This is a genomic window from Nocardioides sp. QY071, from assembly GCF_029961765.1.
Taxonomy (GTDB): Bacteria; Actinomycetota; Actinomycetes; order Propionibacteriales; family Nocardioidaceae; genus Nocardioides.
Map to the genome: position 1 here is coordinate 3,225,192 of NZ_CP124681.1, position 56,217 is coordinate 3,281,408.

Here is a 56,217-nt window from a genome sequence, read left to right on the forward strand (position 1 = left end):
CCGACCTCGTGCAGGCCGCGATCGGCGGACCGGCGCTGCGGCGCGCGAAGCCCGACTTCGTCCGCCAGCACACCGGACAGGTGATCGGCGGGGTCTCCCCCATCGGCCACCCGGTCCCGGTGCCGACGTACCTCGACCCCTGGCTGCAGCGCCACGAGGTCGTCTGGGCCGCCGCGGGCCACCCGGCGGCGGTCTTCTCGACGACGTACGACGAGCTGCTCGCGCTGACCGGCGCCGAGCCCCTCGACGTGGCCAAGGACTGAGGGCCCACCGGTGGCACGCGTCGTCGTCGTCGGCGGCGGTCTCGGCGGGATGGCCGCGGCCGCCCGGCTGGCCAAGCTCGGCCACGAGGTCGCGCTGCTGGAGGCGTCCGGCCGGCTCGGTGGCGCGCTCGCGCCGGTCGAGCGGGACGGGTACCGGTGGGACGCCGGTCCGACCAGCACGCTGCTGCCCGCCGCCCTGCGCGACCTGTTCCGCAAGTCCGGTCGGCCGCTGGAGAAGGAGCTGGGGTCCGACCTCGAGCCGCTGCCGGTGCTGCGCGAGCACCGGTTCGCGGACCGCACCTCGGTGCTGCTGCCCGGCGGCTCGAGGGCCGACCAGATCGCGGCGTTCGACGCGCTGGGGCACGGACTCGGGGAGAAGTGGGCGACCCACGTCGACGTCTACGGACCGGTGTGGGACGTGCTGCGCCGCCACTACGTCGAGGTCCCGTGGGACCCGCGCACGAAGGGCGCGGTCCCCAAGGAGCTGGACTCGATGTTCGACATCCGCGAGACCCTCCACAAGCGGCTGCGTCACGCGTTCCGCGACGAGCGGCTGGCGCTGGTCGCCGGCCATGCCGCGGTCGCCGAGGGGCACGACCTGCGCAACGTGCCGTCCTGGGTGGGCGTCACCGCCTACCTCGAGCAGTGCTTCGGCGGCTGGCGGGTGCCCGGCGGCATGGGCCGGATCGTCGACCTGCTCACCGCGCGCCTGGAGACCCGTGGCGTGCGGGTCCGCACCGGGCTCGAGGTCGAGGACCTGGTCCTGCGGGAGGGGCGCGTGGTCGCCGTACGAACCGCGGAGGGCGAGGCCGACGCCGACGCCGTCGTGGTCGCGATCGACCCGCGCCGGCTGCCCGTGCTGGCGCCGCACGTCGAGCGGACCATGCCCGCGATCCCGCCGGTCGTCAGCCATGTCGGGCTCGCCGGCGACGTCCCCGACCTGCCGCACGAGCTGGTCATCCACGAGGAGCCGCTGCTGACCGTGCGTCCCGGCGGGCATGCTCCCGACGGCGGCACCGCCTGGACGATCCACGGCCGCGGCAAGATCGCCGAGGACCTCCTCGACGCCCTCGCCCGCCACAAGCTCGACGTGCGCGAGAACGTCGTGACCCGTGTCGACCTGTCGCCGCGCGACCAGGTCGAGCAGTGGCGCGGCTCGCCGATGGGCGTGCTGTGGCAGGGCCGCGGCACCGTCCGTCGCCGGATCGGTCCCGGCACCCCCGTGCCCGGTGTGTACGCCGCCGGCGCCCACACCGCTCCCGGCGCGGGCGTGCCGTTCGTCACCCAGTCGGCCGCGCTGGTCGCCCAGCTGATCGGCCCGGCCTGATCACGCGTGTTCAGACCGTGATCAGACCGTGATCTGCAGCGCCTCGAAGATCTCGAGCGTCGCCTTGGACCGGTTCAGCGTGTAGAAGTGCAGTCCCGGCGCGCCCCCGGCGAGCAGCTCGTCGCACAGCTCGGCGGCGATCCGGATGCCCTCGGCCCGTACGGCGGCCGGGTCGCCGTCGTACGCGCTGATCCGCTCGACCACGTCCTCGGGGACGCTGGTGCCGATCAGCTCGCCCTGGCGGCGGATCGCGGCCAGGTTCAGGATCGGCATGATGCCCGGCAGGATCGGGATGTCGACCCCGCGCGCGCGGACGCGCTCGACCAGGGAGAAGTAGTCGGAGGCGCGGAAGAACATCTGGGTGACCGCGAACTCGGCGCCGGCCCGCGCCTTGGCGACGAGGACGTCGGCGTCGGCGTCGAGCGAGTCCGCCGAGGGGTGGCCCTCGGGGAAGGCGGCGATGCCGACCCGGAAGTCACCGCGCGAGCGGGCCAGCTCGACCAGCTCGACGGCGTAGTTGAGGCCGCCCTCGGTCGGGGTCCAGTCGGCGCGCGGGCCCTCCTGCGGGTCGCCGCGCAGCGCCATCACGTGACTGACGCCCTCGGCGACGTAGGAGTCGAGGATGCCCTCGAGCTCGGCGCGGGTGTGGCCGACACAGGTCAGGTGGGCCATCGGGACCATCGAGGTCTCGCGCGCGATCCGGCCGGTGATGGCGACGGTCTTGTCACGGGTGCTGCCGCCGGCGCCGTACGTCACGGACACGAAGGTCGGGCGGTAGGGCTCGAGCGCCCGGATCGCGTCCCAGAGCTGCGCCTCACCCGCCTCGTCCTTGGGAGGGAAGAACTCGAAGGAGAACGAATGGCCGCCCTCTCGGATGATCTCGCCGAGGGAGCGCCCAGCACCGGTGGTCATGGGCCGCAGTGTAGGTGCGCGGAGCGCGCCGGGGCCGGGCATCTCGCCGATCTCCACAGTCACTAGGCTCACATCCGTGACACAGCAGGCGTGGGACCCGACCCCCTTCCGGACCGAGGTCCAGGCCACCCTGGACGCCTTCCTCGCCGACCAGGCGACCCGGCTCGCACCGCTCGGCGGGGACGCCGCGCGACTGCTGTCGGAGGCGCGCGTCACGGTGTCGGGCGGCAAGCGGTTCCGTGCCGCGTTCTGCCACTGGGGCTACGCGGCGCTGGCCGGCGACCCCACCGGCGCCGACGCGGACGCCGTACGACGTGCCGCCGCCGCCCTCGAGCTGCTCCACGCGAGCGCGCTGGTCCACGACGACCTGATGGACGCCTCCGACACCCGCCGCGGGCGCTCGGCCACCCATCGCACGTTCGAGCGCGCGCACCGGGCCGACGGCTGGCGCGGCGACCCGGAGCAGTACGGCGCCGCGGCGGCGATCCTGCTCGGCGACCTGCTGCTGTCGTGGTCCGACGAGCTCCTGCGCCGCTGCGGCCTGGGCTGGGACCGGGTCGGGCCGGCCCTCGACGTGTTCGACCTGTGCCGCTCGGAGGTGATCGCCGGCCAGTTCCTCGACGTGTCCGTCCAGGCCCGGGGCCGCGCCGACGTCGCCCAGGCGATGACGGTGCTGCGCTACAAGTCCGCGAAGTACTCCATCGAGCGCCCGATCCACGTCGGCGCCGCGCTCGCGGGGGCCGACGCGACCGCGCTGGAGCGGCTCAGCGCGTTCGGGCTGCCGCTCGGCGAGGCGTTCCAGCTGCGCGACGACCTGCTCGGCGTGTTCGGCGACCCGGCCACCACGGGCAAGCCCGCGGGCGACGACCTCGTCGAGGGCAAGCGGACCGTGCTGGTGGCCCTGGCCCTCGACCACGCCTCCCCCGCCGACGCCGCGCGTCTCGACAGCGCCCTCGGCACTGCACTGTCCGACGCCGAGGTCGCCGACCTGCGCGCGATCATCGACGGCTGTGGCGCCCGGGCCGAGGTCGAGTCGATGATCGACGACCTCGCCCGCCAGGCGGTCGACGCGCTGCATCGCGGCCAGGCCGAGTCCGGCTGGGACGCCGAGGCGTGCCGGGTCCTCGAACAGCTGGCCGCCGCGGCGACGCGGCGCGCCCACTGAGCCCGCCGCTCCGGTCCGCCGCTCCCGCGTGAACCAGATCGACCGGCTCCCCGGCCCTCTCCCCACCCGCGTGCTCGCCCTCGACGGGCTGCGCGGCGTGGCCGTGCTCGCCGTCGTCGGCTACCACCTCTTCCCGCACCGGCTGCCCGGCGGGTTCCTGGGCGTCGACATGTTCTTCGTCCTGTCCGGCTTCCTGATCACCGCGGAGCTGGTGCGCGGGGCCGACGGTTCGGGACGGCCCGCCTTCGCACCGTTCTGGGCACGACGGGCCCGCCGGCTCCTGCCGGCGCTGCTCGCGGTCCTGCTGGTGGTGACCGCGGCCACGGGGCTGCTCGGCGGTGCCCTGGAGGTGCGGCTGCGACAGCAGGTGCTCGCGGCGCTGACCTTCAGCAGCAACTGGTACCAGGCCGGCACGCCGGCGTCGTACGCCGACCGCTACGAGGCGCCGGTGCTGCAACACCTGTGGTCGCTGGCCGTCGAGGAGCAGTTCTACCTGGTGTGGCCGGTGCTGCTGTGGCTGCTGCTGGCCCTCACGCGGCCCTTCCGCACGGATCGGCGCGGACAGGTCGTGGCGGTGCTCGCGGTGCTCGGCGTCGCGGCCATGGCCGTCGGCCACCTGGGTGGCGCATCCTTGAACCGGCTCTACTTCGGCACCGACACCCACGGCTTCTCGCTCCTGATCGGTGCGGTCGCCGCGCTGTGGACGGTCGAGGTACGGCTGCGGACGGCGGTCGCGGCGGCGGTCGGCGCGCTGCTCGCCGTCGTGCTCCTGCCCTGGGACGCCTCGCTCACCTATCTCGGCGGTACGGCGGCCGTCGCCGCCGCCACGGCGCTGGTCGTGCTCCATGTGACGGCCGACGCCCAACGGCCCGACTGCGGCCGCTCGCCGGTCGCCATCGTCCTGTCCGCGCCGCTGCTGCGCTGGGCCGGGCGCCGCAGCTACGGGATCTACCTGTGGCACTGGCCGGTGATCGTGGTCCTGCTGCAGGTGGCGCCGGGCGTGCCGCTCGCGGTGGCCGCCGTACCGATCACCCTGGGGCTGGCCGCCCTGTCGTGGCGTCATCTCGAGGAGCCGGTGCAGCGACTCGGCTACCGGGCGTCGGCCCGGCAGGTGGTGGCCCTCGGGCAGCGGACCGGACTGGTCGGCATCGCCGTCAGCACCGTCGTCGCCGCCCTGGTCTCGGCCACCGTCACCGCCGGGATCGGCAACTCCCGCGACCACAGCGCGCTGCAAGTGAGCCTCGACACCGGACAGGCCGCGATCGAGGCGCACCGGAAGGCCACGACGCCAGCGCCGCCCGCGCCGGCAGCCGGTGCGGCACCCGCGGCGTCACCGTGGGCCGCGCCGGCCCCCGGTGACGGCCGCGACCTCACCGTCATCGGCGACTCCGTCACCGTCGCCGCCGCGCCGGCGCTCTTCGACCTGCTGCCCCAGGCCGACGTCCGCGCCCACGTGGGGATGCAGATGGCGAGCCTCGAGGGGCGGATCCGCGGACTGAGCAGGACCGGCGCGCTGCGGCCCGTGGTCGTCATCGCCCTGGGCACGAACGGCGACTTCGCACCCCACCAGCTCACCGACGCCATCGGCGCGGCCGGACCCGGCCACCGGTTCGTCCTGGTCACGGCCAGCGGGCCGCGCTCCTGGATCGGGCCGGCGAACGCCAAGCTGCGCCACTACGCCCGCACCCACGCCGACGCGCGGCTCGCCGACTGGGCGGCGCTGCGCTCCCGGGTGCCGGACTTCGCCGGCGACCGCATCCACCCGGGCCCGCGGGGCGGTGCGGTCCTCGCGCGGCTGATGTCACGCACGGCCGCGTCCTTCTACGCGTCCTGACCCGGCGGCGCCGGCCCGCCGCTTGACCGCGCACAGGCGGCTCCCTACGGTTTCGCGACATGAAGATCATTCGTCTCGGGGCCGTGCTCGGCTCAGCTCTTGCCGCCACCTCCTGCTCGCCGCGTCGCCGGCCACCGCCGCCAGCGGGTCGGTTGACGCCATCGGTGGCGGTGCACGAACCTGGTTCGGCGACGCCGACAACATCGTGATCGTGAGCGACCGGCTCGGGGACTACCACGGTGCCGTCGGCTGGATCGAGATCAAGCAGGCCGACGGTTCCTGGAACCAGCGCCCGGCCACGCGGATCTACGTGGGCGCCGGCGAGGGGTCGTTCCAGAGCATCCCGGTGACCGTCAACCGGGAAGCAGCCGACGTTCGCCTGGTGTCCTGCCTCCAGGACGGCGCGAGCGGCAGTCCCTGGAACTGCAACCGGAAGATCATCAGCGGCAGCTGACGCTCACCCGAGCAGCGGCACGACCTCGGCCGGCCCGGGTCCGCGCAGCAGCACCTCGACGGCCGGGTCGGCAGCGCCGCGGTCCCCCAGGACCTCGACCACGAGCCGGAACCAGCGCGGCTCCGCCCGCGCGAACCCGGACCAGGCGTCCCAGAGCAGCACGGTCGGGCCGGGCAGGTCGCGCAGGCAGTCGTTGAGGGCGTCCAGGTTGGCGCCGTAGTGGTCGGGGAACGCGAGGGCGTCGCCGAGCGCCCTCAGCACGTCGTCGCGGGCATCGAGGCCCACGCCGTCGACGTACCCGAAGCCCCAGCCGGCGTGCTCGGCCGCGTGCCGCACCGAGGCGACGTCGAGCGCCGACTCCCACCGGTGGACGCCGGGCGCGTGCCGCCCGGCGAGCACAGCCGCGAGCCCGCTCATCGCCCCAACCTCATCGCCGAATCCTCTCGAACGACTCGTAGTGGTCCTCTGTCCAGTACAGCTCCCCCTCGTCGCCGGCGATGATCCGCCGGGCGCCGCGGTGGTCGAGGCCGGGGGTCTCGACGGTGTACTCCGCGTAGTAGCCGCGCGGCCGGTCCGGCAGCACGCCCTCGAAGTTGCCGAAGGTGGAGCCGTCCTTGCCGGGATAGGGGAACGGCCCGCCGGCATCGATCAGGTCGACGGTCTCGGCGGCCTCCGGCGGCAGGTCGGCCAGGTCGACGTACGGGAGGCCGTCCTCGTCGCGCGACGCCGCGGCGGTGGGCGTGGCAGCGGCACGCGGTGTCGCGGTGGCGCTCGGGCTCTCGGTCGCGCGCTCCGGATCCGCGGTGTCGTCACCGCCGCGCGACTGCAGCCACCACACCCCGACCAGCAGGACGACGGTGATGACCGACGAGATGACCTTCGTCGTGCGCCGGCTCATGCTCAGAAGGCGAGCGCCTGGGCACGGCGCTTGACCTCGGCGCCGCGGTTCTCCAGCAGCGCGTCGATCGGGCGGCCCGGGAGGTCGGCGTCGAGGAAGATCCAGGCGATGCACTCGCGGTCGTCGTACCCGTTGTCGTGCATCAGGGTGAGCAGGCCGGGCAGGCCCTTCACCGGCTCGCCGTCGACGAGGAACAGGGCGGGGATGCCCTGCTTGATACCGCGACCGGGCTCACCCGGCACCGCGGCGGCCAGCTGGTGCTCGCGCACCATGGTGCGCACCTTCGCGGGCGTGACGCCGATCTGCGCGGCCGCCTCGTCCCAGTCCAGCCACTCCTCGACAAGGGCGGAGAGGTCCTGCTCGGCCAGGGGCTTGTCGCTCATGGAGGCCATCTTCCACGAAACAGGCGGCCAGGATCACACCGGCGTGGCCAGCCGGCGTGTGTGGTGCCGCGCCGTACGATGACTGCTCCGGTCACTTCCCCGGCCGGTCCAGCAGAACATGCACAGGAGGGTCGCTGTGCACGAAGACCAGCGCGCTCGCGGCCACGCCGCGCGACCCGGCGACCCCGCACGCATCCAGGACCACCAGCACGGGCGCCTGCTCGACGGCCGCTACCGGATCGGCATCCGGATCGCCCGCGGTGGCATGGCCAGCGTCTACGAGGCCGTCGACACCCGGCTGGACCGCACCGTGGCCGTCAAGATCATGCACCCCGGCCTCGGCGACTCCACGACCCAGGACGACGACTCGTTCGCCCGCCGCTTCGTCAGCGAGGCCAAGGCGGCGGCGCGGATCTCGCACCCGAACGTCGTGGCCGTCTTCGACCAGGGGCGCGACGAGAGCGACGGGACCGTCTACCTCGTCATGGAGTACGTCCCGGGGCACACCCTGCGCGACACGGTGACCAAGGACGCCCCGATGTCACCCGAGCGGGCGCTGGCGCTGCTCGACCCGGTGCTCTCGGCCCTCGGGGCCGCCCATCGCGCGGGCCTGATCCACCGCGACGTGAAGCCCGAGAACGTCCTGATCGCCACGGATCCGAGTTCCGGGGCGAGCCGGATCAAGGTCGCCGACTTCGGCCTGGCCAAGGCGGTCAGCGCCGACACCCAGCACACCGCGACCAACGGCGTGCTGATCGGCACCGTCTCCTACCTCGCCCCCGAGCTGGTCGTCGAGCAGCGGGCCGACGCCCGCGCCGACGTGTACGCCGTCGGCGTGATCCTGTTCGAGCTGCTGACCGGCACCAAGCCCCACACGGGCGAGACGCCGATCGCGGTGGCCTACCGCCACGTCCACGAGGACGTCCCGCTCCCGTCGAGCGTCGTACCCGGCATCCCCGACTACGTCGACGCGCTCACCGCACGGGCCACCACCCGCGACCCCAGCCTGCGCCCGGCGGACGCCACGGTGCTGCTGCACCACGTGCGCCGCGTCGTCCAGGCGCTGCACGACGGCCTGCGCTCCGACCCCGAGCTGGTCGCCGACCTGCTGCCCGCCGCCCGCGCGGGCGCTCCCGCCGAGGCGCCGGCCGGCGTCGACGGCGACACGACGCCGGAGCCGGTCAGCTCGCTGTGGGACGGCATGCCGGACCTGGTCACGCCCGACCACGAGCGCACCTCGGTCATCGTCGACCGGCCGCAGCCGGCCGTGCCGGTGCCCCCGAGGCCCCCGGCCCCGCCGAAGGCGGCCCGGCCCCCGCGCCAGCGCAAGCCCGGACGGGCCAAGCGGATCGCGATCGCGCTGGTGCTGGTCCTGCTCGCCGGTGCGCTCGGCGGCACCGGCTGGTGGGTCGGCTGGGGCCGCTACACGACGACCCCCGGCGTGATCGGGCTGGAGCAGGCCGCCGCGGCGGCGAAGCTCGACAAGGCCGGGCTCGGCGCCGAGGTCAAGGAGGTCTACTCCGAGAGCGTCGCCAAGGGCGTGGTCGTCTCGACCGACCCGCGCCCGGGAGCCAGGATCCTGCCCGACGGCGAGGTGACCCTGACCGTCTCGCGCGGCAAGGAGCGCTACGACGTCCCTGACCTCACCGGCAAGACCGTCGCCGAGGCGGAGGCGGCCCTCGCCGAGGTGAAGTTCGTCCCCGCCCAGCCGGTCGAGGAGTGGTCCGAGACCGTGGAGGCCGGCCGCGTGATCCGCTCCACCCCGGCGTTCGGGACGCCCGAGGCACAACGACTGCCCGTCGGCACCTCGGTCACCCTCGTCGTGTCCAAGGGCCGCAAGCCGCTCAAGGTCCGCAGCTTCGTCGGCAAGGACGCCGACAAGGCGAAGCAGGTGCTGGGCAAGAAGGGACTCGACGTCCAGGTCGTTGACGAGAAGTACAGCGACGACGTCGCCGAGGGCCGCGTGATCAGCCAGACCCCCGAGACCGGCACCCTGTTCAAGGGCGACAAGGTCGAGCTGGTCGTCTCGAAGGGCCCGGAGCTGGTCCTGGTGCCTGCGGTGCGGCTCAAGTCGACCGACGACGCGATCGCCCTGCTCGAGGACCTCGGCCTCGTCGTGCGGGTCGAGCACGCCGACATCTACATCAACGGCTCCGTCGCGTGGAGCACGGCTCCCGGCGGCGGGACCAAGGTGCGCAAGGGCAGCACGGTCGTCCTCTATGTCGTCTGACCCCTCCGCGGTCAACGGCAGCACCTCTCGTCGTACCGCCCTCCTGGCGACGCTCGCCCTGCTCGCCATGACGGCGTGCTGGGGCTCGACCTTCTTCCTGATCAAGGACCTGCTCGAGCGGGTGCCGACCGTCGACTTCCTGGCCGTGCGCTTCCTGATCGCCGGGGGCGCCATGCTGCTCATCGCGCCGCGGGCGGTGGCACGGCTCCCGCCCGACGTACGCCGCCGGGCGCTCGTGCTCGGCGCTCTCTACGGCGTCGGCCAGATCCTGCAGACCGCGGGACTCGCGCACACGCCGGCCAGCGTGTCCGGCTTCATCACGGGCCTGTACGTCGTCGCGACGCCGCTGTTCGCCGCCGTGGTGCTGAAGTCCCGGATCACCCCGGCCACCTGGGGCGCGGTCGTGCTCGCCACCACCGGGCTCGGCGTGCTCACGCTCGACGGCTTCTCGATCGGGTACGGCGAGGCGATCACCCTGGTCGCCGCCCTGCTGTACGCCGCGCACATCGTCGCCCTCGGCGCCTGGTCCCGCCCGGCCGACGCGCTGGGCATGTCGATCCTGCAGATCCTGGTCATCGCCGCGATCTGCCTGGTCGCGGCGCTGGTCTCCGGCGAGCCGGGCATCGTGCTGCCCGAGCGCGGAACCGACTGGCTGAACCTGGTCTACATGGCGCTGTTCGCCGGCGCCGCGGCGCTGCTCGCGCAGACCTGGGCGCAGGCCCACCTGCCGGCGACGCGCAGCGCGATCATCATGAGCATGGAGCCGGTGTTCGCTGCGTTCTTCGCCGTGCTGCTCGGCGGCGAGTCGCTGACCGTGCGGATGCTCGGCGGCGGCCTGCTGGTGCTCGCCGCGATGCTCGTCGTCGAACTGGTCCCCCGCCGCCACGTCGAGGGCGAGGTCACCCACCTCGCGGTGTGAGCGGACGAGGGGGTGGTCAAGCCGGCCGGGCAGGCGCACCATGGGCAGTGGGGGAACCCAACCCACGGGAGTCACCATGGCCGGTCACATCATCCACGTGCACAGCACCATCCCCGCCCCGCCGGCGCAGGTGTGGGACGTCATCACCGACGTCGCCCACGCCCCCGACGTGCTGCGCAGCGTCAGCGAGAGCGAGGTGCTCACCGAGGGCGGGTACGACGTCGGCACCACCTGGCGCGAGCGCCGGACCCTGTTCGGCCACCACGGACCCGAGCAGATCCAGGTCGTCGAGTCCGAGCCGGAGCGCCGTACCGTCGTCGAGGCGGAGGTCGGCAACGACATCATCCGCACCGCCTACCGCCTCACCCCGTCCGGGCCGGAGGCGACCGGCACCAGGCTGGCGATGACCACGACGGTCGAGATGAGCCACCGCTCGGCGCTCTCGCGGGCGATGTGGGCGATGTTCGGCGGCTTCAGCTACGACCGCACCCGCAAGGTGCTCGAGCACGACCTGGAGGACATCGAGGCGGAGGCCTGCCGACGCGCGCTCGCGGGCTGAGCCTGGATCCACCGGTGGGTGGCGCGTAGTAGCCAGCCACCGGTGGATCCAGGCTGAGTGCACACCTGATGACCGGTTCTGACACCTCACCAGTTCGTCGGGGTACGGTGAGCCCCGCGATGACCACCCCGACGCACTGCACCAGCTGCGGGCACGAGCTCGGGGTCGGCCGGTTCTGCACGAACTGCGGACAGCCCGTTCCCGGCCGGCACCCGGAGGCGGCGCCCGCCACGAGCGCGCCCGTCGTACCCCCGCCGACCGGCCAGCTGCCGCCCGCGGCCCGCTATCCGCTGTACGCCGACGCCCCGACCGCGCCCCCCGGACCGTCCGGTCCGCCCCCGGCGGCGCCGCCGGCCGCGGTGACCCAGGTGGCCGTGCCGGCGCCTCCGTCCGTCCCGTCGGCGCAGGGACCGGCGCCCCGCGAGCGCTCGGGCACGCCGTGGCTGCCCTGGCTGCTCGGCGTCGTGGTCCTCGCGCTGGTCGCCGGGATCGGCGCCTACCTGCTGGTCAGCGCCGGTGGTGACGGTGACGGCGACGCCACGGACGGGTCGGGCCAGGAGCAGCGCACCGACGACGCCGACCCGACCACGCCGCAGAGCCCCGACGGATCCGACGAGCCGCTGCCCGACAGCACGGGCACGGGCGGGCCGGTCGAGCCGCCGGCGACGGCCGACCTGCGCGACCTGACCGGGACCGCGAAGGCCGAGGTCCCCGCCACCGCGCCCGCCTCACGCGACCGGCAGAACCGCCCGGTCACCTACGACGCCGGCAACATGCTCGACGGCAAGCCCCGCACGGCCTGGCGGATGCCCGGCGACGGGACGGGCGCGACGCTCGTCTTCGACCTCGGCAAGGAGATCGTGCTCACCGAGGTGGGCCTGGTCAACGGCTACGCCAAGGTCGACGGCGGCGACAACTGGTACCGCGGCAACCGGCGGATCCGCGCCGTGCAGTGGGAGTTCGACGACGGCACCCGGATCACCCAGGAGCTCGGCGACCGGCAGAGCGTGCAGCTGCAGCCGGTCGGACCGGTGGCGACCACGAGGGTGGTGCTCCACCTCGTCGAGGTGAGCGCGCCCGGCAAGGGCCCGAACGGCCGCGACTTCACCGCGATCAGCGACGTCCGCTTCCGCGGCGCTCCCGCGTAACGTCCGTCCTCGCCCGAGGCCTCGGACTACTCGACGACCAGTCCGGCGAGCACCTTCGCGGCCAGCTCGACGTCGTCGCGGCCCACGTCGAGGTGCGTGACCAGCCGGATGGTGCGCGCACCGACGGCGCCGACGAGGACGCCGGCCTCCCGGGCCCGGGCGACGTACGCCGGGGCGTCGGCGACGTCGAAGGCCACGATGTTGGTGTCGACGCCGGCCGGGTCGGCCCCGACGGCCTCGGCGAGCAGCCGCGCGTGGGCGTGGTCGTCGGCGAGCCGCTCGACGTGGTGGTCGAGGGCGTGCAGGCCGGCGGCCGCGAGGATGCCGACCTGGCGCATGCCGGCGCCGAGCCGCTTGCGGCGTACCCGTGCCTGCGCCGTCCGCTCGGCACTGCCGAGCAGCAGCGAGCCGGCCGGTGCACCGAGGCCCTTGGACAGGCAGACCGCCATCACGTCGGCGACCCGACCGTAGTCGCGCAGCGGGGTGCCGGTCGCGACGTGGGCGTTCCAGATCCGGGCGCCGTCGAGGTGGACCGCGACGCCGCGCTCGTCGGCGAACGCCCGCAGCGCCTGCAGGTCGGCGAGCGGGAGCACCGCTCCCCCGGCGAAGTTGTGGGTGTTCTCCACCGAGAGCGCGGCGGTCTGCACGAAGTACGGCCCCAGGTCGGGCGCGAACAGCTCCCCGAGCGCGGCGAGATCGACCTGGCCTCGTGGGTGCGACCAGGTGCGCATGGTCAGGCCGGACACGGCACCGTGGGCGCCGAGCTCGGCCCGCGCGATGTGGGCGCGTGCCTCACAGAGCACCTCCTGGCCGGGTGCCACGACGGCCGCGACCGCGAGCACGTTGGCCAGCGAGCCGGTCGGCGTCCACAGCGCGGCCTCGCGGCCGAACAGCTCGGCCACCCGCTCCTCGAGGGCGCGGACGGTCGGGTCCTCGCCGTAGACGTCGTCGCCGACCTCGGCCGCCGCCATGGCGGCGCGCATCGCCTCCGTCGGCCGGGTGACCGTGTCGGAGCGGAGGTCGATCACGAGCGCAGCATGCCCGCGACCTGGAAGGCCAGCTCCAGCGACTGCACCCGGTTGAGGCGCGGGTCGACGACCGACTCGTAGCGGTGGGCCAGGCCCTGCTCGTCGAGCTCCTCGCCGCCGCCGACGATCTCGGTGACGTCGTCGCCGGTGTTCTCGACGAGGATGCCGGCCGGGACCGTACCGAGCGCGCGGTGCACGTCGAAGAAGCCCTGCACCTCGTCGAGGACGTCCTCGAAGCGGCGGGTCTTGTAGCCGTTGGACGCCTCGAAGGTGTTGCCGTGCATGGCGTCGCACACCCAGGCCACGTCGACGCCCTCGGCGGTGACCTTCTCGACCAGCGCCGGCAGGCCGTCGCGGATCTTGCCCGCGCCGAAGCGGGTGATGAAGGTCAGCCGGCCCGGCTCGTTGGTCGGGTTGAGCTTCGCGGCGAGGGCGAGCGCGTCGTCGGCGGTCGCCGTCGGGCCGAGCTTGCAGCCGATCGGGTTGCTGATGTGGCGGAAGTACTCGACATGCGCACCCTCGAGCTGGCGGGTGCGCTCGCCGATCCACACCATGTGGCCCGAGACGTTGTAGGGCTTCTCGGTGCGCGAGTCGATGCGGGTCATGGCGTGCTCGTACTCGAGCAGGAGCGCCTCGTGGGAGGAGTAGAAGTCGACCCGGTGGAACTCCTCCGGGTCGGCGCCGATCGCCTTCATGAAGGTCAGCGCACGGTCGATCTCGGCGGCCATCGCCTCGTAGTGCTGGCCCACGGGGCTGTTGCGGACGAACTCGGAGTTCCAGGTGTGCACCTGGCGCAGGTCGGCGTAGCCACCCGTCGTGAAGGCGCGCACGAGGTTCAGCGTGGACGCCGACGCGTGGTAGACGTCGAGCAGGCGCTGCGGGTCGGGACGGCGCGACTCGGGGGTGAACTCGAAGCCGTTGACCGCGTCGCCGCGGTAGGCCGGCAGGGTGACCTCGCCACGGGTCTCGGTGTCCGACGAGCGAGGCTTGGCGTACTGGCCCGCGAGGCGCCCGACCTTGACGACCGGCACCGACGCGGCGTAGGTCAGCACGACAGCCATCTGCAGCAGCACCCGCAGCTTGTTGCGGGTGTTGTCGGCGGTGGCGTCGACGAAGGTCTCGGCGCAGTCGCCGCCCTGGAGCAGGAAGGCCTCGCCGCGGCTGGCCGCCGCGATCTTGGCCTTCAGCTCGTCGCACTCGCCCGCAAACACCAGCGGGGGCAGCGTGCGCAGTCGCTCGACGGTCGCGGCCAGGGCCGCGGGGTCGTCGTACGACGGCTGCTGCTTCGCTCCGATGGCGTGCAACTGCTCGAGGGACGGAAGGCTGCTCACCTCCCAATCGTACCCACCGCTCAGTCGTCGGTCGGATCGACGTCCATGTGCTCGATGTCGGCGAAGTGACCGCCCTCGGGCTTGTAGAAGAGCCGGGTCAGCAACCAGAGCACGACACCGAGGCCGAGCAGGCCCGCGGCGATCTTGTACTGGATCATGTCGGCCTCCAGCCGGGCCCACGGTCCGAGCAGGTAGGCGCACAGGATCGCACCCAGGACGGGCACCACCGTCGGCGCCCGGAATGCGTGCGGCCGACGGGGCTCGCGACGCAGGACCAGGCAGGCGATGTTGACGATGGTGAAGACCGCGAGGAGCAGCAGCGCGGTCGTACCGGACAGCGAGCCGACGATGGTGCTCTCGGAGCCGAGCCGGACGTAGGTGATCAGGCCGAGGGCGAGCAGGGTGGTGAAGCCGATGGCGACGTACGGCGAGCGGCGGCCCGGCAGGACCTTGCCGAGCACCGGCGGCAGCACGTGCTGCTGGGCCATGCCGTAGATCAGCCGGCTGGCCATCAGCATGTTGATCAGCGCGGTGTTGGCCACCGCGAACACCGTCATGAACGGGAAGAAGTCGTCGATCGGCAGGTCCGGGGCACCGAGCTTGACGACGTCGATGAGGATGCCCGCCTCGGCGTTGGTCGGCGCACCGATCTTGTCGGTGGGGATCACCGCCACGACGGAGACCGCGACGAGCATGTAGATGACGACCGCGATGCCGAGGCCGGTGAGCATCATCCGCGGGAAGATCCGCTCCGGGTCCTTGGTCTCCTCGACCATGTTGACCGAGTCCTCGAAGCCGACCATCGAGAAGAACGCGATCGCGGTCGCGACCGTGACGGCCATGAAAAGGCCCTTGTCGTCCGGGCTCTCGAAGACGGTGATCCGGTCGAGGTTGCCGTCACCCTTGCCGATCACGTAGATGCCGATGCCGATCACGATCGCCAGGGCCGACATCTCGACGAGGGTGAGCACGACGTTGAACTTCACGCTCTCGCCCACGCCGCGCAGGTTGATCAGCGCGAGCAGCACCATGAACGCCAGCGCCACCGTCAGCACCAGCCCGTTGCCCGGTGCGTCGTTGCCGAGCCCGATCAGCAGGTTGGAGGCCAGCAGGCCCGAGGACGTCGAGGCGCTGGTGATCCCGGAGCAGACCACGGTGAAGGCCACCAGGAAGGTGACGAAGTGGATGCCGAACGCCTTGTGGGCGTAGAGCGCGGCGCCCGCCGCCTGCGGGTACTTCGTGACCAGCTCGAGGTAGGAGAAGGCGGTCAGCGTCGCGATCGCGAACGCCACCAGGAACGGCAGCCAGGCGATCCCGCCGACCTGTCCGGCAAGGCGCCCGGTGACGGCGTACACGCCCGCACCGAGGATGTCGCCGACGATGAACAGCAGCAGCAGGCCGGGGCCGAGGACCCGCTTCAGCTCCGGTTGTCCCTGCTGTCCTGGCGTCGCGGCGCCGGTGGTCTGCGTCGTCATGGGTGCCGTCCCTTCCCGAGGTTGGAGGTACTCCGTAGCTCACCTTCGCGCAGGCCGTGGAGGAACGGAAGCATTTGCCGGCTCCTGCGGCATGTCGGCGGCCGGTGGGACGGCGACGCCGAGCGCCTCGAGCAGGCCCAGGAACGCCCGGGCGAAGGGGTTGTCGGCCGTCCCGGCCGCCACGGCGGACCAGTCGACCTGCTCACGGACCGCCCGCGCGACGGGAAGCACCGCCGTGAAGTCGCATGCGTGCTCCTCCAGGGACCCGAGCTTGTCGGTCATCAACACGGTCGCGGACTGCACCGGCATCCGCACGGACTCGACCTCGATCTCGTCGGCGTCGGCGAAGCGGGAGCGCTCGATCGGCTCGTTGCGCACCCGGAAGATCACGTCGACCATCGCCTCCTCGACGAACACCTTGAACAGCCAGTCCTCCGGCGGCTGCACGACCTCCAGCCCGCTCTCGGCCAGCGCGTCCTCGACGCGGGCGGCGTCCTCCTCGGCGATCATGAAGTCCACGTCGTGCTCGGGCTCCGGGCCTCCCCGGGCCCACAGGCCGTAGCTGCCGGCGAGCGCGAACGGCACGCCGGTCTCCTTCAGCAGCACCGCCACGAGCTTCAGCGCCTCCCGCAGCTGCCCGGAGCGACCGACACCCTCCGCTGCCTCGACCACCCGTCATCACCTCGCGCATCTCCGGGGAGCACGAGGTACCCGGCCGGGTACGGCGCAGTCGGGCGGGTACCTCGGGCGGGATGCGGATCGTGACCTTCAACATCCTGGGCGGTCGCACCCAGCACGACCACGAGGTCGACGTGGGCGTGCTGCAGGACGCGATCCGCGACCTCGACGCGGACGTGCTCGCCCTGCAGGAGGTCGACCACCTGCTCCAGCGCTCCGGGCACGCCGACCTCACCGCGCTCGCCGCCGAGGCGATGGGCGCACCTCACCACCGGTTCGTGGCCGCGCTCGCGGGCAGCCCGGGGGCGACCTGGACGGCGGCCACCGGCGACGAGCAGCCGCACGACGCGGCGTACGGCATCGCGCTGCTGAGCCGCCTCCCGGTCACCGGCTGGCAGGTGGTCCGGCTCCCGGCCGTCACGACGCCGGTCCCGATGTGGTTCGGCGGGCAGCCGCGGCCGACCTGGGTGCGCGACGAGCCTCGGGTCGCGGTGGCCGCCACCGTCGAGGGTGCTGGCGGCGTGCTGACGGTGGCGACGACGCACCTGTCGTTCGTTCGATGGTGGAACGGACACCAGCTGCGGCGGCTGGTGCGGTCGCTGTCCGGCGCCCCACGTCCGCTCCTGCTGACGGGTGACCTCAACATGGGCACCCGGCGCGCGGCTCGGCTGACCGGCCTGCACCCCCTGGGCGGGGAGCCGACCTTCCCGGCCGACCGGCCGGTCGAGCAGCTCGACCACGTCCTCGCCGAGCCCGCCCTCCCGGCGGTCGCCCGGGCGCGCCGGATGCGGCTCTCCGACCACCGGGCCCTGGTGGTCGACGTGGAGCTCGCGGCGTCCCCGCTCAGCCGCTGAGCGGGGATCCGCGCAGCAGGACGTCGAGCGGACGTCCCAGTGCCGCCGGATCGGCCGCCAGGTCGCCCTCCACCACGAGCAGGTCCGCCGCCAGCCCCGGTCGCAGCGCCCCGGTCTCCGCACCGAGACCGCAGGCGTCGGCGGCCCCGGAGGTCCCCGCGGCGAGCGCCTCGTCCAGGGGCCAGCCGGCCGTGGCCAGGTCGAGCACCGCCCGCCACGCGTTGCCGTGCGCCTTCGTCGGCGCGGCACCGGCGTCGACACCCGGCACCACCCGTACGCCGTGGGCGCGCATCCGGCCGACGTCGACGTACCGCTGGGCGAAGAAGGCCTCGATGTCGAGCCCGACGCGGGCCATGATCTCGAGGATCGCCGGCGGTGGTGTCGGCAGCATGGCCAGCACCGCTGGATCGTTGCCCATCGTCGGGTCGACGGCCACGCCCGCCGCCGCGGTGCGCTCGAGCAGGTCGTCGCTGAGCACGGCGCCGTTCTCCGTGACGCCCGTGAAGTGCTCGATGCCGTCGACGCCGGCGTCGAGCGCGACCTCGATCGCGACCACCGAGTGGGCATGCGCGAGCACCGGCAGACCGAGGCCGTAGGCGGTGTCGACCACCAGGCGCAGCGCCTCGACCGCGAACTGCGCACCGATCATGTCGCTGCCCGGGGTGAGGAAGCCACCACCGGCCATGACCTTGACGAGGTCCACGCCGCGCTCGGCGTGCTCGATCACCGCAGCGCGCAGGTCGTCGTCGCTCGCAGCCGCGCCGCCGAGGTAGTGGCAGTGCCCGCCCGGGGTGGTCAGCGGCGGCCCGGAGGCGACGATGCGCGGTGTCCCCGGTCCGGGGGCGTCGCGGAACGGCAGCGTGCGGTAGTCGCGGTCGCCGAGGTCGCGGACCGTCGTGACACCGGCGGCGGCCTGTGCCGCAAGGGACCGGGCGACCTGGGCGTCGATCTCGTCGTCGCCCTGGACCCCGACGCGTTCGAGCGCGCCGACACTGCCGTCGGACACCAGGTGGACGTGGGCATCGACGAGGCCGGGCATCAGCGTTGCGTCGTACGTCGTGACGGGACAGTCGTGCGGCACCGCGAAGTGCGCCGGTTCGACGCCGACGATCCGGTCGCCCTCGACCAGCACCGTCGCTCCCCCGGCGAGGAAGCGGTGACCGTCGAAGGCGCGGGGCGCCCGCCAGGCGTGCATCCGACTAGCCGAAGAACACCTGTGCCTCGGCGTACTCCGCCGGGCTGACCAGCTTGAGCTCACCGGTGCCCTCGACGAGGGGCACCCGGACGATCGACGTACCGCGCAGCGCCACCATCACGCCGTACTCACCGTCAGCGACCGCGTCGATCGCCTGCAGCCCGAACCGGGTGGCGAGCCAGCGGTCGAAGGCGGACGGCGTGCCGCCGCGCTGGATGTGGCCCAGGACGACGGCGCGCGCCTCCTTGCCGGTGCGCTGCTCGATCTCCTGGGCGAGACGATCGCCGATGCCGCCGAGGCGGACATGCCCGAAGGCGTCCCTCTCGCCGCTGACCAGGGTCATGCCGGTGCCGTCGGCCGGGACCGCGCCCTCGGAGACGACGATGATCGGCGAGTACTCGCTGCGGAACCGGGTCTCGACATGTGCGCACACGGCCTCGATGTCGAACGGGGCCTCGGGGATCAGCACCGCGCTCGCTCCCCCGGCGATGCCGGCGTGCAGCGCGATCCAGCCGGCGTGGCGGCCCATCACCTCGACGACGAGCACCCGGTGGTGCGACTCGGCGGTGGTGTGCAGCCGGTCGATCGCCTCGGTGGCGATGTTGACCGCGGTGTCGAAGCCGAAGGTGAAGTCGGTGCCGGAGAGGTCGTTGTCGATCGTCTTCGGTACGCCGACCACCGCGACCCCCAGGTCGGCCAGCCTCGTCGCGACGCCCAGGGTGTCCTCGCCCCCGATCGCGACCAGCGCGTCGACTCCGGCCGCGGCGAGGTTGTCCTTGATCCGCTGCACGCCGTCGTCGATGGCGAACGGGTTGGTCCGCGAGGAGCCGAGGATGGTGCCGCCGCGCGGCAGGATCCCGCGGCACTGCTCGATCCCGAGTGGCACCGTCGCGCCCTCGAGAGGTCCACGCCAGCCGTCACGGAAGCCGACGAACTCGAACCCGTGCTCGTTCACCCCCTTGCGCACCACGGCCCGGATCACGGCGTTCAGGCCCGGGCAGTCACCGCCACCGGTCAGCACTCCGACGCGCATGGCTCCCAACGTACATCGGGTCCGGGCACGGTATCTAGGCTCTGGCCATGACCTTCTCGATCGTGGCCCGCTCCGCCGACGGCGAGTCCTGGGGCGTCGCCGTCGCGTCCAAGTTCCTGGCGGTCGGCTCCGCCGTGCCGGCCGCCGTGGCCGGTGTCGGCGCGCTCGCGACCCAGGCCGACGCCAACGTGGCCTACAAAGGGCTCGCACTGTCCCACCTCGACGAGGGCGCCACCGCACCGGTCGCGCTGCAGCGGCTGCTCGAGGAGGACGAGGGCCGGGCGCACCGCCAGGTCGGCATCGTCGACCTCGACGGCACCGCCGCCTCCCACACGGGCGCCGAGTGCATCCCCTGGGCGGGCGGGCGCACCGGCGACGGGTACGCCGTCCAGGGCAACTGCCTGGCCGGCGAGGAGGTCGTGGCCGCGATGGAGGACGCCTGGCTGGGCGGTGCGGCCGACGCACCGCTCCAGGACCGGCTGATCGCCGCACTGGCTGCCGGCGACGCCGCCGGCGGCGACCGCCGGGGACGGCAGTCCGCCGCGATCCTCGTGGTCCGCGAGGGTGCCGGGTACGGCGGCCTCGACGACGTCGCCGTCGACCTCCGGGTCGACGACCACGAGGCACCGATCGACGAGCTGGTCCGGCTCCTCGACCTGCACGACCTCTACCTGACCGCCTCGACCGAGGAGGAGAGGGTGAGCGTCGACGCTGCCCTGCGCGAGGAGCTCGAGGCGTTCGCCGTGGCCGCCGGGCACCGCGACTTCCACACCTGGGTCAGCACCGAGAACTACGAGATGCGGGTTGCCCCCGACCTGGCGTGGATCGACCGGCGGGTGCTGGCGATCGTTCGGGAGCTCAGCGACTCCTGACCCGCTCCAGCGCCTGATGCGCCGCGTCCCGCTCGGCGGTGGCGGTGCGCAGGTCCGCGCCGGTACCGTCGCGGACCTCCTCGGCCTCGGCCAGCTCCTCCTCGAGCGCCTCGGCCTGCTCCTCGAGGTCGGCCAGGCGGCGGCGCAGCTCGTCGGTCTCGGCCTCCAGCTGGAGCGACCGGGCGGAGAGGCGCTCGACCTCGCCGGCCGCGTCGTCGTGGGCTGCCCGGGCGGCGGCGTACTCCTCCTCGGCGGCGTCCAGCCGATCCTTCGCAGCGGCGACCGCCTTGGCCGCCTTGTCCGGGTCCGGTACGACGTGCAGGTCGGGCGGGCCGGGGCGCGGGGCCTCGCGCGGGGTGGCGCTGAAGCCCAGCGCCTCGGGGAGGGCGACCGCGCGGGCGAGGTCGTCGGCGTCCATCGGCTCGAGCCCGGTGGTGCGCAACGTGCTGACCAGCAGGCCGCTGCGGACGGCGCGGCCGCACTCGGCGTCGACCATCGCGGCGGTCAGCGTGGCCTCGACCTGCTCGGCGACGGCCTCGGTGACCCGCAGGCCCTCCTCGGCCGCGATCCGGCGGGCCTGGGTGGTGACGGCGGCGGTGACCTGGCGGCGTTGCTTGGTCAGTGCCCGCAGCTCGCCGGCCGACATCGCCTCCTGGGCCTCGCGCAGCGCCGCCCCGACGCTGAGCACCTGGTCGACCTGGGCCGCCTCCCGGCGTACCAGCAGGTCGACGACCCACGCCGCGGTGCTGGGCTTGCGCAGTGCCTTGACCTGCGCGGCCAGGGGCGTGCCCTTGAGCTCCTTGGCCCGGGCGTCGCGCGTCGGCGTGAAGTCCCCCAGCGGCAGGGCGTAGAGCTCGTCGGCGATCTCCAGCAGGTCAGCCACGGTCGGAGTCTTCCAGAGTCATCGCAGCCCGGCGCCGATCATCACGACGGTGAGCTCCACGAGGTCCTCGCGGGCCACGCCCTCGGGCCGGGCGAGCGCGATCCGCAGGCAGGTGGAGACCAGGACGCCCATCAGCATGAACACGACGGCCTCGAGCTGCTCGGGCGCGAGGTCGGGACGGTGCCGGCGCGGGAGCAGCGAGGCCAGCCGGTGCAGGTCGGCCTCGATCTCGGGGAGCACGTTGGCGTTGTTGCCGGCCGGGGTCTGGTTGACCATCGCGGTGATCACCCCACGGTGCCGCTCGAACCCGTCGACGAGGGTGACCACGACCATCCGCAGCGCGGCGTCGAGGTCGAGCTCGAGCGCGTCGACGACGCTGACCATGAGGTCGTCGCTGATCGCGTGCACCGCCTGCTCGCGGAGCACGGCGAGGAGCTCGGTGCGGTCGTTGAAGTAGCGGTAGAAGGTCCCGCTGCTGACGTGGGCCTCGCGGATCACCGCCGAGGTGGTCAGCCGGTCGAGGCCGTCGCGGTCGAGCACCCGCACCGCCGTGTCGAGCAGGAGCCGGCGCGTCTGCACCGCACGGTCCTGCCGGGGCCGGGCCCGCTGCCGCTCCGCCACGGGCCGATCAGTTCTCGTCGTCGGCGTCGAGGCCCTGCTCGATCACGTACCGGGTGAGCTCGACCCGGTTGTGCATCTGCAGCTTGCGCAGGGTGTTCTGCACGTGGTTCTGCACGGTGCGGTGCGAGATCACCAGCCGCTCGGCGATGTCCTTGTAGGACACCCCCTTCGCGACCATCCGCAGGATCTCGGTCTCGCGGTCGGTCAGCCGCTCCCCCGGCGGCGTGGCCGGCTCGTTCATCCGCCGGAACTCGCCGAGCACCAGCGCTGCCAGGCCGGGCGTGAAGACGGTGTCGCCCTTCGCGACCCGGCGTACGGCGGTCAGCAGCTCCTCACGCGAGGCGGACTTGAGGAGGTAGCCGGTGGCGCCGGCCTTCACCGCCGCCAGCACGTCGTCCTGCTCGCCGGAGGCGGACAGGATGAGCACCCGCGAGGACGGCTCGGCCGCCAGCACCTGTGCGGTGACCTCGACGCCGCTCGGCTCGGGGATCTGGAGGTCGAGGACCACCACCCGCGGCCGGGTCGCGTGGAACCGGGCGATCGCCTCGGCGCCCGTGGCCGCCACGGCGACCACGTCGAAGCCGGCAGCCTGCAGGTCGCGCTCGACGGCGTCGCGCCACATCGGGTGGTCGTCGACGACCATCACCCGGATCGGGTCCGTCATGTCAGCGAACCCTACCCACCGGAGGTCGAGGAGGTTGCGCAGCAACCGTCACGAGACCCGCAGGAAGCGGCCGCGGCGGTGCAGCAGCGGGTCGTCCTCGTCCCCGACCACGACCTGCTCGAGGACCGCACTCACCTCGACCGACCAGCCGACCTCGCGCTCCCCTGCCAGCCGGACGCCGGCCCAGGTGGTGGCGGAGGCGAGCCGGGGGCCGTGGGACTCGGCGACGAACGGGGCCTGGCGGAACGGGCCGCCGGGGGCGGGCGCCGTACCGGCGAACGACTCGGCCAGCTGGCGGTCGGCCCAGGTCAGCAGCTGGATGACGCCCTGCCCGGTCGAGCGGAGCGTGTCGAGCAGGTCGGAGTCGGGGTCGAGGAGGGCCAGCACACACGGCTCGGGGCCGAGCGCGACCATCAACGAGGTGACGGTCAGGCCGGCCCGGTCGTGCTCGTCGCCGGCGGTCCACAGCGTGACCGCGCCGCCGACCCGGCCGCGGAAGCGGCGCGCCGGGTCCGGATCGGCGTCGGCGAAGGGGTGCGTGCTGTGGATCGTCACGATCGCTCCTGCCCACGGGGGACGACGAAGGTCCACTCGGTCCCGTAGGAGCCGGTGTCGAGGGACGCGGTCCCGCCGAGGTCGCGGACCCGACCGCGGATCGACTCCACGACGCCGAGCCGGCCCTCCTGCTCGGCGGCCTCGAGCCGGCCGGCAGCGATGCCGGGCCCGTCGTCGCGCACGCTCACCTCGACCTGGTCGCCGAGGTCCTCGACGAGCACCCAGGCACGGGCGTCGGGCCCGACGTGCCGTTCGACGTTGTCGAGGCAGGCCCGGACGACCGCGGCCAGCTCGGTGACGGTGTGGGCGGGCAGCTCGACGGCGCCCGCCGGCAGGCCCACCTCGATGCCGGGCCGGGCGCCGAGCGTGCCCAGCGCGCGAGCGAGGTCGGCGTGCCCGGCCAGCGCCTGCGGGGTCGCGGTCAGGGCGTCCTGGGAGCGGATCAGGGTGCGCAGCGCCTGCTCCTGCGCACCGGCCGCACGGCCCAGCTCGCCACCCTGGCGCTGGACCAGGGCGAGCACCTGCAGCACGCCGTCGTGCACGGCCCGGGCCAGCCGGACCCTCTCCGCCGCCGCGGCGGCCTCGCGCTGCGCCAGGTCGCGCTCGGCCGCCATCGCCTTCAGCGACTCACAGACGAAGCCAACCATCGAGCCGCCGAGCAGGATCAGGAAGACGTTGCCCCAGTCCTTCTGGGCGACGTGCGAGCGGGTCAGCAGGTCGACCGCGCCGAGCAGCACCGCCGCGATCGTGCCGCCCCGCCAGCCGTAGCGCACCGCCCACGCCAGCAGCGCCCCGACGATCCAGTAGCCCGGGATGGTCGCCTGGAACCACGGTCCCTTGACCACCGGGGTCGCGAGCAGCAGGGCGAGCGCCAGCGCGAGGTCGGCCAGCAGCACCGCGGTGACGCGACGCTCGGGGGCGGCGTACACGACGGTCGCGACCGCGGTCGCGACCACCATCACCGCGACGCAGACCCAGCCGAGGACCGGGTGGTCGAAGTTGTTGCGGTAGGCGTTGAGGACGACGGCGTAGCCCAGCACGACGACCCGCAGCACCGCGAGGGCCCGGAACATCCGGTCCTCGACGGCCAGAGCCGCCTTGGTGGTCGTCAGGAGGCGAGCTTCCGTGACTCGGACTTCGACTCGGCCTTGGCGCGGGTGGCGTACATGTCGACGTACTCCTGCTGGGAGAGCCGCATGATCTCGTACATGATCTCGTCGGTGATCGAGCGCAGGATGAAGCGGTCGTTCTCCATGCCGGCGTAGCGGGAGAAGTCGAGCGGCTTGCCGAAGCGCACCGTGGGGCGGGTGATCCGGCCGAACTTCTTGCCCGGCGGAGCCACCACGTCGGTGCCGACGACGGCGACCGGGATGACGGGTACGCCGGTCTCCAGGGTCAGCCGCGCGATCCCGGTCTTGCCCCGGTAGAGACGACCGTCGTGGGAGCGGGTGCCCTCGGGGTAGATGCCGAACAGCTCGCCCTCGGCCAGCACCCGCTTCGCGGAGACCAGGGCGCCGGAAGCGGCGTCACCGCTGGTGCGGTCGATCGGGATGTTGCCCGTACCGCTGAAGAAGTTCTTCTGCAGCCAGCCCTTGACGCCGGGCGAGGTGAAGTACTCGGCCTTCGCGACGAAGCGCACCATCCGCGGGATGACCAGCGGCATGAACAGCCAGTCGGCGTAGGAGAGGTGGTTGCTGGCGAGGATCGCCGGCCCCGTGGCGGGGACGTTCTCGACGCCTTCGGCCCTGGGGCGGAAGACGACCTTCAGCAGCGGCCCGAGGGCGACGAACTTCAGGAACCAGTAGAACAACCTCTTCGGACCTTTCCCCAGGGACCTGGCGCCTGCCCGGACCGACGCCACTGCAACGGATCCTAGTGCCAAGCCTGGATCCGTGGATGGGCACCGTAGCGAGCGGCACCACAGGGGTGTGATCGCAAGGCGCGGGCGCGAAGTCGTGCTGGGCCGCCCATCGAGCGTCCGCAACGCAGCGAGCGCGCCGCTGTGGGGCCGCGTAGTAGGTGGCCATCCGCGGATCCAGGCTGCGGTACGGCACAATCCCGTCATGCCTCCGAGCACCCCCGAGCGCGGGACCGACCAGACCGCCGCCCTGACCATCGCGGCCCGGCCGGAGCTGACCGGCGGACGCCGGATCGGCGTGCTGCTCAGCCACGGCTTCACCGGCTCGCCAGCGTCGATGCGACCGTGGGGCGAGCACCTCGGCGCGCTCGGGTACGGCGTCGCCGTACCCCTGCTGCCCGGGCACGGCACCACCTGGCAGGAGCTCAACACCCTGCGCTGGACAGACTGGTACGCCGAGCTCACCCGCACCTTCGACGCGCTGCGCGCCGAGCACGACGCGGTCGTGGTCGGCGGGCTGTCGATGGGAGGTGCGCTCGTGCTCCGGCTGGCCGCCGACCGGCCCGACGAGGTCGCCGGCGTGATGGTGGTCAACCCCGCGGTCGCGACCAGGCGGCTCGACGTCAAGCTGCTGCCGGTGCTCAAGCACCTGGTGCCGTCCTTCCCCGCGATCGCCAACGACATCAAGAAGCCCGGTGTCGACGAGCGCGGCTACGACCGTACCCCGCTCAAGGCGATCCACTCGCTGATCCAGGCGTGGCCGTCGCTGCGCACCGACCTGCCGCGGATCACCGCTCCCCTGGTCTACTTCCGCTCCGCCGACGACCACGTCGTCGACGACGCCTCCGAGCCGCTGGTGCTCGACGGCATCTCGTCGACCGACGTCACGCGCATCGCGCTGCCGGAGAGCTTCCACGTGGCCACGCTCGACAACGACGCTCCCACGATCTTCGAGGAGTCGGCGGCCTTCGTCGCGCGGGTGACCGGGGCGTAGCCTGCGGACCGCAGGCGTAACCTGAGGACGTGCAACGGGACGACCCGGACTACGACGCCGCCGCCTGGCAGGCGATCGTCGACAACTACGGCGAGCGTGTCGAGATCGAGACGCCCGACGAGGCCGAGCACGATCCCGGGCCGGCACCCGACCCCGATGACGCCGACCGCTACGAGAGCCCGTACGACGACGCCTACGACGAGATCGACCTCGTCGACGACGACCGCTTCGTGCCCGACAGGCCGCCGCCGGTGCCGATGCCTCCGGCGGACCGACTGCTGGCCTGGCTGGGGGTGTTCTGCTCTCCGGCCGTCCTGCTGGTGTTCCTCGTCTTCGGCATCGCGATGCCGTCCTGGCTCGGCTGGCTGCTGGTCGCGTGGTTCGTGGGGGGCTTCTGCTACCTGGTGATCAGGACGCCGGGCTCGCCGCGCGATCCCTGGGACGACGGGGCACGCGTCTGACCGCACCCCACGCCGCCGCCAGGGCCGTGACGCACAGGGCGGCGAGCAGCAGGTTGCGCAGCGCGAGCAGCGCGGCCACCGGGACGCTCCAGCCGGAGTGCCCGTCGATCAGCGCGCGGTAGGCGTGCGGGTAGATCACGTGGGACAGCACCGCCGCGACGAGCAGCGCGGCCGTCCAGCGTCCGAGCCGGCGCTGGTCCTCCCCGTCCAGCATCGCGAGGCCGGCGCACGCGGCGGGCAGCAGCCAGAGCAGGTACTGCGGGCTGAGCACCTTGCCGCTCACCACGAACGCGCTGAGCGCGGCCAGCGTCAGCCACACCACCGCCGGCAGACCAGTCCGCGCGTCGGGCAGTCGGGTCCAGGCGAGCACCCACAGGGCGACGAGGGCGGCCGCGAGCAGCACGGTCATCACGACCGAGACCCGGAGCAGGACATCGGTCCAGGGCCCGTCGATCTCCCAGGCGAGGGAGGGCGCGAAGAAGATCTCGTGGTCGCCGGGTGAGAGCGCCCAGCGCAGCACGGCCGGGGTCGCGGCGAGGGACTCGACCTGCAGGCCGCGGTCGCCCTGGTAGGCCAGCGGCGACACGATCCGGTCCCAGCCGCCGACCGCGATGCTCACCGCCACCAGCCCGATGCCCGCCAGGGCACCGGACACGACGACACGCACCCTGCCTGTGGCGGGGGCCGCGAGGGCGGGGAGGACGAGCGCGGGGCTGTACTTCACGCCGGTCGCCAGGACCGCCAGCAGCGCGGCCCGGCGGGGGGCGGCGACGAGCGCGAAGAGGGCCAGCGCGACCAGGACACCGGGCACGAGGTCGAACCGGGCATAGCTGATCGCCCCGAGCGCGGGGGTCGCGACCAGCCAGGCGAGCGCCGGTGTCGCCGTACGTCCACGCCGGACCAGGGCCGCCAGGAAGCCCGCGTCGAGCGCGAGGAGGAGGACCAGCACCAGGACCTGGTACGACGCGGTCAGGCCGGCGAGCGACAGCAGCGCGTAGGGCGCGGCGAGCAGCAGGAACGCCGGCACCGGGTACTCCGCGAGGGTGTCCCCCACGCCGCGGGACCCGAGGTCGTCGAGGCTCGCCCTGTAGTAGTTGAGGTCGGAGATCGACCCCGACTCCCCGGTCATCAGCAGCACGACCAGGAGCAGCCGGGTCAGGCCCCACAGCGCCCACAGCCGGGCGGGCGCCGCGGTCATCGACGACCGTCGCGCGCGAGCAGGGCGGCGCCGATCGCTCCGGCCTCCGGGCCCAGGCGGGCCGGGACCAGCGCGGGCACGGCGCGGTAGGCGGTGCCCTGCAGCGAGCCCGCGAGCGCCATGCGGGCGGGGTCGAGCAGCAGGTCGCCGACCGCGGACACCCCGCCGCCGACGACCACCAGCTCGGGGTCGAAGGCCGAGACCAGTCCCGCCGCGCCGACGCCGAGCCAGGTGCCGACGGACGCGAAGGAGCTGAGCGCGACCCGGTCCCCCGCGCGGGCCAGGGCGGTGACCTCCGGACCGTCGAGGTGCCTTCCGAGCGCGACCCGGGTGACCCGCTCGAGCGCGCGGCCGCTGCAGTACTGCTCCCAGCACCCGCGCAGCCCGCACTCGCAGGCGAGGCCGTCGGGTACGACCTGCATGTGGCCGAACTCCCCCGCCAGGCCGTGCGCGCCGCGCACCACCCGGCCGTCGAGGACGACCGCGCCGCCGATGCCCGTGCCGATGGTGATGAGCAACGCCGAGCGCACACCCCGGGCGGCGCCGGCGACCAGCTCGGCGTGGGCCGCGCAGTTGGCGTCGTTGTCGAGTACGACGGGCAGGCCGGTCCGCTCGGCGAGGGCACGACGCACCGGTGCGTCCCGCCACGGCAGGTGGGCGCCGAACAGGAAGCGCTCGCCCGCGGCGTCGACCAGGCCGGCGGCCGAGACACCGAGCGCACGGGGCTCCCGGTCGTCGTACACGTCACGGGCGGCGAGGGCGACCGCCTCCTCGACCGCGTCGGTCCCGGCGGACCGGCCGGGCATCGGTCGGGTCGCGCTGGCCTCGACCGTGCCGTCGGCGTCGACGCGGACGGCGAGCACCTTGGTGCCGCCGACGTCGACGCCGACCCAGGAGTCGGTCGCGCCGGCCATCTCAGCCGCGGGCCAGGTCGGCCGCGCCGACCACGCCGGCGCGGTTGCCCATCGCGGCCAGCCGGATCTCCGCCTCGGGCCGGAAGCCCCGGCCGGTGAGCTCGCGCTCGAAGGCGGTGCGGATCGGGTCGAGGAGCAGGTCGCGGGCCTCGCTGACGCCACCGCCGATCACGACCACACCGGGGTCGAGCACCGCGGCGAGCGAGGCGATCCCCTGGCCGAGCGCGTCGCCGAGGGCCGCGAGCCGGCCGGCGGCGAAGGCGTCGCCGTCCTGGGCGGCGGCGGTGATCAGCGGTCCGTCGATCGCCTCCACGTCGCCGCCGGCCCGGGCGAGCAGATCTGCTGCCGCAGTCGGGTCGGCGAGGACGACGTCGCGGGTGTCGCGCACGAGTGCGGAGCCGCTGGCGTACTGCTCGAGGCAGCCGTGGTTGCCGCAGCCGCACAGGCGACCGTCGGGGACCAGGCGCAGGTGGCCGATCTCGCCGGCGACGCCGTGGGCGCCGCGCAACAGCCGGCCGCCGGCGATCACGCCGCCGCCCACACCGGTGCCGACGGTGACCATCAGCTGGTCGTCGTGGTCGCGCCCGGCGCCGTAGCGGAACTCGCCCCAGGCCGCGACGTTGCCGTCGTTCTCGACGACGACGGGAAGCCCGACCAGCCGGCCGAGGTCGGCGCCGAGAGGCTCGTTGCGCCACGCGATGTTGGGCGCGAAGAGCACGGTGGAGCGGTCGGAGGCGATGTAGCCCGCGGCTCCGACTCCGACGGCGGTGACGGGATGGTCGGCGACGAGCTGCGCGACGAGACCGGCGACGGCGGCCTCGATCGCGCTGGGGTCGGTGGCGGGCGAGACCACCCGCGCCTCGGCGAGCACGGTGCCGTCCTCGTCGACGACGGCGCCCGCGATCTTGGTGCCGCCGATGTCGATGCCGCAGGTCAGGCTCACGGGGTCGGCTCCTCGGGGTCGTCGAGGTCGATGCGCTGCACCTCGGAGGTCCGGGTGCCGTTCTCCGGCGACGTCTCCATCAGGCTCGCCGCGGCCTGCAGCAGCGAGGATGCGGCCACCATCAGGTGCGCCTTGACCTCGGGCGAGGTCTGCCGGACCGCGTGGACCACCCGGCACACCGGGCAGTACTTGCACTCGACCGCGTCGGTGGCGATGTGCTCGCCGACCTCGTGCGCCATCGCGGCCGCCTGCCCGGCGAGGTTGCCGACCCCGCCGGCGGCATCGCCGCCGTGCTGGCGGGCCAGGTCGGCGAAGGCGCCGAGGAGCTTCATCGCCTCCTCGCCGACACTGCCGATGTCGTCGGGCTTCTTGTCCTGGGGCTGGTCGTCGGTCATCGGGCCTCCACCGGCTCGGGCTCGGCGAACCGCACCCGGAGCTCGCCCTCGACCACACTCGCGCCGGCCACCCGCAACCGGGCGAGACCGGGCGGCAGCGTCAACAGGCGGCGGTACGAGCCGACCGTCATCACGAGCTCGTCGCCGTTGCGGGCCAGGTCGACCTCCGAGCGGGACACGAAGGGCAGGGACAGATGGGCGACGGCTCCCCCGTCGTCGCCGCGGTCGACCCGGAACGGGCCGTCGCCGGCAGGTACGGCGAGCGGGTCGGCGTCGTCGTACAGGTCCGTGGCGAGGGTGCTGAGCGCCGCAACCCCCACGGGTTCGGCGGCCTGGTACTCCGAGGTCCACACCGGCAGTCCGCTGAAGGACTGGGCGACCTCGCGCAGCACGCCGGCCTGGGCGGTGACCCAACCGGCCCGCCACGGGTCGTCCTCGCCGGCCGGGAAGACCCGGTTGGCCACGACGCCGTCGACGCGGTAGCCGAACAGGCACAGGCTGGTGTAGGCGCGGCGCGCCTCGGCGAGCACGACCTTCTCGGGCGTGAGGACCAGCCGCACCGACGACTCCGGGCCGGACAGCAGGGCCTGCACGTCGTCGAGCTCGCCGTGCAGGCGGGTGATCGCGTCGAAGACCGCGTCCCCGGGCATCGGTACGCCGGCCGCCCGGTTGAGCACCGGGCGCAGGGCCTTGACCAGGCGGCGCTGGATCGGCAGCAGCCGCTCGAGGTACCAGCCGAGCGCCTCCGGCAGGGCCAGCAGCCGCAGCGTCTCCGCGGTCGGCGCACAGTCGACGACGATCACGTCCCAGGCGCCGGAGCGGGCGTGCTGGCGCAGCTCGAGCAGTGCGAGGACCTCCTCGGCGCCGGGGATGACCGTCATCTCCTCGGCCGCGACCGGGTCCATGCCGACGGCGTCGAGCACCGAGAGCAGGTAGCGCTGGATGTCGGCCCAGGACTGCTCGAAGCGCAGCTGGGCGTCGACCTGCTGCAGGAACAGGTGGGGGGCGACCTCGGTCGGCTCGGCGCCCGAGTTGGTCGAGCCTGTCGAGACACCCGGGGCGCCGTACGCATCGGCCAGCGAGTGCGCGGCGTCGGTCGAGATCACCAGGGTGCGCAGGCCCCTCGCGGCCGCGAGGGCCGCCGTGCCGGCGGCCACGGTGGACTTGCCGACACCACCCTTGCCGGTGAAGAGAACGATCCGCACGCGCAGACCTCAGACGCCGGACTCGACGCGCTTCTTCAGGCCCTTGAGCGCGGTGTCGATGAGGATCTTCTCGCCCTTGCGCTTGAGCATGCCGATCAGCGGGATGGAGACGTCGAGCGCCAGCCGGTAGGTCACCTCGGTCGACGCGCCCGCCTCCCGCAGGACGTAGGCGCCCTCGAGCGCCTTGAGCATCTTGCCCTCGACGAGGGTCCAGGTGACCTGGCGGTCGCCGTCCCACACGTAGGAGAGGGTGTACTCGTCCTTGATCGGCGAGACGTCCAGCGCGAAGAAGACCTCGCGGGCCCGGCCACCCTGGCCCGGGTCGGAGGCGTCGTACGACGAGCGCACGTCGGCGACCGTGACGCCCTTGGCCCACTGGGGGTACGCCGCGAAGTCGGCGATGACGGCCATCACATCGGCGGCGGGGGCGTCGACGACGATCGACGAGGACGTCTGTTCGGCCATGGCCGGAAGGCTACCGGACCACATTCGCCAACTCGGCGGTAACCTCGCTCCGTGCGCGAGTACTCCACCCCGCAGACCATCGAGATCCCCCGGACGGGCAACCTCACCGACGACGTGGTCCGCAACGCGGCCGAGGCGCCGCAGACCGTGCAGTTCAGCCGGGCGAACGCCGACGGAGGCTGGGACGACGTGTCCTGCGCCACCTTCCTGGCCGAGGTGTCGGCCGTGGCCAAGGGCCTGATGGCAGCGGGAATCCAGGCCGGCGACCGGGTCGCTGTGATCTCGCGCACCCGCTACGAGTGGACCCTGCTCGACTACGCGATCTGGTTCGCCGGCGCGGCGACCGTGCCGATCTACGAGTCGTCCTCGGAAGAGCAGGTCAACTGGATCCTCTCCGACTCCGGCGCCCGTGCCGTGGTCTGCGAGGACGCCGGCCACCGGGACCGGGTCGAGGCGACCCGCGACCGGCTGCCGGCGCTCGAGCACCTGTGGACCATCGAGGACGGGGCGATCGCGACCCTGACCGGGCTGGGCGCCGACCTCGGCGACGACGACCTCGAGGCGCGTCGTACGACGGCCGGCCCGGCCGATCTCGCGACCCTGATCTACACCTCGGGCACGACCGGCCGTCCCAAGGGCTGCATGCTCACCCACGACAACTTCCAGACCGAGCTGGGCGTCGCGGTCGCCGAGCTGGAGCGGCTGTTCGACGCCGAGGGCGCCTCGACGCTGCTGTTCCTGCCGCTGGCGCACGTGTTCGCGCGGATCATCCAGGTGGGCTGCATCAAGTCCCGCACCCGGCTGGGCCACAGCGCGGACATCAAGAACCTGCTGCCCCAGCTGGCCACCTTCCAGCCGACCTTCATCCTCGCCGTCCCCCGCGTCTTCGAGAAGGTCTTCAACACCGCGTCGCAGAAGGCGACCGCCGACGGCAAGGGCAAGATCTTCGACCGGGCTGCGGAAGCGGCGATCGCCTACTCCCGCGCCCTCGAGGGCGGGCGGATCCCGGTCCGGGTGCGGGCCCAGCACGCCCTGTTCTCGCGACTGGTCTACGGCAAGCTCCGCACGGCGCTCGGCGGGCGGTGCGAGTTCGCGGTCTCCGGCGGCGCACCGCTCGGCGACCGGCTCGGCCACTTCTACCGCGGGATCGGGGTGACCGTGCTCGAGGGCTACGGCCTGACCGAGACCACCGCCGCGCTCACGGTCAACCTTCCCGACGCCCAGAAGGTCGGCACCGTGGGGCGCCCGATCCCCGGCACCGCCGTACGGATCGCCGACGACGGCGAGCTGCTCTTCCGCGGCGGCCAGGTCTTCACCGGCTACTGGGACAACCCGGCCGCGACGGCCGAGGCGATCGACGGCGACGGCTGGTTCCACACCGGCGACGTCGGGGAGGTCGACGACGAGGGCTTCGTGCGGATCACCGGTCGCAAGAAGGAGATCCTGGTGACCGCCGGAGGCAAGAACGTCGCGCCGGCGGTCCTCGAGGACCGGGTCCGCGCCTCGGCCCTGGTCAGCCAATGCCTGGTCGTGGGCGACGGCCAGCCGTTCATCGCCGCACTCGTCACCATCGACGAGGAGGCCTTCCCCGCCTGGGCCGAGCAGCACGGCAAGACCGGCAAGGTGGCCGACCTCGTCGACGACGAGGACCTGCGTGCCGAGGTCCAGGCCGCGGTCGACGAGGCCAACAAGGCGGTCTCCAAGGCGGAGTCGATCCGGAAGTTCGTGATCCTGCAGACGGACTGGACCGAGGAGGCGGGCCAGGTGACGCCGAGCCTCAAGCTCAAGCGCAATGTCGTCATGCGCGAGTGCCGCGACGAGATCGCCGCGCTCTACTCCTGACGGGACTCCCGACGAGACTCCTGACGGGACCGCCGCACGTACCCCACGGGACCTCGCGGGACATAGTCCCAACGGGCCATCCCGCGGCCGGCGATCGGGCATCATTCGGCCCCAATTGGCCTTTTCGCTCACGCCCCGAGCACGTCCTTCGCTAGCCTCGCCGTGCGCTGCAACCGGGGAGCAGCCACCATGCACATGGGGAGCGGGAGGGCTCTGAAGTGGACCGTCGCAGGTTGTTGCTCGTCGTGGCCGCGGTGATCGCCGCGCTCGGCGTCGGGCTGGTGTTCGTCTTCGCCCGGGGGGCCGAGTCGCGCGCCGCGGAGAAGTACCAGACGACGAACGTCGTCACCGTCGCCGCAGGCAAGACCGTGCTGCCGGGCGAGAGCATCAAGTCGGCGCTCGACACCGGCAAGCTCGCCGAGACCGCCGTACCGCAGGGCCAGGTGCTCGAGAACGCGCTGCGCCAGAGCGACCTCGGCGACCTCGACGGCAAGGTGGCGCTCACCACGCTGTACGCCGGCGAGCAGCTGCTGTCGACCAAGTTCGGTGGCGTCGGCGACCCCGTCGACGTGGCCTCGCTGCCCCTGCCGAAGGGCATGATCGCCAAGCCGGAGTCCTTCGACCTCCCGGTCGGCTCCTTCATCGAGCCGGGCTCGCAGCTCGCGGTGTTCCTGACGGTCAACCCCAGCACGCCGACCTGCCTGCTCATCGACCGCGTCACCGTGCTCTCGAAGGGCGCGCAGACCGAGACCGCCACCGACTCGAGCGGCGACGCCGCCGCTGAGAAGGCCCCCGCCCTGCACCTCGCCGTCACCCAGGAGCAGTTCGAGTGGCTCCAGGACGGCCGGGAGCGCGGCGAGCTCTCCGTGGCCCTGCTCAACGCAGAGAGCGAGGTCCAGGTCGACAAGACCGGACCTTGCGCCACCATCCGCGACAGCGAGTGAGGACGACATGCCGGTTCTCGTCGAACAGGATCCGTCGCTCGTCGACGCACTGGTGCGCGCCCTGCCCACCGGCTCTCACGCGGTCGCCTCGACCGAGCGGGCCGTGGCGTGGCTCGACCAGCACCCGGACGAGTACGTCGTGGCCCTCGGCCCGACCGTCGACCTCGGCGCGGCGCTCGCCACGGCCGAGGAACTGCGCATCAAGCGCCCCACCGTCAGCGTCGTGCTGGTCCGCGACCAGTTCGACACCGAGGTCCTGACCCGGGCGATGCACGCCGGCATCCGCGACGTTGTCGTCACGGGCGGCGACGAGAAGGCGCTCACCAGCGCCGTCGAGCGGGCCCACCAGCTCTACCAGGCCCTGCGCGGCCCGGGCGGTGCCCGGCAGCTCGGCCGGGTGGTGACGGTGTTCTCCCCCAAGGGCGGTGTGGGCAAGACGACGTCCTCGGTCAACCTCGCGCTCGCGCTGACCGACCGCGGGGCCCGCAAGGTGTGCCTGGTCGACCTCGACCTGGCCTTCGGCGACGTCGCGATCACCATGCAGCTCTTCCCGACCCACTCGATCGAGCAGGCCGTCGGCTCGGAGGACTCGATCGACCTCGGCATGCTCGAGGGACTGCTGACCCGGCACCAGGACTCGCTCACCGTCCTCGCCGCCCCGGCCCACCCCGACGTCCGCGAGCGGGTCACTCCCCTGCTCATCTCGCGGATCCTGCGGGCGCTGCGCGACGGCTTCGACTACATCGTGGTCGACACCTCGCCGTCCTTCGACGACGCCACCCTGACCGCGCTCGACGAGACCGACGAGTGCGTGATCGTCGCGACCCTCGACGTACCGACCCTGAAGAACGTCAAGGTCGCCCTCGAGACCATGGACATGCTGAGCATCGCCCGCGGTCACCGGCACCTGCTGCTCAACCGGGCCGACGACGAGGTCGGCATCAGCGTGGAGAAGGTCGAGAGCATCCTCGGCATGCCGGTCAGCGCGCAGGTCGCGACGGCGGTCGACATCGCGGCCGCCACCAACGCGGGTACGCCGATCGTCTCCCACAAGCCGGGCCACCCCGCGAGCCTCGCCTACGCACACCTCGCGGCGTCGGTCACGGGCGAGCCGGTCGCCGCGCCGGCCTCCGCGACCTCGAGCCAGCCCGAGCCGACCCGCTCGCGCGGCCTGTTCCGTCGCGGGAGGGGCTGAGTCGTGTCCAGCCTCTCCGAGCGCCTCGCCGCCGCGCGCCGCGACGCCGCTGCGCAGGGCCGGCACGCCGCCACCCCGGGCGCCGACACCGACCTGCTGGCCGACGTCGTGAGCGCCACCGAGCAGCCCCCACCCGCACCGGTGGCGACCCACGCCGAGGCCGAGGCACCCGCCGCCGGGCACAAGACCCCCGGTCCGCTCTCGTCGCGTGCCGCGGCCGCGGCCACCGACGGCAAGCCCGGCCGCCGGATGGCCGGCACCGAGAGCGACCGTCTCGAGGACCTCAAGTCCAGCGTGCACACCGAGCTGATCAAGCAGCTCGGCCCGCACCTGTACGACGCCGAGATGGACCAGGACGAGCTCGACCAGACGGTCCGCTCGGTCCTCTCCGACGTCCTCGGCGCCCAGGATCGGCCGCTCAGCGCGGCCGACCGGGTGCGCGTGACCCAGGAGATCACCGACGACATCCTCGGCTACGGCCCGATCGACCCGTACCTGCGCGACCCCGAGGTCTCCGAGGTCATGGTCAACGGCCACGACGACGTCTGGCTCGAGAAGGACGGCCGGCTGGTCAAGGCCGAGGCGCACTTCGCCGACGAGGCCCACCTGCGCCGTACGATCGACAAGATCGTGTCGCGGATCGGTCGTCGCGTCGACGAGTCCTCCCCCATGGTCGACGCCCGTCTGCCCGACGGCAGCCGCGTCAACGCCATCGTCCCGCCACTGGCGATCGACGGCTCCGCGCTCACCATCCGGAAGTTCTCCACCGACCCGCTGACCGTGCAGGACCTGATCAACTTCGGGTCGCTGACGCCGCAGACGGCCGACTTCCTCGACGCGTGCGTGCGCGGCCGGCTGAACGTGATCGTCTCCGGCGGCACCGGCGCCGGCAAGACGACCACGCTCAACGTGCTGTCGTCGTTCATCCCCACCGACGAGCGGATCGTCACCATCGAGGACGCCGCCGAGCTCCAGCTCAAGCAGGACCACGTCGTCCGCCTCGAGTCCCGTCCGGCCAACATCGAGGGCAAGGGCGCGGTGACCATCCGCGACCTGGTCCGCAACAGCCTGCGCATGCGCCCGGACCGCATCGTCGTCGGCGAGGTCCGCGACGCCTCGGCTCTCGACATGCTCCAGGCCATGAACACCGGCCACGACGGCTCCATCTGCACCCTGCACTCCAACGGCCCGCGCGACACGCTCGCCCGCATGGAGACGATGGTGCTGATGGCCGGCATGGACCTGCCGATCCGTGCCATCCGCGAGCAGGTGGCCTCGGCGGTCGACCTGATCGTGCACCAGACCCGGTTCAAGGACGGCTCGCGCCGGATCACCCACATCACCGAGGTCGAGCGGATGGAGGGTGACATCATCACCCTCCAGGACATCTTCGTCTTCGACAACTCGGCCGGCTTCGACGAGAACGGCCGGATCCTCGGGCGGCTCCGCTCGACCGGCCTGCGACCCAAGTTCCTGGAGAAGCTGGCCTACGCCAACGTCGCCGTCGATCCCACGATCTTCCGGACGGAACGCATCTGATGCGCGGGCAGCAGGTCGTCCGTCGGGGAGCGGGGCTGCTGATCGCCCTCGTGGCCGCCCTCCTCGCCGCCCTGGTCGTCGCGCCGGCGTACGCCGAGGACGGCGGGATCGCCCACGTCGAGTCGACCGGCGACGGCATCCGGATCCTGGTCGACGTACCGGCCGGCAGCCAGGTCGACCTGTCCGGGGTGACCGCGACGCTCGACGGCAAGGCGCTGGACGCGACCGCGAGCAGCACCAGCTCGGGATCGGCCGTCAAGCGCACCACCGTGCTGGCGATCGACACGAGCAACTCGATGCGCAAGCAGGGCCGCTTCGAGGCCGCCCAGCAGGCCGCATCGACGTACCTCGACGCCGTGCCCGACGACGTCGAGGTCGGCATCGTCACCTTCGACAGCACCGTCGACGTCGCGCTCGAGCCGACCACCGACCGCGCCGCCGCACGCAGCGTGATCGACGGGCTGTCCCTGCAGCGCAACACCCTGCTCTACGACGGCATCATCGCCGCCACCGACCTCGCCGGCGACACCGGCCAGCGCTCCCTGCTGCTGCTGTCCGACGGCGCCGACGCCGGCAGCAAGGCGTCGATCGAGGACGCCGTGGCCGCGATCAAGGACGCCGGCACCCGGGTCCACATCGTCGGCCTCGACCTCTCCGAGGACCAGCTCACCCCGCTGCGCACGGTCGCGGAGGCCGGCAAGGGCGACGTGATCACCTCGAGCGGGTCCGCGCTCGCCGCGGCGTTCGCCGAGCAGGCCGAGGCGCTGGCCGACCAGGTCCTCGTCACCGCCCCGCTGCCCTCCGGCTTCTCCGCCGACGTCGCCACTGTCGAGGTGACCCTGCCGACGAGCAGCGGCGCGCCCCTCGTCGCCCGCAGCCTGGCCACCATCGAGGCCGCGAGCACGCCGGGCGCCGCGGCTCCGCTGCCCACCATCGGCAACGACGACGGCGGGTTCACCGCCCCCGACTGGCTGCTGTGGGTCGGTGTGGGCGTGTTCGCGGTCGGCCTGCTGTCCGTGGCCGTGCTGCTGGTCCCGGCCAAGCCGGCGCCGATGAGCATCGCGGACCGCGTGACGGCGTACAGCACCCGGGTGACGGGCCTGGAGGAGCGCGCCCAGAAGCCGCAGGCCGACCCCGTCCTCGACCAGGCCAAGGCCGCCGCGGCCGAGATCCTGCAGCGCAACAGCGCCCTCAACGACCGGATGACCCGGCGCCTGACCGCCGCGGGCAGCGAGTTCAAGCCGTCGGAGTGGCTGCTGCTGCACGTCGGTGCGGTGCTCGCCGGCGGTGTCATCGGGATGCTGCTCGGCCAGGGCAGCATCATCCTCGGCCTGCTCTTCATGCTCGTCGGCGCCATGCTGCCGCCGTTCTACCTGCGGTTCATGGCGGGCCGGCGCAAGCGCGCCTTCGACGCGGCGCTGCCCGAGGTGCTGCAGCTGCTGTCCGGTGCGCTGAGTGCCGGACTCTCCCTGGCCCAGGCCGTCGACACCGTGGTCCGCGAGGGCCCCGAGCCGATCGCCTCGGAGTTCAAGCGGGTCCTGGTCGAGGCTCGGATCGGTGTGTCGATCGAGGACGCCTTCGAGGGCGTGGCCCGAAGGTTCGAGAGCAAGGACTTCGGCTGGGCGGTCATGGCCATCCGGATCCAGCGCCAGGTCGGCGGCAACCTCGCCGAGCTGCTCACGACGGTCGCCGCGACCATGCGGGAGCGGCAGTACCTGCGCCGCCACGTACGCGCCCTGTCCGCCGAGGGCCGGCTCTCCGCGATCATTCTGTGCGCCCTGCCGATCCTGTTCGCGCTGTTCCTGTTCCTCACCAACCGTGAGTTCCTGCACCCGCTGGTCGCCGACCTCCGGGGCTGGATCCTCCTGGGCTTCGGCGTGCTGTGGATGTCGATCGGCACCTTCCTGATGTCCCGCATGGTCAGAGTGGAGGCCTGATGCTGCTCCTGGTCGCATTCCTGTTGCTGCTCACGGCGATCGCCACCATCGGAGCCGCCCTCGCCAAGGAGCAGCCCGACGGGTTGGCGCGGGCCCTCCAGGCTCTGGAGCAGTCCGGTCACGCCGGTCGCGAGCTCGCCGAAGAGGCCGACCGTCCGTTCGCGGACCGGGTCCTGGCGCCCTTCCAGGCCCGCGCGCTGTCCCTCGGCCGGCGGATCACCGGCGCGGACAAGGCCGACCGGATCCGCCAGCGCCTCGACTTCGCCGGCAACCCGCGGGGCTGGACCGTCGACCGGGTCCTGTCCATGAAGGTGATCTGCGCGGTCGCCCTCCCGGTCGTCGTGGTGGCCTACGGCGCCCTTCTCGGCGGCTCCTTCACGGTGCTGCTGGTCATCGCCGTGGGCAGCGCCGCTCTCGGGTTCTTCGGGCCCGACCTCTACCTCTACAACAAGGCCGCCCACCGTGCCGACCAGATCAGGCGCAGCCTCGCCGACGCGGTCGACCTGCTCACGATCAGCGTGGAGGCCGGCCTCGGCTTCGACGCCGCCCTCCAGCAGGTCGCCCGCAACACCACGGGCCCGGTGGCCGAGGAGTTCTCCCGAGTGCTGCGGGAGATGCAGCTGGGCATGAGCCGCGCGGACGCCCTGAAGGCCATGGGTGGGCGCAGCAACGTCGAGGACCTCAACACGTTCGTGGGCTCGATGGTGCAGGCCGACGCGTTCGGCATCCCGATCAGCCAGGTGCTGCGCGTGCAGTCGAACGAGATCCGGGTCAAGCGCCGGCAGTACGCCGAGGAGAAGGCCCAGAAGGTGCCGGTGAAGATCATGGTCCCGCTGATCCTGTTCATCCTCCCCTGCCTGTTCATCGTCGTCATGGGCCCGGCGGTGCTGAACGCGGTCGACGCGTTCAACAACAAGTGAGCGAGCGGCTGCGGCACTAGGGTGGAGACCATGCCGAGCAGCCAGACGTACGCTGTGGTGGGCGCGGCGCGCTTGTTCGCGCTGCTCGCCATCGGCGGACCGATCGTCTGGCTCCACCAGGAGCAGGGCCTGCTCGCCCTGGCGGCCGTGAGCTGTGTCTGGATCTACCAGGGCGTGACCGCCACCCGGCGCGAGCTCGAGCTGTCGCTCAGCCCGATGACCGAGGCCGCAGCCATCGGCGTGATCGGCGCGCTGGCGATGACCGACGCACCGGTGATCCTCGCCGCGCTCGTCGTCCCGCCGCTGTACGCGACCGCGATCGCGGGGATCCGGACGATGATCCGCACCGTCCTGGTGGAGCTGATCGCGGTGGTCGCCCTCGGACTGATGTGGTGGGAGGAGATCACCAACGACCAGGCGGTCGCGATCTTCACCTGGTCGATGGCCGGCCTCGGCCTGAGCCTGATCGCCGCCGTCACCTTCTCCTCGGACCGGGCCCCGGACCCGGTGGCGCCCTACCGCGACGCACAGGAGCACCTGCGGCAGCTGATCGACCTCGCGGGCAGCCTCAGTTCCGGGCTCGACGTCGGCGCGCTGGGCGGTGAGCTGCTCAGCCAGGTCGGCGATGACATCCCCAACCGGGCCCTGGTGCTCTACGTCCCCCGCGGCGAGGCGCTGACCCCGGTGGCGTCGACCGTCGAGCTGGAGGCCGCGGATGCCATCGCGACCGAGACCCTCGCCGGTGACGTCAGGCTGCAGGAGTCGGACAGGAACCGGCCGATCGAGATAGGTGAGGGATTCGCGTTCCGGGTCAGCGACCAGGCGATCGTCGCCGGGCTGCGGCCGACCGGGGCCGACACGACCCTGCCCCTCCCGCTGTCCGCCGTGGCCAGGGATCTCTCGGACACCGCGGTCAAGCTGGACGCCGCACTGCTCTTCGCACAGTTCCGCGACGCCGCCACTGCCGACGAGCGAAACCGGCTCGCCCGTGAGATGCACGACGGCGTCGCGCAGGACATCGCCTCGCTCGGCTACATCATCGACGCACTGGCCGCCCGCCCCGCCGACGAGCAGCAGGCCAAGGCCCTCGCGATGCTGCGCGAGCGCGTATCAAAGGTCGTCGCCGAGGTACGGCAGTCCGTGATGAACCTGCGCACCAGCATCGGTGAGAACGAGAGCCTCGGGGCCGCGATCAGCAACGTCGCGCGCCATCTCTCCGAGTCGTCGGGCATCCCGATCCGGGTCCGGCTCGACGAGCAGCCGACCCGGCTGCGTCCCGAGGTGGAGGCCGAGCTGTTCCGGATCGCCCAGGAGTCGATCAACAACGCGGTCAAGCATGCCCGGGCCACCTCGATCGACGTGCGCTGCCAGGTCTACGCGCCGGAGGCGATCATCACCGTCACCGACGACGGCGTCGGGCTGCAGGCGGCGCGCGCGGACTCGCACGGCCTGAAGATCATGCGCGAACGTGCCAGACTGATCGGCGCGGAGCTCGTGGTCCGCGACAATGCCAGTCGGGGCCTCACGGTCTCGGTGGCCCTCAAGATCCCACGGAGCGCGGCCGGCAGCGACGACTCCCCGATCCTCACGGAGCAGCGATGAGCGACATGACGACCGTCCTCCTGATCGACGACCACGAGCTGATCCGCGACGGGCTCGGCGCCGTCATCGACCTCGAGCCCGACCTCAGCGTCGTCGCGACCGCCGGCTCGGTGATGGAGGGCATCCAGCGCGCCCGCGAGGTGCGTCCCGACGTCGTGATCACCGACCTGCAGATGCAGGACGGCACCGGTCTCGACGTGGTCCGCACCCTGCGTAAGGAGAACGACCAGGTCGGCCTGATCGTGCTCACCATGCACTCCGGCGACGAGCAGATCTTCGCCGCCATGCAGGCGGGCGCCTCCGGCTTCGTCGGCAAGGACGCCCCCTCCACCGAGGTGATCAAGGCAGCGCGGCACGCCGCCGTGTCCCCGAAGGCCTTCGTGTGCGCCGGCCTCGTGGGCGCGATGATGCGCCGCCAGTCGGCCGAGTCGACCGCGCTCACCGAGCGCGAGCACGACGTACTGCTGCTCCTTGCCGAGGGCCTCAACGCCGCCGCCATCGGCGCCAAGCTCTACCTCTCCGAGTCGACGACGAAATCCCACATCGCCCGCATCTACCAGAAGCTGGGCGCCGCCAACCGGGCCCAGGCCCTGGTCACGGCGATGCGGATCGGCCTGCTCTCGACGGTCCAGCCGTCGGCACGCTGAGAGCCTCTGCAGCCCGTCGGCGGCCGCTAGTCCGAAGTGACTAGCAGCGAGGAGACGAACTCCCGATCCCTCGTCGGGGCCCTTCCGGCAGAGTTCTGTGCATCGGGGAAAGCACTCCCCGGGGACACGAAGAACCAGTGCACAGGGAGACCCCATGATCCAGTACCTCAACATCCTGCTGAACGGCCGTCTGGCCAAGATGGAGGAGCGGGGTGCGACCGCCGTCGAGTACGGTCTGCTCGTCGCGCTCATCGCCGCCGTCATCATCGCCGCGGTCATCCTCCTCGGCAACAAGCTCGATGACGCCTTCGGCAAGGTCAACAGCAGCCTCGGCGGCTGATCCTCGTATCGAAGGCCATCTGCAGCCGCGTCAAGGGAGCCTTGGCGCGGTTGCGCCGTTCCGGCCGCCTCTAGCTTGGGAGACGACATTGACAACACCGCTCGGTCGCAGCCAGCGAGGCGCCACCGCCGTCGAGTACGGCCTCCTGGTGGCGCTGCTCGCCGCGGTGATCGTCTTCGCCGTGGTGCTGTTCGGAGGCGGTGTCGGCGATCTCTTCGAGAACACCAACGCCAGCTTCGACTCCGCCATCACTCCGTAGCGCGCGTCTCGAACTGGTTGGCCAGCCCGATCCGCTGCAGCACCGTCGGGTGCGAGCCGAACCACCACTGCGACCACGCCGGAGGTGTGGGGTCGGCATGGGACCGCAGTGCCAGACGGCGCTGGAGGTCGACGAACGCCTGGGGGGCGTTGGTCACCGCCAGCGCCGTCTGGTCCGCCCGGGTCTCGATCGCCCGGCTGATCCCGTTCTGCAGCGGCGCGACCAGGAACGTCGCGATCGCGACCAGTGCCAGCACCCGCGGCACCGCGGACACCTCGTCCCCCGCGTCCCCCGAGTCCCCCGCCCGGTCCCGGCGCGGGACGGCCAGCAGGAAGCCGAGCAGCCCGACGCCGAGGGCGGCACCCGCCGCGCCGAGCAGCGTGCCGGTGAGGACGTCGTCGTACTTCGCATGGGCGAGCTCGTGAGCGACGACCGAGAGCGTCTCGTCGGTGGGCGTGCCGGTCACGAGAGTGTCGTAGAGCACCACCCGGCGGCTGTCGCCGAAGCCGGAGACGTACGCGTTGAGCGTCGTCGTGCGCCGCGACGCGTCGGCCACCAGCACGTCGTCGACGTGGACCCTCTCCGCGTCGGCGAGCGACAGCACCTGGCTGCGCAGCGGACCTTCGGGCAGTGAGTCGAACGAGTTGAAGACCGGCTCGACCACCAACGGGTAGGCGAACGAGCCGAGCATCACGAGGACCGCCGCGGCGAGCCCGGCCACGGCCGGCCACAGGCGTGGCAGCCGGCGCATGCAGGCGACGAGCGCGGCCACCGCGATCGAGGTGCTGACGACGGTGACCAGGTAGCCCTTGACCTGGTCGACGCCCCAGTCGGCCCAGGTGCCCGCGACCAGGCCCTCGGTGAGTCCGAGGCGGCGCAGCGCGATCCCGAACGGCAGCGTGACCAGCTCGCCGGCCAGGGCGAGGCCCGCGACCACGACGACGACCCGGACCCACCACCACCCGCGCAACCGGGCCGCCCAGCGCCGGCCGACCGGTCCGAAGCCCAGCCAGGCGGCGACGGCCAGGGAGACCGCCAGCCGCGACCAGCTCCAGATCCGGCCCCAGAGCGCATAGTGCTCGCCCCGGTCGATCTGTGCGCGGGTGAACACCGACGATGCCGTCACCGGGTCGGGCAGGCCGCCGGGGACCGGGTGCCACGGGACGCGCGTCGCGGCGACCAGGACGAAGGCGGCGGCCCCCACCAGCACGGTGCCCAGCGCGACCCTGCGCACCGCCGATCGGTCGTCCACGACAGTCAGCCTGCCACGCCGGGCAACGAGCGGAGCCGCTCCTGCCACGCGGCGGTGAGCTCGGCCTCGGTCCAGCCGGCGTGCTCGCGCAGCGCGGCGGCGAGCTCGCCGCCGTCGCGCACCTGCTCGTAGAGGTCGACCAGCGCCCGTTCGCCCGCGTGGTCGGCAAGTGTCACGCAGACCAGCCAGGCGGCCTCGTAGACGCCGCCGAGGTGGCTCGCCGTCGGGTCGAACTCGCTGTCCGGCGGCAGCGTCTTGGGCGTCCCGTCCTTGCGGACCTCGGTGGCGACCTGGCCGGCGGTCTTGGTGAGCGGCAGGTCGACGTCGCGCAGCGCGACGTAGTCGGCGAAGCCCTCGACCAGCCACAGCGGCGCCTGACGCGCGCCGACCGCGTCGGTGAGCGCGTGCACGGCCTCGTGGGTCATCACGACCTGCGCCGCGACGGGGTCGAGGTCGTCGTACACGCTGCGGTTGAGGAACACGTGCACCGGGCTGCCCGCGGCCTGTGAGCCGTCGACCGGTGCGGTGACGGCGGCGATCGCGGAGTACTGCCCGGGTGCGGTGTCGAGCGTGCGCTGCAGGCCGTCGGGATCGGCGGGCACCTCGACGACGAGCCCGGCCTGGCCGGGGACGACGGCGCGCACCTGCGTGACGGCGCGCCGCGCCGCCGCGAGGTATGCCGGAGCCCGGGCCGGGTCGCCGGCCACCGAGACGAGCACGTCACCTGCGCGCTCGACGGCGAGCGGGCCCGACAGCCACAGCGGGAGCCGAGCACCAGTGCCGCCGATCGCGGCGATCGAGGCGCCGTGCCCGGCGAAGGAGACCGGGAGCTCGGTGCGCGCCGACGCGGCGTCGTGCCCGTCGACACGCCAGGTCACCGCGACCTGGCCGTCCCAGCCGTCGGCGCCGGTGGTGCGACCCGTCTCGGTGACGTAGCGCAGGGTGACGTCGGTGAGTCCGAGCGCGCCCGCGTTGGTGACGACCGCGGCCAGCAGGTCGCGGCTGCGCGCGTCGGCACCGAGGTCGGCCGCGGCCGAGGTGTCACCGGCCGAGATCGCGTCCTGCAGCGCAGCCAGGGTCTGCGCCGCTGCCGCGGGATCGGCGGCGTCGCTGGTCCTCGCCGGCGGCGGGGCGACGTACTCGTCCTTCGAGCACGCCCCGGTGCCGAGCGCGACGACCAGCAGCGCGGCCGCGAGCGGCCTCACCCAGGCCGGACCGCTCCGGCGTAGGGCATCTCGTCGAGGTCGGAGACCTTGACGCCGGCGCCCGGGTTGGCCGCGTGCACGATCAGGCCGTTGCCGAGGTAGATCCCGACGTGGCTGATCGGGCTGTAGTAGAAGACGAGGTCGCCCGCCTGCAGGTCGCTCTTGGCGATGTGGGCGCCGCTGCCGTACTGGGCGCGCGAGGAGTGCGGCAGGCTCACGCCGGCCTGGGCGTAGGCCATCATCGTCAGGCCGGAGCAGTCGAAGGCGTTGGGCCCGGCGGCACCCCACACGTAGGCGTCGCCGACCTGGGCGAGGGCGTACTTGATCGCCGCGGCCGCGCGGCCGCTGGCCGGGATGGTCGCGGGGTCGATCGGGCGACCGGCGTTGCGGGAGAGGAACTCGGCACGCTGCTCGGCCTCGAGCTGCGAGAGCAGGTCCTTGGCCTCGGCCAGCTTGGCGTCGGCGGTCTTCTTCTCCTCCGCGAGCGTCGCCTTGAGCTCCTTGATGTCGGAGCGGCGCTTCTCGGTCTGGTCCTTGCGGATGTCGTAGGCCTCGAGCTCGTCGCCGTAGTCGGCGAGGAGCGAGTCCTGGATCCCCTCGACCGTCGACATGGTGGAGAGCTGGTCGAGGAAGCCCTGCGTGTCGGAGGACAGCAGGTCGCCGGTCGCACCGAGGTTGCCGGACTGGTACTGCTGGATGAGCGAGTCGCGCACGTCGGAGCGGACACCGTCGAGGGCGTCGCCCTGGCGGGACTGGTCCGACTCGAGGGACGACAGGTCGCTGTCGAGCTCGGTGAGCTCGAACTCGGCGTCGTTGTAGCGCTCGGCGGCCTGCTCGGACTCGTGGAAGAGCCGGTCGACCCGGGCCTTGACGGTCTCGATGTCGGGCTCGGCCTGAGCGGGGCTCGGCGTCCCGCTGATCGACAGCGTGATCGCTCCGGTGACGGCGAGTGCCGCGAGCGCGGCGGTAGTGCGTGTCCGGCCGTTCAGCACGAGCTGGCGGTCCCCTCTGGTGTCGTACGCCTACCGGGTGAGCTGACGGATTCGGGCACGACTCGCCCTACCCGCACTCCTCGCGCCGGCGGTGGTCCGGTCGAACCCTCGCCCTCGCGCCTCGTGCGGGATTCACCCCAGAGTGGTTGGTTCCCCGGCTCCGGATCCCCGAGTGGATCCGGACTCAGCGCGGCGTCCGCGCGGGTCGTCGACCCACTTCCTCGGACACCTGAGGGAGCAGCCTAGTCGTGGCTCCCGGCGGCACCAAACCGGTCGAGGGCGTGTTGTGGACGATTGCACGCAACAGCTGTCACGTGAGTCACACCAGCCCCTCCGGTCACGGCAGGTCCGCCTCGGTCGGCTCAGGTCGGCTCAGGCCGACTCGACCTGGGGACCGTCGACCGGCTGGACCAGCCGCAGGGGCGGCACCAGCCCTCCGTCGGCCAGCGCCTCGAGGGCGGCCATCTCGTCGTCGCCGATCACCAGCTCGGGCGGTGGCCCGAGCAGCACCGTCACCACGCAGTCGTGGCAGGCCAGGCCTCGCACCACACAGGTGTCGCAGTCGATCCTCGTCATGTCCGCGAGGGTGGCAGAGCGGTCCGACACAAAGCCCGCGCCGGGTCCCCGGACCGCGCGGCTCCCGGGATGCGTCGGAGGTGGCGCCTACCGTCGCTCCCATGACCGCAGCACCGCTCGCCCCCCGGTGGGATGCGCAGCGCGGCTTCGACGAGCTCGGCCGCCCCCTCCACGACGTGACCTTCTGCGTCGTCGACCTCGAGACTACCGGCGGCTCGGTGGCCGACGGCGACATGATCACCGAGATCGGCGCGGTCAAGGTCCGCGGTGGCGAGGTGCTGGGCGAGTTCCAGACCCTGGTCAACCCGCACGCCGCGATCCCGGCCTTCATCGCGGTCCTGACCGGGATCACCAACGGCATGGTCGCCGACGCCCCGCCGATCGAGTCCGCCCTGCCGGCCTTCCTCGAGTTCGCCGCCGGGTCCGTCCTGGTCGCCCACAACGCCCGCTTCGACGTGGGCTTCCTGCGCCACTTCGCGCGCGAGCAGGACATCGCCTGGCCCGACTTCGAGGTGCTCGACACGGTCAAGCTGGCCCGCCACGTGGTGACCCGCGACGAGGCGCCCAACCACAAGCTGTCCTCGCTGGCCCGGGTCTTCCGCGCCGGCACCACCCCCAACCACCGGGCGCTCGCTGACGCCCGGGCCACCGTCGACGTGCTGCACGGCCTGATGGAGCGCCTCGGCGGGCTCGGCGTGCAGACCCTCGAGGAGCTGCAGGGCTACTCCAGCAAGGTCGCGAGCGCCGCCCGCCGCAAGCGCCACCTCGCCGAGCACCTCCCCCACGCCCCCGGCGTCTACCTGTTCCGCGACGACAGCGCCCGGGTCCTCTACATCGGTACGTCGCGCGACCTGCGCCGTCGGGTCCGCAGCTACTTCACCGCCTCGGAGAAGCGCACCCGGATCGGCGAGATGGTCCAGATCGCCTCGTCGGTCAGCGGCGTCGAGTGCGCGACGCCGCTGGAGGCCTCGGTGCGCGAGCTGCGCCTGATCGCCGAGCACAAGCCGCCCTACAACCGGCGCTCCCGCCATCCCGAGAAGGTCACCTGGCTCAAGCTGACCCGCGAGCCGTGGCCGCGGCTCTCCCTGGTCAAGCGGGTCCTCGACGACGACGCCGACTACCTCGGACCGTTCTCCTCGCGGGCGGCGGCGGAGAGCTCGCTGGCCGCACTGCACGAGGTGTTCCCGATCCGCCAGTGCAACGACCGCTTCGGCCGGCAGCCGCAGCGCAGTGCCTGCGTGCTGGCCGAGATGGAGCGCTGCCTGTCCCCCTGCGACGGCAGTGTCGACCCGCAGACCTACGCGGCCGTCGTACGCCAGCTCAGGGACACGCTGCTCACCCGGCCCGACGACGTCGTCGACCTGGTCCACGCCCGGATGTCGGCCCTGGCCGACCAGGAGCGCTTCGAGGAGGCGGCCCACCATCGCGACCGGCTCGCCGACTTCGTCCGCGCGGCCGCCCGCACCCAGCGCCTCACCGCGCTGACCGGCTGCCCCGAGGTGGTCGCCGCCCGCCGCGAGGACGACGGCCGCTGGGCCGTCCACGTGGTGCGCCACGGCCGGCTCGCCGCCGCCGGCGTGATCCCGTCCGGCGCCGACGCGGTCGCGTACGTCGACGGCCTGCGCGCATCGGCCGAGACCGTGCTGCCCACGATCGGTCCGACCCCCGCGGCGACCGCGGAGGAGTCCGAGCGCATCCTGCGCTGGCTGGAGTCGCCCGGCGTCCGGCTGGTCGAGGTGGTCGGCGAATGGGCTTGTCCGGTGCAGGGCGCGGGGCGCCACGCCACGACTCTGCTGACCACTACTGTGACCCCATGATCACCGCCATCGTCTTCGTCCAGGCCGAGACCGCCCGGATCCCGGAGGTCGCCGAGGCGATCGCGGCGCTCGAGGGCGTCAGCGAGGTCTACTCCGTCACCGGCCAGATCGACCTGATCGCGCTGGTCCGGGTCAGCTCCCACGACGACATCGCCGCGGTGGTCGCCGACCGGCTCAACAAGGTCGACGGCGTCGTCGACACCGAGACCCACATCGCCTACCGGGCCTACTCCCGCCACGACCTCGAGGCGGCGTTCTCGCTCGGCCTCGACTGAGGATGACCGACCGAGCCCGGAGCGAGCCGCGGTTCCCCCTGCTCGCCCGGGCCTACCCACCCGCCGTCGCGGTGCTCCTGGCGGTGCTGGTGATCGCGCTGGTGCGTCGTCCGCTGCGCGCCTTCGACACCTACTTCCACCTGCGCTTCGGCGAGGAGTTCCGGCACGACTGGTCGATCGCCCACCCGGGCCAGCTCAGCTCGGCATCCACCAACGACTGGGTCCCCACCCAGTGGCTGCCCCAGGTCGTGCTGTCCCAGCTCGACGACAGCTTCGGTACGACGGGCCTGGTGCTGGCGTTCGCCGTGCTGGTCGTCGCCTTCGCCACCGCGACCTACCTGCTGCTGCGCCGCCATGCCGGACCGTCGGTCGCGATCACCCTCACGGTGGTGGTCGTCCTTGGCTGCCTGCCCAGCCTGTCCCTGCGCCCGCAGCTGCTCAGCTACCTCTTCCTGGTGGCCGTGCTCGCCGCCTGGGACCGAGCGCGCGCCACCGGCCGGCCCCCGTGGGCGCTCGTCCCGCTCGGCTGGCTGTGGGCGACCTGCCACGGGATGTGGATCATCGGCGTCGCGGCCAGCGCCCTGCTGGCGGTCCTGGTACTCGTCGAGCGGCGCCCGCGCCGGGCCCAGGCCCTCGCCCTGCTGGCCGTCCCGGCCGGCATGCTCCTCGCCGCGCTGGTGACACCGGTCGGCCCGCGGCTGCTGACGGCGGTGCTGCTCGTCAACTCGCGTGCCGACTACTTCGCCGAGTGGGCCGCCCCCGAGCTGCTCACGGTCCGTGCCGCTCCGGTGACCGTCCTCGCCGCGGCGGCAGTGCTCCTGCTCGTCAGGCGCCACGACGTGCGCCCCTACGACCTCGGCCTGCTCGCGATGGGTGGGGCGTTCGCGCTCTACTCGGGCCGCACGCTGCCCCTCGCGCTGGTGACCCTGGCCGCACTCGTCGCCCCCGAGCTGGCCCGCCGGGGCGGGCACCGCCCGGTCCGGCGGCCCGAGCTGCTGGTCGCCCTCGGCCTGGCGGTCGCGGTCCTGGCCGTCGCGCCGACCCAGGACCTCGTCGACGACCCGGCCGACCGGGTCCGCCCGTTCGCCGAGCGGCTCGACGCGCTGCCACCGGGCACGCGGGTGCTGACCGACTGGCCGGTCGGCGGGGTGCTGCTGTGGCTGGAGCCGCGGCTCGACGTACCGCTGCACGGCTACGGCGACGTCTACACCGACGCCGAGCTCGAGCGGTACGCCGACCTCGACCACCTCGAGCCCGGCTGGGACCGGACGCTGGCCGAGCTCGACCCCGGGGTCGCCCTGCTCCCCGACGACTCACCCCTCGCCTACGCGCTCGAACACGACGGCTGGACGGTCGCGCAGCACACGTTGGAGCTGGTGCTGCTCGCTCCCCCGGCACGCTGAGCGTCAGCGTCCGGCTGCGGCCACCCAGCGGTCCAGCGTCGCGCGCGCGGCCCCGGAGTCGATCGCCTCGCCGGCGCGGGCGATGCCGGCGAGGAGCGCCTCGTCGTACGGCGCCCCGGGGGCGTCGTAGACGGCGAGCGCGGCACCCGCGTTGAGCAGCACCGCGTCGCGCACCGGGCCGGTCTTGCCGTCGAGCAGGTCGCGGACCACGCCGGCGTTGTGCTGGGCGTCGCCGCCGCGCAGGTCCTCGGCGGTCGCCGGGGCGATGCCGAGGGCGGTCGGGTCGACGCTGACCTCGCTGACCTCGCCGCCGTGGACCTGCCACAGCCGCGAGGTGGTCGTCGTGGTGAGCTCGTCGAGCCCGTCGTCGCCGCGGAAAACCCAGGCGTCGACGCCGCGGCGCGCGAACACGCCGGCCATGACCGGGGCCAGCCTGGGGTCGGCGCAGCCGATCGCCTGGGCGGCCGGGCGGGTCGGGTTGGCGAGCGGGCCGAGCGCGTTGAACGCCGTACCGATGCCGAGCTCCTTGCGCGGGACCGCGGCGTGCCGCATGGCCGGGTGGAAGGCGGCGGCGAAGCAGAAGGTGATCCCGGCCTCGTCGACGACCTCGGCGACCCGGGCCACCGGCAGGTCGAGCCGAACGCCGAGCGCCTCGAGGACGTCGGCGGTGCCGGCCTGCGAGGAGGCCGAGCGGTTGCCGTGCTTGACCACGCGCGCGCCGGCCCCGGCCGCGACGATCGCGGACATGGTCGAGATGTTGACCGAGAAGGAGCGGTCGCCGCCGGTACCGACCACGTCGAGCAGCCGCCCGCGGACGGAGATCGGGGTCATCACGGCGTACATCGCGTCGACGAGGCCGGTGAGCTCGTCGATGGACTCCCCCTTCGCCCGAAGTGCGACCACGAAGCCCGCGATCTGGGCGGGGGTCGCCTCGCCGGCGAGGATCTGCCCCATAGCCCACGAGGACTGGGCGGGCGTCAGGTCCTCCCCGGCGACGAGGGCACCGAGGACGTCGGGCCAGGTCGCCACGTCAGGCCGGGACGCGGGCGCGGAGCAGCGAGACCACGGCCTCCGCGAGCTGGATCGGGTCGAGCGGGTGCGGTACGGCGGCGTCCGCACGCGACCAGGTCGCCAGCCAGGCGTCCTGGGGCCGACCGGTGAGCACCACGAGCGGCGGGCAGTCGAGGATCTCGTCCTTGAGCTGCTTGGCGATGCCCATCCCCCCGGCCGGGACCGCCTCGCCGTCGAGGATCGCGAGGGCCAGGCCGCCGGCGTCCATGTTCTGGATCACCACGGGCTCGGTGGCGACCTCGACGTACTCCAGCTCGGGCAGGTCCGGGTGGGGACGGCGTCCCAGCGCCAGGATGACCTGCTCGCGGGTGTGCACGTCGTCGCTGTAGACGAGGACCTTCAGGGTCTTGGGGGACGTCACCCGCGCGATGCTACTCGGACGCCTCGCGGTCCGCGGCCGCGGCTTGCCGTTCCAGCCGGTCGAGCCGCCGGTCCTCCCGCGCGGCCTCCTTCATCGACGAGCGCACCCACTGCGCGAAGAGCACGACGAAGAACACCAGGCCGACGAGGTCGCCGGCGCCCCACAGGATCCCGCCGGCGAGCTTCTGGTCCTCGTAGGGGTCCGGGAGCCAGGCGCCGAGCGGGCCGTCGTGCAGGGAGGGGTACCAGTCTCCTCCGAGCAGGGTCTTCTGCCCCATGATCGTGACGCCGAGGAAGGCGTGGAACGGCAGCGTCATCACGGTCAGCAGCACCCGGAACGGGTGCGCGACGCGCCCGGGCAGCGGGTCGACCCCGACGATCGGCCAGAAGAAGAGCGCGCCGACGACGACCAGGTGCACGTGCATCATCTCGTGGACGTAGGTCGAGCGCAGCGACGCGTCGTACCAGCCGGAGAAGTAGAGCGCCCACGGCGAGATGACGTAGAGGCCGAAGGTCAGCGGCGGGAAGCCCAGCACCTTCGCCAGCCGGGAGTGCAGCAGCGCGAGCAGCCAGCCGCGCGGCCGCCGCGGGAGGGTCCGCAGCGCCAGGGTCACCGGGGCGCCCAGGGCCAGTGAGAGCGGCACGACCATCGACAGGATCATGTGCTGGACCATGTGGACGCTGACCAGGACGGTGTCGTACGCCGCGAGCCCCGACGAGGTGGCCAGGTAGAACGCCAGCATGCCGACGCCCCAGGCGATGGAGCGGCCGACCGGCCAGCCGTCGCCGCGGCGGCGCAGCGTGAGCACGCCGACGGCGTACAGGCCGGTGGCCCAGACGGTGATGATCAGCGGCAGCGGCGCGATGCCCCACTGGGAGAGCAGTGCTCCGGCGTCGAACGGGGGAAGGTTCTCGACTCCCGCACCGCCCGCAACGACCACCGTCCGAGCGTAGGTGGCAGGTGGTGAGGGCCCAGAACGGGGGGTCGGGATGCCGATGCGATCCGATACCGCCATAATGGCGCCCGTGGCGATCTCAGCTTCGGCAACTCTCCCGGCCTCGCGCCTGCACGGCCAGCACGACCGACCCAGCATGGTCGCGGTCGGCACGATCATCTGGCTGTCCAGCGAGCTCATGTTCTTCGCGGCGCTCTTCGCGTCGTACTTCACGATCCGCTCGGTCTCGCCCGAGATGTGGTCGGAGAACACCCAGCTGCTGAACGTCCCGTTCGCGTCGATCAACACCACGATCCTCGTGCTGTCGTCGTTCACCTGCCAGCTGGGTGTGTTCGCGGCCGAGCGCGGCCAGGTCTCGCGCGCTGGCTCGCTGCTCCAGGTCGGCAAGTGGGGCCTGCGCGAGTGGTTCATCCTGACCTACGTCATGGGTGCCATCTTCGTCGGCGGCCAGGCGCTCGAGTACGCCGAGCTCATCCACGAGGGCGTCACGATCCCCCACGACGCCTACGGCACGATGTTCTACCTGACCACCGGCTTCCACGGCATCCACGTGACCGGCGGTCTCATCGCCTTCCTCTTCGTCCTCGGCCGCACGTACGTCGCCAGGCGCTTCACGCACGAGCAGGCGGTCAGCGCGATCGTCGTCTCGTACTACTGGCACTTCGTCGACGTCGTGTGGATCGGCCTGTTCGCGACGATCTACCTGATCAAGTGACACGGGCCACCCCGATGACGAAGAGCTGTTGGATCCTCCGGACTGACAAGGACTGAATGTGCGCCTCCTGAACCGAACCGCTGGTCGCCTCTCGCGGCATCGCCGCGGTCCGATCGCCGGACTCCTGGTGCTCGTCTGCGGCCTCCTGCTGACAGGTGGCCTCTACGCAGCGCTCGCGCCGGCCCAGGCCGACACCAGCCAGGACGAGGCGGCACTGGTCAAGGAGGGGCGTGAGCTCTTCCTGGTCGGCTGCGCCTTCTGCCACGGCCAGAACGGCGAGGGCGTCCTCACCCAGGGCGGCTCGCAGTACGGGCCCGCCCTGACCGACGTGGGCGCCGCGGCCGTCGACTTCCAGGTCGGCACCGGCCGCATGCCGATGGCCCAGCCCGGCGCCCAGGCGCCGCGCAAGGAGGTCGTCTACACCAAGGAGGAGACCGCTGCGCTCGCGGCGTACGTCGCCTCGCTCGGCACCGGCCCGGCCGTCCCCGACAAGGAGCTCTACTCCACCGAGGGGATGAGCGAGAAGGAGATCGAGGAGCTCGTCGTGCGCGGCGGCCAGATCTTCCTCGCCAACTGCACGGCGTGCCACAACTTCGAGGGCTCCGGCGGCGCCATGCCGCGCGGCGGCTTCGCGCCCAAGATCCGCGGCGTCGACTCCAAGCACATCTACGAGGCGATGCTGACCGGTCCCCAGTCGATGGACACCTTCTCCGACGGCAACATCCCGCCCGAGGACAAGAAGGCCGTCATCGCCTACCTCAACGAGCTGGACCAGGCCCCGAGCTACAGCGGCTTCACGCTGGGCGGCCTCGGACCGGTGAGTGAGGGCATCATCGCCTGGGTCGGCGGCATCGGCCTCCTGGTCGGCTTCGCCGTCTGGATCGCGGCCCACACCACCCGCTCGAGCAAGAAGAAGGACGAGGCGGCAGCGTGACCGACGCACACGACAACCACTCCGACGCGAGCGGGGGCGAGCTCGCGATCCCGATCGCGGACCCGGGCCTGCCCGAGCACCAGTGGCGGCCGACGGACGTCGACCCCGCCAAGGAGAAGCGCGCCGAGCGCCAGGTGGCCACGCTGTTCGGCCTCTCCGCGCTGGCGACCCTCGCCTTCCTGGTCTCCTACTTCACCCTCGACATCGGTGACGACTGGACCCTGATCGGCAACCACGGCGCCTCGACCATGGCGCTGGGCTTCTTCCTCGGTCTCGCACTGCTGTTCATCGGCGTCGGCATCATCCACTGGGCTCGCAAGCTCATGGCCGACCACGAGATGGTCGAGCTGCGCCACCCGGCGAAGTCCTCCGAGGAGGACCGTGAGGTCGCCGTCCAGGCGCTCAACGACGGCATCGCCGAGTCGGGCATCGGGCGCCGTCCGCTGATCCGCAACTCACTGCTCGGTGCGGTCGGCCTGCTGGGCCTGCCGGCCGTGGTCCTGCTGCGCGACCTCGGTCCGCTGCCGGGCGACAAGCTCTACCACACCATCTGGGGCAAGGGGACCAAGGACAAGCCGATGCGCATCGTGCGCGACGGCATCTGGACCCCGATCCTCGCCTCGGACCTCGAGATCGGCGACCTGGTCAACTGCCAGCCCGACGCCTACCACAACCCGGAGCGCTACGACATCGACCCGACCGAGGTCGAGGGCGTGAACCTCCAGGTCCACAAGTCCAAGGCGTCACTGGTCCTGCTCCGGATGAACCCCGGCGACATCAAGCCGGGCAAGGACGCCGAGGGCAAGAGCCGGAAGAACTGGACGGTCAACGGCATCGTGGCCTACTCCAAGATCTGCACCCACGTCGGCTGCCCGATCTCGCTGAACGAGCGGACGACCCACCACCTGCTGTGCCCCTGTCACCAGTCCACCTTCGACCTCGCCGACTCCGGCAAGGTGGTGTTCGGCCCCGCCGGCCGTCCGCTGCCCCAGCTGCCGATCACCGTCGACGACGAGGGCTACCTGGTCGCACAGCGTGACTTCGACGAGCCCGTCGGCCCGAGCTTCTGGGAGCGTGACTACTATGACCGTTGGTGACATGAGCAAGGTCGCCACGACCAACGGCACGACGCCCGCCACCGCCAAGGGTGGCAAGGCCGCCGGCGCCATCGCCAACTGGGCCGACGAGCGCCTGGGCCTCGGCACGGCGATGAAGAAGAACATCCGCAAGGTGTTCCCGGACCACTGGTCGTTCATGCTGGGCGAGATCGCCCTGTGGAGCTTCGTGGTCGTCCTGCTGACCGGTGTCTTCCTGACGCTGTGGTTCGACCCGAGCATGACCGAGGTCCAGTACGACGGCGCCTACGACCCGCTGCGCGGCGTCCACATGTCCTCGGCGTACGCCTCCTCGCTCGACATCTCGTTCGACGTGCGCGGCGGCCTGCTCATGCGGCAGATGCACCACTGGGGCGCGATGATCTTCATCGCCTCGATGATGATCCACATGATGCGCGTCTACTTCACCGGCGCCTTCCGCAAGCCGCGCGAGCTCAACTGGGTGATCGGCTGCCTGCTGCTGCTGCTCGGCACGATCGAGGGCTTCACCGGTTACTCGCTTCCCGACGACCTGCTCTCCGGCACCGGCGTGCGCGCCGCGGACGGCTTCATGAAGGCCTCGCCGGTCATCGGCTCCTACATGTCGTTCTTCCTGTTCGGCGGCGAG

General features: G+C 72.6%; 59 protein-coding genes and 1 riboswitch (2 of these 60 running past the window's edge). Of the genes, 30 read left to right on the forward strand and 29 right to left on the reverse strand.

What is annotated here, in order from left to right; genetic code table 11:
- Positions 1-263 carry the 3' portion of a YbaK/EbsC family protein gene (locus QI633_RS15560; RefSeq protein WP_141798364.1) on the forward strand. Its footprint begins 217 nt before the window's first position, so 263 of the gene's 480 nt are visible here — the last part of the coding sequence; the start codon falls outside the window, past its left edge; it ends in the stop codon at positions 261-263.
- Positions 264-273: 10 nt separating this feature from the next.
- Positions 274-1,590 (forward strand): FAD-dependent oxidoreductase, encoded by a 1,317-nt coding sequence (locus QI633_RS15565; protein ID WP_282426293.1) that lies wholly within the window; start codon positions 274-276, stop codon positions 1,588-1,590.
- Between the two features lie 21 nt (positions 1,591-1,611).
- Here QI633_RS15565 and metF read toward each other — a convergent pair whose 3' ends face one another.
- On the reverse strand, positions 1,612-2,502 hold the full coding sequence (gene metF / locus QI633_RS15570; protein WP_141798362.1) for a methylenetetrahydrofolate reductase [NAD(P)H]: 891 nt from the start codon (positions 2,500-2,502) through the stop codon (positions 1,612-1,614).
- A 76-nt stretch (positions 2,503-2,578) separates the two neighbouring features.
- On the opposite strand from metF, the gene QI633_RS15575 reads away from it, so the two are divergent.
- The 3 genes from QI633_RS15575 (at position 2,579) to QI633_RS15585 (ending at position 5,955) form a co-directional block, all read left to right on the forward strand.
- The gene (locus tag QI633_RS15575; RefSeq protein ID WP_282426294.1) at positions 2,579-3,667 is read left to right on the forward strand and encodes a polyprenyl synthetase family protein; all 1,089 of its coding nucleotides are present in this window, start codon (positions 2,579-2,581) and stop codon (positions 3,665-3,667) included.
- Between the two features lie 28 nt (positions 3,668-3,695).
- Positions 3,696-5,501, forward strand: a complete 1,806-nt coding sequence (locus QI633_RS15580; RefSeq protein ID WP_282426295.1) for an acyltransferase family protein — start codon at positions 3,696-3,698, stop codon at positions 5,499-5,501.
- Positions 5,502-5,712: 211 nt separating this feature from the next.
- Positions 5,713-5,955 (forward strand): hypothetical protein, encoded by a 243-nt coding sequence (locus QI633_RS15585; protein WP_282426296.1) that lies wholly within the window; start codon positions 5,713-5,715, stop codon positions 5,953-5,955.
- Between the two features lie 3 nt (positions 5,956-5,958).
- On the opposite strand, the gene QI633_RS15590 is transcribed toward QI633_RS15585, so the two are convergent.
- From QI633_RS15590 to QI633_RS15600, 3 genes are read right to left on the reverse strand one after another with little or no spacing between them, the layout of a single operon-like run.
- Positions 5,959-6,372, reverse strand: coding sequence for a barstar family protein (locus QI633_RS15590; RefSeq protein WP_282426297.1), 414 nt, complete (start codon positions 6,370-6,372; stop codon positions 5,959-5,961).
- Positions 6,373-6,382: 10 nt separating this feature from the next.
- The gene (locus QI633_RS15595) at positions 6,383-6,853 is read right to left on the reverse strand and encodes a ribonuclease domain-containing protein (protein WP_282426298.1); all 471 of its coding nucleotides are present in this window, start codon (positions 6,851-6,853) and stop codon (positions 6,383-6,385) included.
- A 2-nt stretch (positions 6,854-6,855) separates the two neighbouring features.
- Positions 6,856-7,236, reverse strand: a complete 381-nt coding sequence (locus tag QI633_RS15600) for an Rv2175c family DNA-binding protein (RefSeq protein WP_141798356.1) — start codon at positions 7,234-7,236, stop codon at positions 6,856-6,858.
- A 136-nt stretch (positions 7,237-7,372) separates the two neighbouring features.
- Between QI633_RS15600 and pknB the strand changes: the two genes are divergently transcribed.
- The 4 genes from pknB (at position 7,373) to QI633_RS15620 (ending at position 12,092) form a co-directional block, all read left to right on the forward strand.
- On the forward strand, positions 7,373-9,466 hold the full coding sequence (pknB, locus tag QI633_RS15605) for a Stk1 family PASTA domain-containing Ser/Thr kinase (protein ID WP_260805928.1): 2,094 nt from the start codon (positions 7,373-7,375) through the stop codon (positions 9,464-9,466).
- The gene (locus QI633_RS15610; protein WP_282426299.1) at positions 9,456-10,385 is read left to right on the forward strand and encodes a DMT family transporter; all 930 of its coding nucleotides are present in this window, start codon (positions 9,456-9,458) and stop codon (positions 10,383-10,385) included. Before pknB ends, QI633_RS15610 begins: the two co-directional genes overlap by 11 nt.
- Before the next feature lie 76 nt (positions 10,386-10,461).
- The gene (locus QI633_RS15615) at positions 10,462-10,944 is read left to right on the forward strand and encodes an SRPBCC family protein (protein WP_160158223.1); all 483 of its coding nucleotides are present in this window, start codon (positions 10,462-10,464) and stop codon (positions 10,942-10,944) included.
- Between the two features lie 119 nt (positions 10,945-11,063).
- Positions 11,064-12,092, forward strand: coding sequence for a hypothetical protein (locus QI633_RS15620; RefSeq protein WP_282426300.1), 1,029 nt, complete (start codon positions 11,064-11,066; stop codon positions 12,090-12,092).
- A gap of 26 nt (positions 12,093-12,118) precedes the next feature.
- Here the strand turns inward: QI633_RS15620 and QI633_RS15625 are convergent, their stop codons facing one another.
- The 4 genes from QI633_RS15625 to QI633_RS15640 are packed head-to-tail and all read right to left on the reverse strand — an operon-like array spanning position 12,119 to position 16,598.
- Positions 12,119-13,120 (reverse strand): GntG family PLP-dependent aldolase, encoded by a 1,002-nt coding sequence (locus QI633_RS15625; protein WP_282426301.1) that lies wholly within the window; start codon positions 13,118-13,120, stop codon positions 12,119-12,121.
- A complete protein-coding gene (locus QI633_RS15630; RefSeq protein ID WP_141798351.1) occupies positions 13,117-14,451 on the reverse strand; it encodes a 3-deoxy-7-phosphoheptulonate synthase class II in 1,335 nt (444 codons plus the stop codon). The genes QI633_RS15625 and QI633_RS15630 overlap by 4 nt, the downstream gene beginning before the upstream one ends.
- Positions 14,452-14,471: 20 nt before the next feature.
- Positions 14,472-15,926: an APC family permease gene (locus tag QI633_RS15635; RefSeq protein ID WP_141798350.1), complete on the reverse strand. Its 1,455-nt coding sequence runs from the start codon at positions 15,924-15,926 to the stop codon at positions 14,472-14,474.
- A 39-nt stretch (positions 15,927-15,965) separates the two neighbouring features.
- A complete protein-coding gene (locus tag QI633_RS15640) occupies positions 15,966-16,598 on the reverse strand; it encodes a hypothetical protein (RefSeq protein WP_186348227.1) in 633 nt (210 codons plus the stop codon).
- An 80-nt stretch (positions 16,599-16,678) separates the two neighbouring features.
- Here QI633_RS15640 and QI633_RS15645 point away from each other — a divergent pair, with 80 nt between their 5' ends.
- The gene (locus tag QI633_RS15645; protein ID WP_141798349.1) at positions 16,679-17,458 is read left to right on the forward strand and encodes an endonuclease/exonuclease/phosphatase family protein; all 780 of its coding nucleotides are present in this window, start codon (positions 16,679-16,681) and stop codon (positions 17,456-17,458) included.
- On the opposite strand, the gene QI633_RS15650 is transcribed toward QI633_RS15645, so the two are convergent.
- Entirely contained in the window at positions 17,448-18,653 is a 1,206-nt protein-coding gene (locus tag QI633_RS15650; RefSeq protein WP_282426302.1) for an amidohydrolase family protein, read from the reverse strand. The genes QI633_RS15645 and QI633_RS15650 overlap by 11 nt on opposite strands.
- A 4-nt stretch (positions 18,654-18,657) precedes the next feature.
- Positions 18,658-19,686, reverse strand: coding sequence for a 6-phosphofructokinase (locus QI633_RS15655; RefSeq protein WP_141798347.1), 1,029 nt, complete (start codon positions 19,684-19,686; stop codon positions 18,658-18,660).
- Between the two features lie 47 nt (positions 19,687-19,733).
- On the opposite strand from QI633_RS15655, the gene QI633_RS15660 reads away from it, so the two are divergent.
- Positions 19,734-20,558, forward strand: coding sequence for a DUF1028 domain-containing protein (locus QI633_RS15660; protein ID WP_282426303.1), 825 nt, complete (start codon positions 19,734-19,736; stop codon positions 20,556-20,558).
- Here the strand turns inward: QI633_RS15660 and QI633_RS15665 are convergent.
- From QI633_RS15665 to QI633_RS15690, 6 genes are read right to left on the reverse strand one after another with little or no spacing between them, the layout of a single operon-like run.
- Positions 20,545-21,441, reverse strand: a complete 897-nt coding sequence (locus tag QI633_RS15665; protein ID WP_141798345.1) for a hypothetical protein — start codon at positions 21,439-21,441, stop codon at positions 20,545-20,547. The genes QI633_RS15660 and QI633_RS15665 overlap by 14 nt on opposite strands.
- Before the next feature lie 18 nt (positions 21,442-21,459).
- A complete protein-coding gene (locus QI633_RS15670) occupies positions 21,460-22,062 on the reverse strand; it encodes a TetR/AcrR family transcriptional regulator (protein ID WP_141798344.1) in 603 nt (200 codons plus the stop codon).
- A 7-nt stretch (positions 22,063-22,069) separates the two neighbouring features.
- The gene (locus QI633_RS15675; RefSeq protein ID WP_222117809.1) at positions 22,070-22,726 is read right to left on the reverse strand and encodes a response regulator transcription factor; all 657 of its coding nucleotides are present in this window, start codon (positions 22,724-22,726) and stop codon (positions 22,070-22,072) included.
- Positions 22,727-22,774: 48 nt separating this feature from the next.
- On the reverse strand, positions 22,775-23,281 hold the full coding sequence (locus tag QI633_RS15680) for a flavin reductase (RefSeq protein WP_282426304.1): 507 nt from the start codon (positions 23,279-23,281) through the stop codon (positions 22,775-22,777).
- A complete protein-coding gene (locus QI633_RS15685; protein ID WP_141798342.1) occupies positions 23,278-24,393 on the reverse strand; it encodes a DUF5931 domain-containing protein in 1,116 nt (371 codons plus the stop codon). Before QI633_RS15685 ends, QI633_RS15680 begins: the two co-directional genes overlap by 4 nt.
- A complete protein-coding gene (locus QI633_RS15690; protein ID WP_260805927.1) occupies positions 24,390-25,091 on the reverse strand; it encodes a lysophospholipid acyltransferase family protein in 702 nt (233 codons plus the stop codon). The genes QI633_RS15685 and QI633_RS15690 overlap by 4 nt, the downstream gene beginning before the upstream one ends.
- 253 nt (positions 25,092-25,344) lie before the next feature.
- On the opposite strand from QI633_RS15690, the gene QI633_RS15695 reads away from it, so the two are divergent.
- Positions 25,345-26,133 carry an alpha/beta fold hydrolase gene (locus QI633_RS15695; RefSeq protein ID WP_282426305.1) on the forward strand — a complete coding sequence of 263 codons (789 nt, stop codon included), beginning with the start codon at positions 25,345-25,347 and terminating at the stop codon, positions 26,131-26,133.
- A 29-nt stretch (positions 26,134-26,162) separates the two neighbouring features.
- On the forward strand, positions 26,163-26,594 hold the full coding sequence (locus QI633_RS15700) for a hypothetical protein (protein ID WP_141798339.1): 432 nt from the start codon (positions 26,163-26,165) through the stop codon (positions 26,592-26,594).
- Here the strand turns inward: QI633_RS15700 and QI633_RS15705 are convergent.
- Genes QI633_RS15705 through QI633_RS15730 form a run of 6 tightly spaced genes read right to left on the reverse strand, consistent with a single transcriptional unit; the run spans position 26,542 to position 31,714 of the window.
- Complete coding sequence (locus QI633_RS15705; RefSeq protein ID WP_282426306.1) at positions 26,542-27,792, reverse strand: glycosyltransferase 87 family protein; 1,251 nt, start codon at positions 27,790-27,792, stop codon at positions 26,542-26,544. The two genes, QI633_RS15700 and QI633_RS15705, sit on opposite strands and share 53 nt — an antisense overlap.
- Entirely contained in the window at positions 27,789-28,706 is a 918-nt protein-coding gene (locus tag QI633_RS15710; protein ID WP_282426307.1) for an ROK family protein, read from the reverse strand. The genes QI633_RS15705 and QI633_RS15710 overlap by 4 nt, the downstream gene beginning before the upstream one ends.
- Before the next feature lies 1 nt (position 28,707).
- Positions 28,708-29,649 carry an ROK family glucokinase gene (locus QI633_RS15715; protein ID WP_282426308.1) on the reverse strand — a complete coding sequence of 314 codons (942 nt, stop codon included), beginning with the start codon at positions 29,647-29,649 and terminating at the stop codon, positions 28,708-28,710.
- On the reverse strand, positions 29,646-30,044 hold the full coding sequence (locus QI633_RS15720; RefSeq protein WP_141798335.1) for a hypothetical protein: 399 nt from the start codon (positions 30,042-30,044) through the stop codon (positions 29,646-29,648). Before QI633_RS15720 ends, QI633_RS15715 begins: the two co-directional genes overlap by 4 nt.
- Entirely contained in the window at positions 30,041-31,249 is a 1,209-nt protein-coding gene (locus QI633_RS15725; protein ID WP_282426309.1) for an ArsA family ATPase, read from the reverse strand. The genes QI633_RS15720 and QI633_RS15725 overlap by 4 nt, the downstream gene beginning before the upstream one ends.
- A gap of 9 nt (positions 31,250-31,258) precedes the next feature.
- Positions 31,259-31,714 carry an SRPBCC family protein gene (locus tag QI633_RS15730; RefSeq protein ID WP_141798333.1) on the reverse strand — a complete coding sequence of 152 codons (456 nt, stop codon included), beginning with the start codon at positions 31,712-31,714 and terminating at the stop codon, positions 31,259-31,261.
- Positions 31,715-31,765: 51 nt separating this feature from the next.
- Here QI633_RS15730 and QI633_RS15735 point away from each other — a divergent pair, with 51 nt between their 5' ends.
- From QI633_RS15735 to QI633_RS15780, 10 genes are all read left to right on the forward strand, one after another.
- Entirely contained in the window at positions 31,766-33,556 is a 1,791-nt protein-coding gene (locus QI633_RS15735) for an AMP-dependent synthetase/ligase (RefSeq protein WP_141798332.1), read from the forward strand.
- Positions 33,557-33,789: 233 nt separating this feature from the next.
- Positions 33,790-34,500, forward strand: a complete 711-nt coding sequence (locus QI633_RS15740; protein WP_141798331.1) for an RcpC/CpaB family pilus assembly protein — start codon at positions 33,790-33,792, stop codon at positions 34,498-34,500.
- A gap of 7 nt (positions 34,501-34,507) precedes the next feature.
- Positions 34,508-35,695 carry an AAA family ATPase gene (locus QI633_RS15745; RefSeq protein ID WP_141798330.1) on the forward strand — a complete coding sequence of 396 codons (1,188 nt, stop codon included), beginning with the start codon at positions 34,508-34,510 and terminating at the stop codon, positions 35,693-35,695.
- Between the two features lie 3 nt (positions 35,696-35,698).
- Complete coding sequence (locus QI633_RS15750) at positions 35,699-37,234, forward strand: CpaF family protein (protein ID WP_222117807.1); 1,536 nt, start codon at positions 35,699-35,701, stop codon at positions 37,232-37,234.
- Complete coding sequence (locus tag QI633_RS15755; RefSeq protein WP_282426310.1) at positions 37,234-39,171, forward strand: type II secretion system F family protein; 1,938 nt, start codon at positions 37,234-37,236, stop codon at positions 39,169-39,171. The genes QI633_RS15750 and QI633_RS15755 overlap by 1 nt, the downstream gene beginning before the upstream one ends.
- Positions 39,171-40,091 (forward strand): type II secretion system F family protein, encoded by a 921-nt coding sequence (locus QI633_RS15760; protein ID WP_141798328.1) that lies wholly within the window; start codon positions 39,171-39,173, stop codon positions 40,089-40,091. Before QI633_RS15755 ends, QI633_RS15760 begins: the two co-directional genes overlap by 1 nt.
- 30 nt (positions 40,092-40,121) lie before the next feature.
- Positions 40,122-41,693 carry a sensor histidine kinase gene (locus QI633_RS15765; RefSeq protein WP_141798327.1) on the forward strand — a complete coding sequence of 524 codons (1,572 nt, stop codon included), beginning with the start codon at positions 40,122-40,124 and terminating at the stop codon, positions 41,691-41,693.
- The gene (locus QI633_RS15770) at positions 41,690-42,340 is read left to right on the forward strand and encodes a response regulator transcription factor (RefSeq protein WP_282426311.1); all 651 of its coding nucleotides are present in this window, start codon (positions 41,690-41,692) and stop codon (positions 42,338-42,340) included. The genes QI633_RS15765 and QI633_RS15770 overlap by 4 nt, the downstream gene beginning before the upstream one ends.
- A 154-nt stretch (positions 42,341-42,494) precedes the next feature.
- Complete coding sequence (locus QI633_RS15775) at positions 42,495-42,680, forward strand: Flp family type IVb pilin (RefSeq protein WP_141798325.1); 186 nt, start codon at positions 42,495-42,497, stop codon at positions 42,678-42,680.
- 88 nt (positions 42,681-42,768) lie between these two features.
- On the forward strand, positions 42,769-42,939 hold the full coding sequence (locus QI633_RS15780) for a Flp family type IVb pilin (protein WP_260805924.1): 171 nt from the start codon (positions 42,769-42,771) through the stop codon (positions 42,937-42,939).
- Here the strand turns inward: QI633_RS15780 and QI633_RS15785 are convergent.
- The 4 genes from QI633_RS15785 to QI633_RS15800 all read right to left on the reverse strand — a co-directional run bounded on the left by QI633_RS15785 (position 42,929) and on the right by QI633_RS15800 (position 46,964).
- On the reverse strand, positions 42,929-44,191 hold the full coding sequence (locus tag QI633_RS15785) for a M48 family metalloprotease (RefSeq protein WP_282426312.1): 1,263 nt from the start codon (positions 44,189-44,191) through the stop codon (positions 42,929-42,931). The two genes, QI633_RS15780 and QI633_RS15785, sit on opposite strands and share 11 nt — an antisense overlap.
- A 5-nt stretch (positions 44,192-44,196) precedes the next feature.
- Positions 44,197-45,396 (reverse strand): hypothetical protein, encoded by a 1,200-nt coding sequence (locus QI633_RS15790; protein WP_282426313.1) that lies wholly within the window; start codon positions 45,394-45,396, stop codon positions 44,197-44,199.
- Complete coding sequence (locus QI633_RS15795; protein WP_282426314.1) at positions 45,393-46,388, reverse strand: NlpC/P60 family protein; 996 nt, start codon at positions 46,386-46,388, stop codon at positions 45,393-45,395. Before QI633_RS15795 ends, QI633_RS15790 begins: the two co-directional genes overlap by 4 nt.
- A 25-nt stretch (positions 46,389-46,413) precedes the next feature.
- A riboswitch (cyclic di-AMP (ydaO/yuaA leader) is annotated at positions 46,414-46,578 on the reverse strand.
- 182 nt (positions 46,579-46,760) lie between these two features.
- On the reverse strand, positions 46,761-46,964 hold the full coding sequence (locus QI633_RS15800; protein WP_141798321.1) for a hypothetical protein: 204 nt from the start codon (positions 46,962-46,964) through the stop codon (positions 46,761-46,763).
- A 101-nt stretch (positions 46,965-47,065) separates the two neighbouring features.
- Between QI633_RS15800 and QI633_RS15805 the strand changes: the two genes are divergently transcribed.
- The 3 genes from QI633_RS15805 to QI633_RS15815 are packed head-to-tail and all read left to right on the forward strand — an operon-like array spanning position 47,066 to position 50,459.
- The gene (locus QI633_RS15805) at positions 47,066-48,781 is read left to right on the forward strand and encodes a DEDD exonuclease domain-containing protein (protein WP_282426315.1); all 1,716 of its coding nucleotides are present in this window, start codon (positions 47,066-47,068) and stop codon (positions 48,779-48,781) included.
- On the forward strand, positions 48,778-49,056 hold the full coding sequence (locus tag QI633_RS15810; RefSeq protein WP_141798319.1) for an Lrp/AsnC ligand binding domain-containing protein: 279 nt from the start codon (positions 48,778-48,780) through the stop codon (positions 49,054-49,056). The genes QI633_RS15805 and QI633_RS15810 overlap by 4 nt, the downstream gene beginning before the upstream one ends.
- Positions 49,057-49,058: 2 nt before the next feature.
- Entirely contained in the window at positions 49,059-50,459 is a 1,401-nt protein-coding gene (locus QI633_RS15815) for a hypothetical protein (protein WP_282426316.1), read from the forward strand.
- Positions 50,460-50,462: 3 nt separating this feature from the next.
- On the opposite strand, the gene trpD is transcribed toward QI633_RS15815, so the two are convergent.
- Genes trpD through QI633_RS15830 form a run of 3 tightly spaced genes read right to left on the reverse strand, consistent with a single transcriptional unit; the run spans position 50,463 to position 52,831 of the window.
- On the reverse strand, positions 50,463-51,488 hold the full coding sequence (trpD, locus tag QI633_RS15820; protein ID WP_282426317.1) for an anthranilate phosphoribosyltransferase: 1,026 nt from the start codon (positions 51,486-51,488) through the stop codon (positions 50,463-50,465).
- Position 51,489: 1 nt separating this feature from the next.
- On the reverse strand, positions 51,490-51,891 hold the full coding sequence (locus tag QI633_RS15825; protein WP_204835246.1) for a hypothetical protein: 402 nt from the start codon (positions 51,889-51,891) through the stop codon (positions 51,490-51,492).
- Between the two features lie 10 nt (positions 51,892-51,901).
- Positions 51,902-52,831 carry a cytochrome c oxidase assembly protein gene (locus QI633_RS15830; protein ID WP_260805922.1) on the reverse strand — a complete coding sequence of 310 codons (930 nt, stop codon included), beginning with the start codon at positions 52,829-52,831 and terminating at the stop codon, positions 51,902-51,904.
- A 124-nt stretch (positions 52,832-52,955) separates the two neighbouring features.
- Between QI633_RS15830 and QI633_RS15835 the strand changes: the two genes are divergently transcribed.
- The 4 genes from QI633_RS15835 to QI633_RS15850 form a co-directional block, all read left to right on the forward strand.
- Entirely contained in the window at positions 52,956-53,561 is a 606-nt protein-coding gene (locus tag QI633_RS15835; RefSeq protein WP_260806576.1) for a heme-copper oxidase subunit III, read from the forward strand.
- A 67-nt stretch (positions 53,562-53,628) separates the two neighbouring features.
- Positions 53,629-54,495, forward strand: a complete 867-nt coding sequence (locus tag QI633_RS15840; RefSeq protein WP_260806575.1) for a c-type cytochrome — start codon at positions 53,629-53,631, stop codon at positions 54,493-54,495.
- Positions 54,492-55,592: a Rieske 2Fe-2S domain-containing protein gene (locus QI633_RS15845; protein ID WP_174245203.1), complete on the forward strand. Its 1,101-nt coding sequence runs from the start codon at positions 54,492-54,494 to the stop codon at positions 55,590-55,592. Before QI633_RS15840 ends, QI633_RS15845 begins: the two co-directional genes overlap by 4 nt.
- A gap of 1 nt (position 55,593) precedes the next feature.
- Positions 55,594-56,217, forward strand: the 5' end (the start) of a protein-coding gene (locus QI633_RS15850; protein ID WP_260805921.1) for a cytochrome bc complex cytochrome b subunit. The gene runs 1,080 nt beyond the window's last position; 624 of the gene's 1,704 nt are visible here — the first part of the coding sequence; it begins with the start codon at positions 55,594-55,596; its stop codon lies beyond the right edge, outside the window.

Bases quoted from the DNA above. Each gene is read 5' to 3' on its own strand.
- metF (WP_141798362.1), bottom strand. From the start codon at position 2,502: ATGACCACCGGTGCTGGGCGCTCCCTCGGCGAGATCATCCGAGAGGGC.
- QI633_RS15590 (WP_282426297.1), bottom strand. From the start codon at position 6,372: ATGAGCGGGCTCGCGGCTGTGCTCGCCGGGCGGCACGCGCCCGGCGTC.
- QI633_RS15595 (WP_282426298.1), bottom strand. From the start codon at position 6,853: ATGAGCCGGCGCACGACGAAGGTCATCTCGTCGGTCATCACCGTCGTC.
- QI633_RS15600 (WP_141798356.1), bottom strand. From the start codon at position 7,236: ATGAGCGACAAGCCCCTGGCCGAGCAGGACCTCTCCGCCCTTGTCGAG.
- QI633_RS15610 (WP_282426299.1), top strand. From the start codon at position 9,456: ATGTCGTCTGACCCCTCCGCGGTCAACGGCAGCACCTCTCGTCGTACC.
- QI633_RS15615 (WP_160158223.1), top strand. From the start codon at position 10,462: ATGGCCGGTCACATCATCCACGTGCACAGCACCATCCCCGCCCCGCCG.
- QI633_RS15620 (WP_282426300.1), top strand. From the start codon at position 11,064: ATGACCACCCCGACGCACTGCACCAGCTGCGGGCACGAGCTCGGGGTC.
- QI633_RS15635 (WP_141798350.1), bottom strand. From the start codon at position 15,926: ATGACGACGCAGACCACCGGCGCCGCGACGCCAGGACAGCAGGGACAA.
- QI633_RS15645 (WP_141798349.1), top strand. From the start codon at position 16,679: ATGCGGATCGTGACCTTCAACATCCTGGGCGGTCGCACCCAGCACGAC.
- QI633_RS15650 (WP_282426302.1), bottom strand. From the start codon at position 18,653: ATGCACGCCTGGCGGGCGCCCCGCGCCTTCGACGGTCACCGCTTCCTC.
- QI633_RS15655 (WP_141798347.1), bottom strand. From the start codon at position 19,686: ATGCGCGTCGGAGTGCTGACCGGTGGCGGTGACTGCCCGGGCCTGAAC.
- QI633_RS15660 (WP_282426303.1), top strand. From the start codon at position 19,734: ATGACCTTCTCGATCGTGGCCCGCTCCGCCGACGGCGAGTCCTGGGGC.
- QI633_RS15675 (WP_222117809.1), bottom strand. From the start codon at position 22,726: ATGACGGACCCGATCCGGGTGATGGTCGTCGACGACCACCCGATGTGG.
- QI633_RS15695 (WP_282426305.1), top strand. From the start codon at position 25,345: ATGCCTCCGAGCACCCCCGAGCGCGGGACCGACCAGACCGCCGCCCTG.
- QI633_RS15705 (WP_282426306.1), bottom strand. From the start codon at position 27,792: ATGACCGCGGCGCCCGCCCGGCTGTGGGCGCTGTGGGGCCTGACCCGG.
- QI633_RS15710 (WP_282426307.1), bottom strand. From the start codon at position 28,706: ATGGCCGGCGCGACCGACTCCTGGGTCGGCGTCGACGTCGGCGGCACC.
- QI633_RS15720 (WP_141798335.1), bottom strand. From the start codon at position 30,044: ATGACCGACGACCAGCCCCAGGACAAGAAGCCCGACGACATCGGCAGT.
- QI633_RS15730 (WP_141798333.1), bottom strand. From the start codon at position 31,714: ATGGCCGAACAGACGTCCTCGTCGATCGTCGTCGACGCCCCCGCCGCC.
- QI633_RS15745 (WP_141798330.1), top strand. From the start codon at position 34,508: ATGCCGGTTCTCGTCGAACAGGATCCGTCGCTCGTCGACGCACTGGTG.
- QI633_RS15755 (WP_282426310.1), top strand. From the start codon at position 37,234: ATGCGCGGGCAGCAGGTCGTCCGTCGGGGAGCGGGGCTGCTGATCGCC.
- QI633_RS15760 (WP_141798328.1), top strand. From the start codon at position 39,171: ATGCTGCTCCTGGTCGCATTCCTGTTGCTGCTCACGGCGATCGCCACC.
- QI633_RS15765 (WP_141798327.1), top strand. From the start codon at position 40,122: ATGCCGAGCAGCCAGACGTACGCTGTGGTGGGCGCGGCGCGCTTGTTC.
- QI633_RS15770 (WP_282426311.1), top strand. From the start codon at position 41,690: ATGAGCGACATGACGACCGTCCTCCTGATCGACGACCACGAGCTGATC.
- QI633_RS15775 (WP_141798325.1), top strand. From the start codon at position 42,495: ATGATCCAGTACCTCAACATCCTGCTGAACGGCCGTCTGGCCAAGATG.
- QI633_RS15800 (WP_141798321.1), bottom strand. From the start codon at position 46,964: ATGACGAGGATCGACTGCGACACCTGTGTGGTGCGAGGCCTGGCCTGC.
- QI633_RS15805 (WP_282426315.1), top strand. From the start codon at position 47,066: ATGACCGCAGCACCGCTCGCCCCCCGGTGGGATGCGCAGCGCGGCTTC.
- QI633_RS15810 (WP_141798319.1), top strand. From the start codon at position 48,778: ATGATCACCGCCATCGTCTTCGTCCAGGCCGAGACCGCCCGGATCCCG.
- QI633_RS15815 (WP_282426316.1), top strand. From the start codon at position 49,059: ATGACCGACCGAGCCCGGAGCGAGCCGCGGTTCCCCCTGCTCGCCCGG.